The 57,671-nt window shown below is 40.7% G+C and carries 48 protein-coding genes (2 of these 48 running past the window's edge); 26 read left to right on the top strand and 22 right to left on the bottom strand.

Going from position 1 to position 57,671, the window contains the following annotated elements:
• A protein-coding gene (locus tag B0O44_RS23985) for an SRPBCC family protein (RefSeq protein WP_110834637.1) crosses the window boundary here: on the top strand, nt 1-30 show its final stretch. It extends 369 nt beyond the left edge of the window; 30 of the gene's 399 nt are visible here — the last part of the coding sequence; its start codon lies off the left edge, out of view; the stop codon is at nt 28-30.
• 72 nt (nt 31-102) lie between these two features.
• Here the strand turns inward: B0O44_RS23985 and B0O44_RS23980 are convergent, their stop codons facing one another.
• A complete protein-coding gene (locus tag B0O44_RS23980; protein WP_110834636.1) occupies nt 103-1,317 on the bottom strand; it encodes an MFS transporter in 1,215 nt (404 codons plus the stop codon).
• A 388-nt stretch (nt 1,318-1,705) separates the two neighbouring features.
• On the opposite strand from B0O44_RS23980, the gene clpB reads away from it, so the two are divergent.
• Entirely contained in the window at nt 1,706-4,315 is a 2,610-nt protein-coding gene (clpB, locus tag B0O44_RS23975; RefSeq protein ID WP_110834635.1) for an ATP-dependent chaperone ClpB, read from the top strand.
• Nucleotides 4,316-4,362: 47 nt separating this feature from the next.
• Here the strand turns inward: clpB and B0O44_RS23970 are convergent, their stop codons facing one another.
• Nucleotides 4,363-5,571, bottom strand: a complete 1,209-nt coding sequence (locus tag B0O44_RS23970) for an MFS transporter (RefSeq protein ID WP_110834634.1) — start codon at nt 5,569-5,571, stop codon at nt 4,363-4,365.
• Between the two features lie 274 nt (nt 5,572-5,845).
• Here B0O44_RS23970 and B0O44_RS23965 point away from each other — a divergent pair, with 274 nt between their 5' ends.
• Nucleotides 5,846-8,113 (top strand): glycosyltransferase family 4 protein, encoded by a 2,268-nt coding sequence (locus B0O44_RS23965; protein ID WP_110834633.1) that lies wholly within the window; start codon nt 5,846-5,848, stop codon nt 8,111-8,113.
• A gap of 11 nt (nt 8,114-8,124) precedes the next feature.
• The gene (locus B0O44_RS23960; RefSeq protein WP_110834632.1) at nt 8,125-9,132 is read left to right on the top strand and encodes a glycosyltransferase family 4 protein; all 1,008 of its coding nucleotides are present in this window, start codon (nt 8,125-8,127) and stop codon (nt 9,130-9,132) included.
• Here the strand turns inward: B0O44_RS23960 and B0O44_RS23955 are convergent.
• The gene (locus B0O44_RS23955; RefSeq protein WP_110834631.1) at nt 9,129-10,607 is read right to left on the bottom strand and encodes a glycoside hydrolase family 130 protein; all 1,479 of its coding nucleotides are present in this window, start codon (nt 10,605-10,607) and stop codon (nt 9,129-9,131) included. The genes B0O44_RS23960 and B0O44_RS23955 overlap by 4 nt on opposite strands.
• Nucleotides 10,608-11,006: 399 nt before the next feature.
• Between B0O44_RS23955 and B0O44_RS23950 the strand changes: the two genes are divergently transcribed.
• On the top strand, nt 11,007-11,609 hold the full coding sequence (locus tag B0O44_RS23950; protein WP_110834630.1) for an outer membrane beta-barrel protein: 603 nt from the start codon (nt 11,007-11,009) through the stop codon (nt 11,607-11,609).
• A 70-nt stretch (nt 11,610-11,679) separates the two neighbouring features.
• Here B0O44_RS23950 and B0O44_RS23945 read toward each other — a convergent pair whose 3' ends face one another.
• A complete protein-coding gene (locus B0O44_RS23945) occupies nt 11,680-14,196 on the bottom strand; it encodes a S9 family peptidase (protein WP_110834629.1) in 2,517 nt (838 codons plus the stop codon).
• A gap of 107 nt (nt 14,197-14,303) precedes the next feature.
• Between B0O44_RS23945 and B0O44_RS23940 the strand changes: the two genes are divergently transcribed.
• Nucleotides 14,304-15,188: a polysaccharide deacetylase family protein gene (locus tag B0O44_RS23940; protein ID WP_110834628.1), complete on the top strand. Its 885-nt coding sequence runs from the start codon at nt 14,304-14,306 to the stop codon at nt 15,186-15,188.
• Nucleotides 15,189-15,234: 46 nt separating this feature from the next.
• On the opposite strand, the gene B0O44_RS23935 is transcribed toward B0O44_RS23940, so the two are convergent.
• Genes B0O44_RS23935 through B0O44_RS23925 form a run of 3 tightly spaced genes read right to left on the bottom strand, consistent with a single transcriptional unit; the run spans nt 15,235 to nt 16,885 of the window.
• Nucleotides 15,235-15,687 (bottom strand): 3-oxoacyl-ACP synthase, encoded by a 453-nt coding sequence (locus B0O44_RS23935; protein WP_110834627.1) that lies wholly within the window; start codon nt 15,685-15,687, stop codon nt 15,235-15,237.
• Between the two features lie 3 nt (nt 15,688-15,690).
• On the bottom strand, nt 15,691-16,269 hold the full coding sequence (locus B0O44_RS23930; RefSeq protein ID WP_110834626.1) for a nitroreductase family protein: 579 nt from the start codon (nt 16,267-16,269) through the stop codon (nt 15,691-15,693).
• A 46-nt stretch (nt 16,270-16,315) separates the two neighbouring features.
• Nucleotides 16,316-16,885 (bottom strand): hypothetical protein, encoded by a 570-nt coding sequence (locus B0O44_RS23925; protein ID WP_110834625.1) that lies wholly within the window; start codon nt 16,883-16,885, stop codon nt 16,316-16,318.
• A gap of 83 nt (nt 16,886-16,968) precedes the next feature.
• Here B0O44_RS23925 and B0O44_RS23920 point away from each other — a divergent pair, with 83 nt between their 5' ends.
• Nucleotides 16,969-18,591, top strand: a complete 1,623-nt coding sequence (locus B0O44_RS23920; RefSeq protein WP_110834624.1) for an ABC-F family ATP-binding cassette domain-containing protein — start codon at nt 16,969-16,971, stop codon at nt 18,589-18,591.
• A 113-nt stretch (nt 18,592-18,704) separates the two neighbouring features.
• Here the strand turns inward: B0O44_RS23920 and B0O44_RS23915 are convergent, their stop codons facing one another.
• Nucleotides 18,705-19,913: a GTP-binding protein gene (locus tag B0O44_RS23915; protein WP_110834623.1), complete on the bottom strand. Its 1,209-nt coding sequence runs from the start codon at nt 19,911-19,913 to the stop codon at nt 18,705-18,707.
• A gap of 72 nt (nt 19,914-19,985) precedes the next feature.
• Between B0O44_RS23915 and B0O44_RS23910 the strand changes: the two genes are divergently transcribed.
• The 5 genes from B0O44_RS23910 (at nt 19,986) to B0O44_RS23890 (ending at nt 23,213) form a co-directional block, all read left to right on the top strand.
• Entirely contained in the window at nt 19,986-20,369 is a 384-nt protein-coding gene (locus tag B0O44_RS23910; RefSeq protein WP_110834622.1) for a MerC domain-containing protein, read from the top strand.
• Nucleotides 20,370-20,469: 100 nt separating this feature from the next.
• Complete coding sequence (locus B0O44_RS23905) at nt 20,470-21,099, top strand: ABC transporter ATP-binding protein (protein ID WP_110834621.1); 630 nt, start codon at nt 20,470-20,472, stop codon at nt 21,097-21,099.
• Nucleotides 21,096-22,310: an ABC transporter permease gene (locus B0O44_RS23900; RefSeq protein ID WP_110834620.1), complete on the top strand. Its 1,215-nt coding sequence runs from the start codon at nt 21,096-21,098 to the stop codon at nt 22,308-22,310. The genes B0O44_RS23905 and B0O44_RS23900 overlap by 4 nt, the downstream gene beginning before the upstream one ends.
• 25 nt (nt 22,311-22,335) lie before the next feature.
• Nucleotides 22,336-22,773, top strand: coding sequence for a hypothetical protein (locus B0O44_RS23895; protein WP_110834619.1), 438 nt, complete (start codon nt 22,336-22,338; stop codon nt 22,771-22,773).
• An 8-nt stretch (nt 22,774-22,781) separates the two neighbouring features.
• Nucleotides 22,782-23,213, top strand: coding sequence for a Fur family transcriptional regulator (locus B0O44_RS23890; RefSeq protein WP_110834618.1), 432 nt, complete (start codon nt 22,782-22,784; stop codon nt 23,211-23,213).
• Nucleotides 23,214-23,290: 77 nt separating this feature from the next.
• Here B0O44_RS23890 and B0O44_RS23885 read toward each other — a convergent pair whose 3' ends face one another.
• The gene (locus tag B0O44_RS23885; RefSeq protein WP_110834617.1) at nt 23,291-23,791 is read right to left on the bottom strand and encodes an FKBP-type peptidyl-prolyl cis-trans isomerase; all 501 of its coding nucleotides are present in this window, start codon (nt 23,789-23,791) and stop codon (nt 23,291-23,293) included.
• Nucleotides 23,792-23,802: 11 nt separating this feature from the next.
• Nucleotides 23,803-25,815, bottom strand: a complete 2,013-nt coding sequence (locus B0O44_RS23880; protein WP_110834616.1) for a thioredoxin domain-containing protein — start codon at nt 25,813-25,815, stop codon at nt 23,803-23,805.
• Between the two features lie 77 nt (nt 25,816-25,892).
• Between B0O44_RS23880 and B0O44_RS23875 the strand changes: the two genes are divergently transcribed.
• Together B0O44_RS23875 and B0O44_RS23870 are read left to right on the top strand one after the other, a co-directional pair.
• A complete protein-coding gene (locus B0O44_RS23875) occupies nt 25,893-26,783 on the top strand; it encodes a glycoside hydrolase family 25 protein (RefSeq protein ID WP_110834615.1) in 891 nt (296 codons plus the stop codon).
• A 17-nt stretch (nt 26,784-26,800) separates the two neighbouring features.
• Complete coding sequence (locus B0O44_RS23870) at nt 26,801-27,505, top strand: SIR2 family NAD-dependent protein deacylase (RefSeq protein WP_110834614.1); 705 nt, start codon at nt 26,801-26,803, stop codon at nt 27,503-27,505.
• Here the strand turns inward: B0O44_RS23870 and B0O44_RS23865 are convergent.
• Nucleotides 27,495-28,598: a mandelate racemase/muconate lactonizing enzyme family protein gene (locus B0O44_RS23865; RefSeq protein ID WP_110834673.1), complete on the bottom strand. Its 1,104-nt coding sequence runs from the start codon at nt 28,596-28,598 to the stop codon at nt 27,495-27,497. The two genes, B0O44_RS23870 and B0O44_RS23865, sit on opposite strands and share 11 nt — an antisense overlap.
• 105 nt (nt 28,599-28,703) lie before the next feature.
• Nucleotides 28,704-30,074, bottom strand: a complete 1,371-nt coding sequence (locus B0O44_RS23860) for a dipeptidase (RefSeq protein ID WP_110834613.1) — start codon at nt 30,072-30,074, stop codon at nt 28,704-28,706.
• Nucleotides 30,075-30,393: 319 nt separating this feature from the next.
• Between B0O44_RS23860 and B0O44_RS23855 the strand changes: the two genes are divergently transcribed.
• The 3 genes from B0O44_RS23855 to murA all read left to right on the top strand — a co-directional run bounded on the left by B0O44_RS23855 (nt 30,394) and on the right by murA (nt 34,827).
• Nucleotides 30,394-32,700: an ATP-dependent helicase gene (locus tag B0O44_RS23855; RefSeq protein ID WP_110834612.1), complete on the top strand. Its 2,307-nt coding sequence runs from the start codon at nt 30,394-30,396 to the stop codon at nt 32,698-32,700.
• Between the two features lie 109 nt (nt 32,701-32,809).
• Complete coding sequence (locus B0O44_RS23850; RefSeq protein WP_110834611.1) at nt 32,810-33,475, top strand: DUF4290 domain-containing protein; 666 nt, start codon at nt 32,810-32,812, stop codon at nt 33,473-33,475.
• Nucleotides 33,476-33,501: 26 nt separating this feature from the next.
• Nucleotides 33,502-34,827 carry a UDP-N-acetylglucosamine 1-carboxyvinyltransferase gene (murA, locus tag B0O44_RS23845; RefSeq protein ID WP_110834610.1) on the top strand — a complete coding sequence of 442 codons (1,326 nt, stop codon included), beginning with the start codon at nt 33,502-33,504 and terminating at the stop codon, nt 34,825-34,827.
• Between the two features lie 53 nt (nt 34,828-34,880).
• Here murA and B0O44_RS23840 read toward each other — a convergent pair whose 3' ends face one another.
• From B0O44_RS23840 to B0O44_RS23825, 4 genes are all read right to left on the bottom strand, one after another.
• A complete protein-coding gene (locus B0O44_RS23840; RefSeq protein ID WP_110834609.1) occupies nt 34,881-36,242 on the bottom strand; it encodes a pyridoxal-phosphate dependent enzyme in 1,362 nt (453 codons plus the stop codon).
• Between the two features lie 151 nt (nt 36,243-36,393).
• Nucleotides 36,394-37,497, bottom strand: coding sequence for a DNA-processing protein DprA (dprA, locus tag B0O44_RS23835; RefSeq protein WP_110834608.1), 1,104 nt, complete (start codon nt 37,495-37,497; stop codon nt 36,394-36,396).
• Nucleotides 37,498-37,720: 223 nt separating this feature from the next.
• Nucleotides 37,721-38,353 carry a 16S rRNA (guanine(527)-N(7))-methyltransferase RsmG gene (gene rsmG / locus B0O44_RS23830; protein ID WP_110834607.1) on the bottom strand — a complete coding sequence of 211 codons (633 nt, stop codon included), beginning with the start codon at nt 38,351-38,353 and terminating at the stop codon, nt 37,721-37,723.
• Nucleotides 38,344-39,465, bottom strand: a complete 1,122-nt coding sequence (locus B0O44_RS23825; protein WP_245943788.1) for a glycosyltransferase — start codon at nt 39,463-39,465, stop codon at nt 38,344-38,346. The genes rsmG and B0O44_RS23825 overlap by 10 nt, the downstream gene beginning before the upstream one ends.
• A 131-nt stretch (nt 39,466-39,596) precedes the next feature.
• On the opposite strand from B0O44_RS23825, the gene tgt reads away from it, so the two are divergent.
• The 5 genes from tgt to B0O44_RS23800 all read left to right on the top strand — a co-directional run bounded on the left by tgt (nt 39,597) and on the right by B0O44_RS23800 (nt 46,969).
• Entirely contained in the window at nt 39,597-40,727 is a 1,131-nt protein-coding gene (tgt, locus tag B0O44_RS23820; protein ID WP_110834605.1) for a tRNA guanosine(34) transglycosylase Tgt, read from the top strand.
• Nucleotides 40,728-41,831 carry an LptF/LptG family permease gene (locus tag B0O44_RS23815; RefSeq protein WP_110834604.1) on the top strand — a complete coding sequence of 368 codons (1,104 nt, stop codon included), beginning with the start codon at nt 40,728-40,730 and terminating at the stop codon, nt 41,829-41,831.
• Nucleotide 41,832: 1 nt separating this feature from the next.
• A complete protein-coding gene (locus B0O44_RS23810) occupies nt 41,833-42,717 on the top strand; it encodes a DMT family transporter (protein WP_110834603.1) in 885 nt (294 codons plus the stop codon).
• Nucleotides 42,718-44,071: 1,354 nt separating this feature from the next.
• Nucleotides 44,072-46,687, top strand: a complete 2,616-nt coding sequence (locus B0O44_RS23805) for a TolB family protein (protein ID WP_245943787.1) — start codon at nt 44,072-44,074, stop codon at nt 46,685-46,687.
• A 60-nt stretch (nt 46,688-46,747) separates the two neighbouring features.
• Nucleotides 46,748-46,969: a LapA family protein gene (locus B0O44_RS23800; protein WP_245943786.1), complete on the top strand. Its 222-nt coding sequence runs from the start codon at nt 46,748-46,750 to the stop codon at nt 46,967-46,969.
• Here B0O44_RS23800 and B0O44_RS23795 read toward each other — a convergent pair.
• Genes B0O44_RS23795 through ispE form a run of 3 tightly spaced genes read right to left on the bottom strand, consistent with a single transcriptional unit; the run spans nt 46,962 to nt 49,362 of the window.
• Nucleotides 46,962-48,128 carry a trans-sulfuration enzyme family protein gene (locus B0O44_RS23795; protein ID WP_110834600.1) on the bottom strand — a complete coding sequence of 389 codons (1,167 nt, stop codon included), beginning with the start codon at nt 48,126-48,128 and terminating at the stop codon, nt 46,962-46,964. The genes B0O44_RS23800 and B0O44_RS23795 overlap by 8 nt on opposite strands.
• A 4-nt stretch (nt 48,129-48,132) precedes the next feature.
• Nucleotides 48,133-48,549, bottom strand: a complete 417-nt coding sequence (locus tag B0O44_RS23790; RefSeq protein WP_110834599.1) for an OsmC family protein — start codon at nt 48,547-48,549, stop codon at nt 48,133-48,135.
• Nucleotides 48,550-48,558: 9 nt separating this feature from the next.
• Nucleotides 48,559-49,362, bottom strand: coding sequence for a 4-(cytidine 5'-diphospho)-2-C-methyl-D-erythritol kinase (gene ispE / locus B0O44_RS23785; RefSeq protein WP_110834598.1), 804 nt, complete (start codon nt 49,360-49,362; stop codon nt 48,559-48,561).
• A 177-nt stretch (nt 49,363-49,539) separates the two neighbouring features.
• On the opposite strand from ispE, the gene B0O44_RS23780 reads away from it, so the two are divergent.
• From B0O44_RS23780 to B0O44_RS23765, 4 genes are all read left to right on the top strand, one after another.
• A complete protein-coding gene (locus tag B0O44_RS23780; protein ID WP_110834597.1) occupies nt 49,540-50,334 on the top strand; it encodes a thymidylate synthase in 795 nt (264 codons plus the stop codon).
• Nucleotides 50,331-50,816, top strand: coding sequence for a dihydrofolate reductase (locus B0O44_RS23775; protein WP_146229896.1), 486 nt, complete (start codon nt 50,331-50,333; stop codon nt 50,814-50,816). Before B0O44_RS23780 ends, B0O44_RS23775 begins: the two co-directional genes overlap by 4 nt.
• A gap of 111 nt (nt 50,817-50,927) precedes the next feature.
• Nucleotides 50,928-53,867 carry a protein translocase subunit SecDF gene (secDF, locus tag B0O44_RS23770; RefSeq protein WP_110834596.1) on the top strand — a complete coding sequence of 980 codons (2,940 nt, stop codon included), beginning with the start codon at nt 50,928-50,930 and terminating at the stop codon, nt 53,865-53,867.
• 89 nt (nt 53,868-53,956) lie between these two features.
• Nucleotides 53,957-54,814: a hydroxymethylglutaryl-CoA lyase gene (locus B0O44_RS23765; RefSeq protein WP_110834595.1), complete on the top strand. Its 858-nt coding sequence runs from the start codon at nt 53,957-53,959 to the stop codon at nt 54,812-54,814.
• 19 nt (nt 54,815-54,833) lie between these two features.
• On the opposite strand, the gene B0O44_RS23760 is transcribed toward B0O44_RS23765, so the two are convergent.
• From B0O44_RS23760 to B0O44_RS23750, 3 genes are all read right to left on the bottom strand, one after another.
• On the bottom strand, nt 54,834-55,259 hold the full coding sequence (locus B0O44_RS23760) for a GNAT family N-acetyltransferase (RefSeq protein ID WP_110834594.1): 426 nt from the start codon (nt 55,257-55,259) through the stop codon (nt 54,834-54,836).
• A gap of 77 nt (nt 55,260-55,336) precedes the next feature.
• Nucleotides 55,337-57,655 (bottom strand): hypothetical protein, encoded by a 2,319-nt coding sequence (locus B0O44_RS23755; protein WP_110834593.1) that lies wholly within the window; start codon nt 57,653-57,655, stop codon nt 55,337-55,339.
• A protein-coding gene (locus B0O44_RS23750; RefSeq protein ID WP_245943785.1) for a hypothetical protein crosses the window boundary here: on the bottom strand, nt 57,585-57,671 show its 3' end. It continues 957 nt past the right edge of the window; the window shows 87 of its 1,044 coding nt (coding positions 958-1,044); its start codon lies beyond the right edge, outside the window — the gene reads right to left on this strand; it ends in the stop codon at nt 57,585-57,587. Before B0O44_RS23750 ends, B0O44_RS23755 begins: the two co-directional genes overlap by 71 nt.

Below are 57,671 nucleotides of genomic sequence, written 5' to 3'. Positions count from 1 at the left end.
GCCTCAAAGTTAAAAGAGATTTTAGGATAATATTCTATACACAAAAAAGCCCTGAAATAAATTCAGGGCTTTTTTGTGTGCATAACAATTTAAGAAATCGGGTCAACTGTTTAACCCCATTTTTCTCATCACCTGCCAAAAACCAAGAGCCGTTAAAATCAATAAAACCCCGGTTCCCCACCATAAGGTTTCGAAGCCAAAAGCAGCGGCCACCCTGGTGCCTACAAATGGTGAAAATACATGTGCAGCTGATACGGATAGTGCGTTTAACCCCATATAAGCGCCTCTTGTTTGGGCAGAAGATCTTTTTAAAGTAACCGTTGCCATAAACGGCATGGCCAGAATTTCGGCAAGGCAAAGAAGAAACATAGAAAAATAAAGGATAAAAACCCCATGGGCCAGGTTGAGGCTCAAAAAAGCCAAACTGCAAAGTATCGTGCCCAATGCAATTGCAGCACCCGAGGACATCCTTTTTTCGGCAATGTGCACGATGAGCATTTCCAGCGCAAAAACCACTACACCACTAAAAGCTAAAATTAAACCGATATCTGCTTCATTCATTTTATAGGCTGACCGGTAGTATAAAGGCAGCGTACTTAATATCTGGAAGAAACAAATGGTAAAAATACAGCAGAGTATACTGAAAGCCATAAACAAAACATCCCTATAAGGGGAACGGCCAGCTTCTTCTTTATTTTCATCCATCGCATGACTCTCCTTTTTTTCATAACCTTTAAGCTTACGGAAATAGATAAAAAATAATATCGCAGACAAAAAAGCAGTCACTGCATTTCCATAAAACAAAAAGGTATAGGAAATAGCAGCCAGAAAACCGCCCAGGGCCGGGCCAATAGAGAAACCAAGGTTCATGGCCATGCGGTTCAGGGAAAAAGAGCGGATAATATTGTCTGGTTTTGAATAATAAGCAATCGACACAGAGTTTGCCGGCCGGAAGGTTTCCGAAATAAGGCTCAGCATAAAAACACCCACAGCCAGTTTTACAACTGTATTTAATTCCGGAAGCAGGAAAAACATAGGTACAGTGAGGATCAGGCTACAGACCTGTACTTTAAAATGGCCCACCTGATCGGTAAGCCAGCCACCCAGAAAAGATCCGGCAACAGCCCCAATACCAAAACAACTCAAAACAGTTCCGGTATTTTCCAGGGAAAACTGAAGATGATTGGTCATGTAAACGCCTAAAAACGGGATCACCATTGCCCCGCTCCTGTTGATTAACATCACCAGGGCCAGCATCCAGGCCGGAGTAGACAATCCTTTGTAGGCATCCAAATATAAACGTATAAATTCTCTCATGATCTGTGCTTCATTGCATATAGAAAATATGCCTTACAATTGCTAAATTACAAGTTTTATCCGGCCCATGGAAAGCAGGCCATAAGTTGGGGCGTAAAAATTAAGTCATAGTCCTGAGCTTCTGCTCACATAGCGCACACATTAGTCACACCTTGTTCACAAAAAGGTACCTTTTTGTGAACAAGGTGTGACCGAGCTGTGAACCAGGTGTGAAGCAAGGCTCAATTTGTGAAGAATTGATCATCAGGCAAAATACTACAGATCAGACATTTTTTCATGCAAAACACTAAAAATCAGTAATTTAGTCACAACAAAAGAAAACAAGCAGACAAAATTTCCGATCTGAAGCCAGACAACAATATGGCATTTACTTTGTTTATCAGATACTATGAACTTCAACAACTTTACAATAAAAGCCCAGGAAGCAATTCAACAGGCTTCCGAAATAGCCCAGGGCAATCAGCAACAGGCTATTGAAACAGCTCACCTGCTAAAAGGTCTGCTGAATGTTGATGAAAATGTCGTTTCTTATGTCTTAAAAAAACTAAATGTAAATATCAACCTACTCAATCAGCAACTTGATGCACAGATTGCAAAATTCCCTAAGGTAAGTGGAAGTAATGTTTATCTGTCTTCGGGTTCCAATAGTGCGCTTCAGAAAGCCCAATCTTATCTAAAAGAGTTTAAAGATGAGTTTGTATCAGTGGAACATGTATTGCTGGGCATACTGGCCGTCAACGATGACACCTCTAAATTATTAAAGGACCAGGGAGTTAATGAAAAGGATCTTAAAAAGGCTGTTGTTGCCCTTCGCGGAGACAACCGGGTTACCGATCAAAATGCCGAGGCCACTTATAATGCCTTAAATAAATATGCAAGGAATTTAAATGAATATGCAGAGTCCGGAAAACTAGACCCTGTTATTGGCAGGGACGAGGAAATCAGAAGGGTCATCCAGATCCTGTCGCGCAGAACCAAAAACAATCCTATTTTAATTGGGGAACCCGGAGTAGGTAAAACAGCTATTGCCGAGGGAATTGCTTTCAGGATCATTAAAGGCGATGTACCGGAGAATCTTAAAAGTAAAACTGTTTATTCCCTGGACATGGGTGCCCTTATTGCAGGTGCGAAATACAAAGGTGAATTTGAGGAAAGATTAAAAGCCGTCGTTAAAGAAGTCAGCCAAAGCGACGGAGATATTATTTTGTTTATTGATGAGATCCATACCCTTGTTGGTGCTGGTGGCGGTGAAGGTGCCATGGATGCCGCAAATATTTTAAAACCTGCACTGGCCAGAGGAGAACTGAGGGCCATTGGGGCGACAACACTGGATGAATATCAGAAGTATCTTGAAAAAGATAAAGCCCTGGAGCGTCGTTTTCAAAAAGTTATGGTGGATGAACCAGATACCCAGGATGCCATTTCTATCTTAAGGGGATTAAAAGAACGTTATGAAACTCATCACAAAGTAAGGATCAAAGATGAGGCGATTATTGCAGCCGTAGAATTGTCACAACGTTACATTTCTGACCGTTTTTTACCGGATAAAGCCATAGATTTAATGGATGAGGCCGCCTCCAAGTTAAGACTTGAAATGGATAGCGTGCCTGAAAACGTAGACGAACTTTCCCGCCGCATTATGCAGCTGGAAATAGAGCGGGAAGCCATTAAACGTGAAAATGACGACAAAAAGGTGAAGGCCTTAGGGGAGGAAATTGCCAATCTGGCGGCAGAAAGAGATGAGCTGAAAGCCAAATGGCAAAGTGAAAAAGATGTTGTCGATGGCATCAATACCCAAATCGAACAGATTGAAAGTTATAAACTGGAAGCCGAGCAGGCTGAAAGGGCCGGTGATTATGGTAAAGTAGCCGAGATCCGTTACGGAAAAATCAAAGAGGCCCAGGATAAAGTCGAAAAGCTTAAGGCAGAACTCGAAAGTCAGCAGAATGAAGGCCGCATGCTAAAAGAAGAGGTTACAGCAGATGACATTGCCGGAGTGGTTGCCCGCTGGACAGGTATTCCGGTAACCAAGCTGGTTTCCAGTGAAAGGGAAAAATTACTACATCTTGAAGATGAACTGCACAAACGTGTGGCCGGACAGGATGAGGCGATAGAAGCCATTTCAGATTCCATCAGACGTTCCCGTGCCGGGCTTCAGGATAAGCGTAAACCGATTGGTTCATTTATTTTTCTGGGTACCACGGGCGTTGGTAAAACGGAACTTGCAAAAGCATTGGCGGAATTCCTGTTCAACGATGAAAATGCCTTGACCCGTATTGACATGAGTGAATATCAGGAACGTCATGCCGTATCGAGATTAATTGGTGCGCCTCCGGGATATGTTGGTTACGATGAAGGTGGTCAGCTGACTGAGGCTGTAAGAAGAAAACCTTATTCCGTTGTGCTGCTCGATGAGATAGAAAAAGCGCATCCGGACGTATTTAATATCCTTTTACAAGTGCTCGATGATGGCCGGCTTACAGATAACAAAGGAAGGGTGGTGAATTTTAAAAACACCATTATCATTATGACCTCCAACATAGGTTCTCATCTGATCCAGGAAAATTTCAAAAACCTGGACGATCAAAACCGTGATGAGGTAATTGCGAAAACCAAAAATGAATTGTTTGAATTGTTAAAACAAACCATAAGACCTGAGTTCTTAAACCGTATAGATGAACTGATTATGTTTACGCCTTTAGACCGTAAAGAAATCAGAAATATCGTAGAACTCCAGTTCAAACATGTACAACAAACCCTGGCAGAAATGGGTGTTGAAATTGAAGCTTCCACAGAAGCCCTGGACTGGCTCGCTGAATTGGGTTATGATCCTCAATTTGGAGCAAGACCTCTAAAAAGAGTGATTCAGAAGCGTATTCTAAATGAATTGTCCAAAGAAATTCTGGCCGGTAAAATAGATAAGGACAGCAAAATTAAGCTGGACATGTTTGACAATAAATTTGTTTTCTTAAATGCTTCAGATAAAACAACAGCATAAATGCCAAAAAAGCATAAAAAAAGTCCGGTTTTAAAACCGGACTTTTTTTATGCTTTTTTTCTGCTCCCCTCTATATTAGGAAGAAATCCTGTCAACAAGCCTATTAAAGGCAAAAATGAACAAACATAAAAAACGTATTCTATACTTGTACCATCAGCCAGTTTCCCAAGCAGGGCCGATCCTATTCCACCCATACCAAAGGCAAAACCAAAAAACAAGCCGGCAACAAGACCTACTTTTCCTGGAATAAGCTCCTGGGCATAGACCAATATGGCTGAAAATGCAGAAGACAAGATCACGCCTATGGGAACAATCAGCACAGAGGTCCAGAACAGATTGGCATGAGGAAGCAATAAGGCAAATGGTGCAGTCCCCAATATGGAGAACCAGATGACATATTTTCTTCCAAAACGATCTCCTACCGGTCCACCGATTAATGTTCCCGCAGCTACTGAAAATAGAAAAACAAACAGGTAAATCTGTGAACTCTGAACAGAAACATGGAATTTATCGATCAGATAAAAAGTAAAATAACTGGTCAGACTGGCCATGTAAAAATATTTTGAAAAGATCAAAACCAGCAAAATGGCAACAGAAAAGACGACTCTTCCCTTTGAAAAGGTATGTACAACACTTGTTTTTTGCTGCTTCTTTTTCAGCTGCCCTACAATTCCTTTATACCAGCTTCCAACCCAGCTTAAAATACAAATGGCCAGTAAGGCAATCAAAGAAAACCAGATGACACTAAATTGTCCATAAGGTACAATAATCCAGGCGGCAAGCAAAGGACCAAGAGAGCTTCCGGCATTACCACCCAATTGGAAAATGGATTGGGCCAATCCTCTTTTACCACCCGATGCTGCATGTGCCATACGGGAGGCTTCCGGATGAAAAATGGAGGAACCTAAACCAACCAGGGCGACTGCGGCAAGCATCATGTAAAATCCATTGGATACAGAAAGGATCACCAGGCCGATAAGGGTAAAACCCATACCCATAGCCAGTGAATAAGGTTGTGGTTTTTTATCTGTATACAAGCCCACAAAGGGTTGTAATAAAGAGGCCGACAACTGAAAAACCAGGGTGATGAGCCCTATCTGAGAAAAAGTAAGCTTATAGCTCTCTTTGACCACCGGATATATGGCGGGGATCAGAGATTGAATGGTGTCATTTAATAAATGAGAGAAACTGATTGCAAATAAGATCGGAAATATCGTTTTTTCTATGATATCCTGATTTTTAGAGGTCGTATCCATTGAATATTATTGAAAATCTTCTGCTAAGGTAAAAATTTATCCCATAATCAATTTTAAGACTTCGATGTTTTAAACGATAGTTAAACATTTTATTGTAAAAATTTTATTTTGTTTAACAAATTTCTCAAAACGCCCCTATTTACCGAAAAAACCACACTATTCCAGTTCAAAACACGCTTAAACAGCAAATTTAAAAGACTTGTTCTTATTAATTTTCGAAAAACGAACATTTCAGGATATTAATTGTTCTTTATACAATCAACTAGAATGATCCATGAAACTCGCTTATATATCTTCCTACCCACCCCGTGAATGCGGTATTGCCACTTTTAACAACAACTTACTCAATGCCATTGGCCATGATAAAAAAACAATCTCAAGTGACAGTTTTGTTGTGGCCATGAATGACTCGGAAAATTTAAATGAGTATGAATATCCCAAAGAGGTCAAATACATCATCCGCCAGGAAAATCAGAAGGACTATATAAGAGGTGCCGATTACATCAACACCAGTTTATCTGACGCCTGTATTCTTGAACATGAATTTGGTATATATGGCGGCGAAAACGGAGTGTACATTTTGCCCTTAATTGCCCGTCTGCAAAAACCGTTGATTACCATTCTTCATACCGTTTTAAAGGACCCTAATTTTATGCAACTGACCATTATCAGGGAAATTGCAAAATATTCTTCCAAAATTATAGTGATGAGCAACAGGGCGGTTGGTTTTCTAACCAGTGTTTATGAGATTCCACTGGAAAAAATTCAACTGATTGAACATGGTGTTCCAGACCTGGAAGCCAAAGTAAACAACCCGGTAAAATCCTCCCTTGCTTTCAAAAACAAAAAGGTCCTTTTTACATTTGGCCTGATCAGCAGGAACAAAGGACTGGAAACCGTAATTGAAGCCTTGCCCAAAATTGTAGAAAAACATCCGGATGTGATGTATGTCATTTTAGGAACAACACACCCGGGTGTCATCCGAAATTCCGGTGAAGAATACCGGGACAGTTTGAAAAAACTGGCACGGAAACTAAATGTAGAGAACAACATTACCTTCATTAATAAATTCGTTTCCGAAGAAGAATTATTTGATTTTCTGACGGCCTCGGATATGTATATTACACCTTACCTGAACGAGGCTCAAATTGTCAGCGGAACTTTATCCTATGCGGTCGGCTCCGGGGCAGCAGTGATTTCCACCCCTTACTGGCATGCTCAGGAACTCCTTGCTGACAACCGCGGAAAACTTTTTGATTTCAGGGATTATGAAAGTCTGGCCAATATCGTCAATGAACTCTTTGATGACCCTAAAAGTCTCCTTAAATTAAAAAGGAACGCTTATGAATATGGCCTGCATTTACGATGGCCCAGCACGGGCAAGGTTTTTATTGAAACCTTAAAGGACGCCATCAGCAAGTCAGAGCTTGCCGCCGAAGAGAACAGGCCCATTATTGACCCGGATATGATGCCCGCATTTAGTTTTGCACACATCCAGAGACTTACAGATGATACCGGCATTGTGCAGCATGCGAAATATGGTATCCCGAACCTGAAAGAAGGTTATTGTCTGGATGATAATTCCAGAGCCTTGATTGCCTCTATACTTGCCTACCAGCAAAACAAAAGTAAAATTGCCTTGCAATTGTTACCCGTATACCTGAGCTATATCCAGTACATGCAATGTGAGGATGGCAATTTTCGCAATTTTTTGAGTTTTAGAAGGGAATATCTCGATGAGGTCGGTTCCGAGGATTCCTTTGGGAGAACCATTTGGGCGTTGGGTTATCTGATCAACAATGCGCCAAACAATTCTTACAGGGAGTTTGCCCGGGAATTATTTTTGAAATCGATCCCCCATTTTAAACGCCTGGAGCACCTCAGGGGCATTGCCAATACAATGATTGGCATCAGCAGTTTTCTAAAATCACACCCGGCAGATGAAGGGATGGTCGAAGAAATGAACCAGCTGGCTGCCCCGTTAAAAACAGCGTATAAAAATCAGAGGGGGGATAAATGGCATTGGTTTGAAGAACAAATGACCTATGATAATGCCATTTTGCCTCTGGCCTTGCTTTGCCATTATGAGACAACCCGGGACCCGGAATCTTTACATATTGCCATGGAAAGTTTAAACTACCTGACCAAACGCACCCTGGACAAAGGGTATTTAAATCCGGTAGGTAATGATGGCTGGTTGTACCGCGATAAAAAAATGGCTCATTATGACCAGCAGGCCATAGAAACGATGGCCATGGTACTGATGTACTTTAAGGCTTATGAAATCAGTCATGAACTCAAGTACATTAAGCAAATGTATCTGAGCTATCAGTGGTTTCTTGGGGAAAACAGCCTCCGGCTTCCGCTTTACGACCACGAAACAAAAGGTTGCGGTGATGGCTTACAAGCTCATGGGGTAAACAGAAACCAGGGTGCAGAAAGTACGCTGGCTTATTGGATCTCTCATCTGGTTGTACTTAAAGCCCTTGAATTTGAATATGAATTCAGGGATACCGAAATCTTTGACACTCAAAAGGTTTAACTCTGCCCGATATGAAAGTAGCTGTACTTGCCCCGGTTGCCTGGCGGACACCACCCCGCCATTATGGACCCTGGGAACAAATGGCCTCTAATCTGACGGAGGGATTACACGACCAGGGCATAGAGGCAACCCTTTTTGCAACCGCAGATTCCCTCACGGCCGCCAAACTCGATTCTGTAGTATCCGCAGGTTATGAAGAGGACCGCAATCAGGATGCAAAAGTTTTGGAGTGTTTGCACATTAGCCATTTAATGGAACAGGCTTCTTCTTTTGACCTGATCCACAATCATTTTGATTTTCTGCCCCTTAGCTATTCCAAACTCATCAAACCGCCCATTGTAACTACTATACATGGCTTTTCTTCTGAGAAAATTGTACCCGTTTATCAAAAATACAATACACATTGTCATTATGTATCCATCAGCGACGCCAACCGGCATCCCCTGCTAAATTATGCAGGGACGGTCTACAATGGTCTGGATCCCGCAGCATTCACTTTTAAACCGGCCACGGAAGATTATTTACTCTTTTTTGGACGAATCCATCGGGATAAAGGTACGGCAGAGGCCATACAAATTGCCTTAAAAAGCAACAGAAAGCTCATCATTGCGGGCATTATACAAGATGAACACTACTTTAAAAATGAAGTAGAGCCTCATTTAAACGAAAATATTGTTTTTCTGGGGGCAGCAGGGCCTGAAAAAAGAGATGAATTACTGGGCTCTGCATATGCATTACTTCATCCCATTGGCTTCGATGAGCCTTTTGGTTTAAGTGTTGTGGAATCTATGCTCTGCGGCACCCCGGTTATTGCTTACCATAGGGGCGCGATGCCGGAACTGATCCGACATGGAGAAACAGGTTTTCTGGTCAATACTATAGAGCAGGCCGTAGAAGCAGTTAAAAACATCTCCTTTATAGACAGAAGCCTATGCCGAAAAGAGGCAGCGAGCAGGTTTTCTATGGATAAGATGGTAGAGGATTACCTTAAAATATATCGTCAGATATTGAAGACTTAAACTTTGACTTTGCTTTCAGAGTTTTTTAGCCTTTCGAGTAACAAATCAAGCTTTACAGAAGCAAACGAAGAACAATAATCAGACAACCCATAAGGGATAATCAATTCCCCATTATGGACAATAGAACCGCAGGAATAGAGCACATTTGGGACATAACCCTCTCTTTCATCATTATTTGGTATAACGAGCGGCTCATGTAAACGGCCAATTTCAATAGAGGGATCTTCTAAATCCAGCAGACTCGCGCCCAGACAATATCTTCTCATGGGGCCTACTCCATGGGTGATAATCAGCCAGCCGTCCGGAGTTTCAATAGGAGAACCACAATTCCCAATTTGTATGTATTCCCAGGGAAATTCAGGTTGTTGCAGCTTAACAGGGTGATCCCAGACGGTAATTCTGTCTGAATACATCAGGTAGTTGTTCCAGCCATCAATACGGGACATCATGGCGTATTTTCCATTGATTTTCCGTGGAAACAAAGCCAGGTTCTTATTTTGGGCACCCAATCCATGAAGCGGACTGACTTTAAAATCATAGAAATCTGTTGTTTGCAAAAGCTTTGGCATAATCATCGCCCCGTCAAAGGCAGTATAAGTCGCATAATAAATGATGCTTCCATCCTCTTTTACAAAACGCACAAAGCGCGCGTCTTCTATTCCTTTCCGCTCAAATTCGGAAATTGGAAATATGACCCGGTCTGAAATATCCGTATCCCTGGAAAAACTCATTTCATGATAGGTATCAGAAAGCCATAAAATCTTATCGTATTCCAATTTTTTAAGGTCATCTTCCTGCAAATTTCTGGAATCAATAATAATTCTTCTGAGCAGGGCATAATCAAACCGGTCTTCAAGCTTAGCGTCAACCTCATTCAAAATCTCTTCATCAATTTTTGAATCTATAGCCTTTTTAAGAAATAGCTTTTTGTTGTACACCGCATTTTTAATAACCTCGGCCTCATCTATATAATTCCCCGAGGGAATAACCGTAATGTTATTGTCCTGGTCCAGTAAGGCCCGCCGGAAAACAACGGAAGAAATATGCCCCTCTCCGACAGCCCTGAAACTGATGATGACCCTTTTCTCCCCTTCAACCAGATCCGACTGATCGGGATCTTCCACAATGGAAGGATTAAAAAAAGCAGCGGACTCTATGGAATATTCATGCGTAAAATAAGAGCCCAGTAAAAGTTTCTGATATTTATCCAGGGCATCATAATCCACACCTACTTCTTCAATACAGCTCTTTATCTTTTTACAATGACGCGCCAGAATTTTAGTGATGTTACGGTGCCTTTTGGAATATTCCTGCAGTAAAGGGGAGATAATTCCAAAAACCTCCTCAGACGAAAGCTTTAAAACAAGTTTAATGACTTCCTTTGCCCTGTCATTTCCGTTAAAGAAAAACCTTGCGATAACGCGTTTGGGATCAGGGTATACTTTTACAGGTTTGCGGTCTATAGACAATCTCATAAGTCAATAACGTTTATAGGGGGTATAAAGGTTTTATTAAAGTGTATTTTTTTTCCAAAAAGGCCAAGACCGGCCTGCAGTATTAACGGTTTCCGGATTTTCCGTCAGAAAATCTGCCAATTTGTACACTAAAAAAACTGACAGGCTAACAAATAAAGTCAAATTGACTTATTTTTCTTTTGTTAATTTCATATTAAAAAAACATTAATTGTCATCGCAAAATAATAAAGGCCAAATCCATTTTTTTTATCAACCTATAAATTAACACTTTACAAAAAACAGCCAATACAGCTTCCAGTGTAAATATTTCTTTGGCACAGGCATTGACTATATGACAACAATGGTCAAAATATATTAAAATAAAAAAATTGGCCTTAGTACAAATTAAATCATAAAAAAATGAAAAAATTACTATTATCAATCGTTGCAGTTGCTGCTTTAGCTTTCAGTACTCAAGCTCAAACTGAAAAAGGAAAAATTATGCTGGGTGGTAACGTAGGTTTTAACTCTACAAAAGTGAGTGGCGCTGCAAAATCTGATGTTAGTTTCAGCGTTGTACCTAGCATTGGCTATTTTGTAAGCAATAACTTTGCAATCGGTACTGGTGTTGGTTATACTTATGACAAAGCAGTTAGTGACAAAAAATTAACTCAGGCTTTCCAGGTTGCTCCTTTTGGACGTTACTATGTTGCTTTATCTGAGCAATTCAAATTCTTCGGACAACTTGCTGTTCCTATGGAATTTGGTACTGCTAAATTAGTTGATGCTAATGGCAACACTGGTGCTAAATTAGGTACTACAACTAACATTGGTGTAACTGTTGCTCCAGGTTTTGCTTTCTACCCTACTAAACACATCGGTATCGAAGTTTCAGTTAATGGTTTAGAATATGCTCACAACCAATTCAAAGCTGAAGGAACTGGCGCTAAAGCGACTTCAAACTCTTTCGGTTTAGATGCAAATACTTTTGCTCCTAAATTAGGTGTAATGTTCCACTTCTAGGAACTTCTACTTAATCGCATAAAAAAGCCCTGTCATTTTAAATGACAGGGCTTTTTTATGTCTGGACCAATTAGCCCCCACTCTTTCCGTTGCGTTCCTGCTCCCGGTCAATCTCTAAAATATCCACCTGATCGGGCTGTGTAAAATCACCAATCAGGTATTTGTTAAAATGATCTGCAAGCTTCCAGAAAGCATATTCAGTTAAATCGCCAAAACCGTGTCTTTGTCCTGGCAAGATGACAAATTCAAATCTTTTACCTGCTTTCATTAAAGCATTGGCCAGTCTGATGGTATTGGCAGGATGAACATTGTTGTCAATATCTCCGGTCATAATCATTAAGTGGCCTTTCAGGTTTTTTGCGATCTCCGGGTTTTTATCAATGTTGTATTTAAAGGTTGTGTCACCTTTTGCCGAAACAATTTCTTTTACCCCGTGATGTTTTTCACTCCACCAACGGTTATAAATGCTATTGTCATGGTTTCCTGCTTTTGATACCGCCACTTTAAAGAAATCAGGATATACCAGCATTGCAGCAGTTGACATAAAACCACCTCCGGAGTGTCCTGTAATACCTACTCTTGAAATATCAATGAAGCTGTATTTATCTGCAAGTTGTTCTATAGCAACCTTTTTATCTGCCAGGCCATAATCTCTTAGGTTACCATAACCAAAAGTATGATACCATTTGGAGCGCGCCGGGTTCCCCCCTCGGTTACCAATGGAAATAACAATGTAACCAAGCTGTGCCAAACGGTCCGTATTGTCCATGCTCTTTGTAAATGATTTATTTACCGCTTCGGTTTGAGGTCCGGGATAAACATATTCTATAATAGGATACTTTTTAGCCGGGTCGAAATCAAAAGGTTTATACATCACGCCATACAAATCTGTGATCCCATCATCTGCTTTAACTTTAAAGGGCTCCGGAAATTTATAACCCGCAGCCATCAAAAGGGATAAATCAGCTGTTTCCAGATCCATTACCTTGTTTCCGTTACCGTCCATCAATTGTGATTTAGGCACCGAGTTCACCCTGGAAAAATTATTCACAAAATACTTTGCTTCATCATTCATATTTATGGCATGGTCAAAATCACCCGGGTTCAGTAATTTCATTCCCGATCCATCAAAATTAATCCGGTACAAATGCAGGTAATACGGATCTTCTTTGGCTTCTCTACCATTTGCCGTAAAATACAATACCCTGTTTTTCTGATCTATGTTTACAATATTTTCACAATGGAAAGCGCCTTTTGTAATCTGGTTTTTTAATTTTCCATTTGCATCAAAAAGATAAAAATGTGCCCAACCGTCTCTTTCCGACCAATGAATAATTTCTTTACCGTCATTGACAAGGCCGGGTCTGTTGATTTCTACATAAGTATTAAAACGCTCATCAATTAAAGGGCTTACCTTTTCTGTATTGATGTCTACCATACAGACATCGATTCGCTTCAAATCCCTGCTCGTTCTTGAAAAATAGATTTTACTGTCATTACCCAACCAAACCGAGGGCCTGAATTCGTTGTCCCTGTCTTTGTTTAAAGATGGGGCTCCCCACAAAGAAACAGATTGGTCCTTAAAAGCCGAAATGTTTAGTTTTTTATAAGTCTTTGCTTGAAAATTAAACAGCAGGATCTCATCTATAGGCGCCTCTTTTTCACCTGGCATTTGATATTTATATGTTTCCAGCGTAGGCCTGCCCGCAGCAGTATTGTTGATTACCCAAAGGTCTTTCACTTTGCGGGAGTCTTCCCGGTTTAAAACGAAATATTTAGAATTTGGAGACCACAAAACATAAGCCCTTCTTCTTTTCTTATTGTTTTTTTCATTCTCCTCATTGTTTTCTCCATCACCATCGCTGCCATAAGCATAAAATTTAACCCCATCTTTGGTCAGTTGGTGCTCTACAATAGTACTGTCTTCTTCATTTTTAACTGCTTTTATATAATTGGCTTTATCCATCCAGTATAGATTATAATTTCTGGAAAAAATAATTGCAGAAGAATCCGGAGCAACCGAACCCCATGATGGCTTAGCTTTGGGTTTGGTATAGTTAGGAACCTCAGTCAGCTTGGCAGAAGCGATGTCATAATTAAAAAAGAAAACTTTCTTTTGCATGGAGTCCGCCGCCTTTTTGTCCTTTCTGTCTTTTTTAAGTTCTTCAATGGTACTTTTCAGTTCAAAAGTAATGCTCTTCTCATCTTTTGAAAACTTAAGTTCTTCAATAGGAAGATGTTGGGCATCAAAGGGGTCACGAACAATTGTGGTAATTTCTGCAGCCAGATTGGCAAGGTTAAATATTGCCTTTTTGCTTTTCGCAGCCGGATCGACCATATACCATTGTTTCCCTGCCGGTGTTTCATAGACGTACCAGAACCGGTTACTGAGTTTTAGCCAGTGCGGGTCCACTGAAGTGGAATAAACAATTTTTTTTAGTTTAGCCGGAGAAAATCTGGAGGCCAACTGATAATTCGCCTTGGGGCTTTCGGAAATTTTTTCCGTTAAGGTGAATGTTTTTGTCTGCGCATGGACAGAAAATCCGGAGACCGCAGCAAAAAAGAACATAAAGTAAAGTGGTTTCATTGATAAGGGTTTATAATTGGGCTAAATTATCGAAATATTAGGCTGTCAAAGACGGCACCATTGTAATAAATAAGATATCTTTATAGTTTTGCACCAAATCTATACACATGAAGAAATATTTCCTGTCCATTACAGCCGCAGCCCTGATTCTAACAGCCGGATGCCAGTCTAAATCTCAAACCAGTGCCAAAGACACAGAAAACAGTAAAGATACCACTGTACAAAGTGAAAAAGCTGCAGATCAGACCAGGCCGGTTGATGTTTCAAAAATAAAACCAGCTGATGCAAAAACCATCCTTTCCCGTAAACAGGTACCAGTTTTATGTTACCACCAGATCCGGAATTGGAAACCCACTGATGGAAAAGTTGGAAAAGACTATATTGTAGAAATACAAAACTTCAAAGACCAGATTAAATTATTGGCAGATAGCGGTTACCATTCCATTTTACCTGATCAGCTGTATGCTTATCTGAATACGGGTGCCCCACTGCCAAGCAAACCCATCATGTTCACTTTTGACGATACAGATATGGACCAGTTTACCATAGCTGCCCCAACTTTAAAAAAATATGGCTTTAAAGCAGTTTATTTTATTATGACCGTTTCCATAGGAAGAAAAGGGAAATTCGTTGATTACATGACTAAAGAACAGATTAAACAACTATCTGACGCAGGTAATGTGATTGGAAGCCATACCTATGACCACAAAAATTTCAAAAAATACCAGGGAAAAGACTGGGAAGAACAATTGGATAAACCCACAAAAAAGCTGGAAGAAATAACAGGCAAAAAAATGACCGAATTTGCTTATCCATTTGGTTTGTGGAACGCACAGGGTTTTCCTGAACTTAAAAAACGTGGTTTCAGAATGGCTTTTTCCCTGGCTGATAAGCGGGACCAAAACGATCCGCTGTTTACCATCAGAAGGATCATTGCCAGTGGATACTGGAGTCCTAAAACACTGCACAACAGCATCAAAAACAGTTTTTAACAAAAAGCCCTCTTAAAAGTTAAGAGGGCTTTTTTCATGCCTACTGCTAGAAAATTTTTTCTATACGATATGCTTTTTGATTGAAACTAAACTGATCTCCGGTCTTTTTTCCAATCATGAGCTGTCCTACCGGTGATGCTGCCGAAATGGCAAAATAGATATTCCCGTTCAGGTTCAGTTGTCCGGCACTGATGCCCAGGTAAAACACACCTTGAGTTGTAAAAACAACATTTCCGTTTTTGATGGTTTCACTTACAGCAACATCTTTAACGGACTGCAGCAGCTGTAAATTTTGCTGCGCATCCTGCAATAAACTTTTATTCCGGCTGATGTCCTGCTGCATCATTTCTCTTGTGGTTTCAAACTTATCGCCCGCACTGCTTTTGGTATCATCATTACTCGCCTCCTGCGCCTGCATCAATGCTGTTTCCGCTGTGCTGATTCTTTGTTTGATAAAATCAAGGCAGTAATCATAAAGTTCTGTTTTCAGATCAGCCATATATTAATCTTCTATCCACCTTACTTTATCTTCTATCGGGCCCCTATTTGCCTCTCTTGGTTCTTCTTCATGATAGCCCATATAAAACAGGCCAAAGCATTTTTCATTTTCCTCCAGTTCCAGAAAACCGGTCAGACCGGAAATCAGGTCCGGTGAGCTCCAATAAGCCCCAACATTTAGGGACTCTGCCGTTAAGGCCATATTTTGCACCGCGCAACCCAAAGCTGCAATTTCTTCCCATTCAGGAAGTTTATCGGGGTGCAATTGGGCATTAATTACAATGACACAACTCGACTGCGCTGCCTTCTGGGCAATACTGTCGTATTTCTTTTGCAAAAAAGAAGCTTCCGGGGTCCTTTCTTTATAAATGCGTCCTAATTCCTCTCCCAGCCTTTTTTTTCCTTCATGCCTGAAAACTACAAAACGCCAGGGCTCAGTCAGTTTATGGGTGGGCGCATAATTGGCGCTTTCCAGAATTTCGTGTATCACTTCGGCCGGAATTTCTTTACCGGTATAACTGACCGGAAAGATGCTGCGCCTTCTTCTAATAATTTCGGTTATGGGATTGATGTGCTCTGTCATATACTTAGATAAAAACCAAAGTTAATCTTTATTCATCAGACCCTGCCTATTTAGCATGCCGGGTTTTATTTAAGTCCTTTTCTATTTGTTTTGTCCTGGCAAAAAAGGCATAACTTTCTGTTTCTTTTAAGTGTTTTACTGTTTCCAGTAACTCTTCTTTAATCCAGTCGTACCTTACCGTCAGATTGGCCAGGGCCTGCATACAATGAACTTTCACTGCTACGGGAACCCGTTCATCAATCAACCAGCTAAACAAGGTTTCAACCAAAGGTTCTAAATCTATCGCAGCGAGGCTTTCTTTTGTTTTCATCTTCGCTTTAGGCGAAGTGGCCAGGGCTATGATTTTTGCAAAATGACGCATCACCGATGGATTCTTCTGCCCTGGAAAACGTTCAATAAAATATGCAAAATGAGGGTTCAATTTTTCAGGCTCTTCTACAAAGATATGCTCTAAGATCCAGGCGAGTCGAAAAGCAACTTCTTTTTTTTCTTCAAACGCCAGGTTTATGAGTTCATTGAGTGGAAAATTAACACGGTTGGCCAGAGCTGATAAAACCACCACCTTTTCCTTTGTCATTCCCGACTTTATGGTATATAACAATTCCTCTTTTGTCATATTATTTTTTTGAAAACCAAAACTACTGAATCGGAGCCATTTTATAAATTTATAACTACCTTTGCGGCTTATTTTTCATTATTATGATTTCAGTTTCTAATTTATCACTGCGTTACGGAAAACGTACCTTATTTGAAGATGTTAACCTTAAGTTTACCCAGGGCAATTGCTATGGTGTAATCGGTGCTAACGGAGCGGGTAAATCGACTTTTTTAAAAATCCTCTCAGGTGAAGTGAGTCAAACCACCGGAAGTGTAGCCTTTACACCCGGAGAAAGAATGGCTGTTTTAAAACAGAACCACTATGAGTTTGATGAATTCAGCGTTATTGAGACGGTAATGATGGGTCATAAAGAACTCTATGACATCATGAAAGAAAAAGATGCCATCTATTTAAAGGAAGATTTTACAGATAAAGATGGTGAAAGGGCTGGTGAGCTGGAAAACCGCTTTGCAGAAATGGATGGATGGAATATGGAAAGCAATGCAGCAACCATGCTGAGCAATCTGGGTATTAAAGAAGAATTACACTACAAACAGTTAAAGGAAATAGACGGTAATCAAAAAGTACGTGTATTACTTGCACAGGCTTTGTTTGGTAACCCGGATATTTTGCTGCTCGATGAGCCGACCAACGACCTTGACATCGACACGATTGCCTGGTTAGAGAATTTCCTGGCAGATTATCAAAACATTGTACTGGTTGTATCTCACGACAGGCACTTTTTAGATGCGGTCTGTACACATATTGTAGATATAGATTTCAGTAAAATGAGCATCTATTCCGGTAACTATACATTCTGGTATGAATCCAGTCAGCTGGCTTTAAAACAAAGAAGTGATCAGAATAAAAAACTGGAAGAAAAAGTTAAAGAATTACAGGAGTTTATACAGCGTTTTAGTGCAAATGCTTCCAAGTCCAAACAGGCAACCTCCCGTAAAAAGGCCCTTGATAAAATTGACATCTCTGAAATTAAAGCATCCAGCAGGAAATACCCTGCCATTCTTTTCAACAATCTGGGAAGAGAAGCCGGAGACCAGATTTTACAGGTAGAAAACCTATCGCATAGTGCTGGTGGAGAGGTGATGTTCAAAAACATCAATTTCATGGTCAATAAAGGGGATAAAATTGCAATCCTTTCGCAAAACAGTCTGGCTACAACAGCATTCTATAATGTATTGACTGGCCGTGAAAAAAATTATACTGGTGAGTTTAAATTTGGTGTAACGATTAATGTTGCAGACATTCCAAATGACAATACACCTTATTTTGAGGGTAAAGATGAAAATCTGGTGGATTGGTTGCGCGAGTATTCAGGAACAGATCAGGATGAGCAGTTTGTAAGAAGCTTCCTGGGTAGAATGCTGTTTTCCGGAGAAGAGGTCCTTAAAAATGTGAAAGTTCTGTCCGGGGGAGAGAAAATGCGTTGTATGTTCTCACAGATGATGCTCAGACATGCGAATCTGTTGCTTTTTGATGAACCCACCAATCACCTTGACCTGGAATCCATTACAGCACTAAATAATGGAATGAAAGATTTTAAAGGGACAGCGCTGTTTACTTCCCGTGACCACGCTTTGACCGAATCGGTTGCAACCCGTATTATAGAAATTACACCTAAAGGTACTATTGATAAGATGATGACTTACGATGAGTACATCAGCAGCGAAGAGATTGCTGCTTTACGTACCGAAATGTATAAATAAAAAAGAAAGCAAATGTAAAAGGCTGATGAGTCCCCTTACAAATGCTTTCCACTTAACTAAATAATGAAGATCAAATATAAAGTATTACATTATCAATTGCAACAATATTGCATTTAATAATGTAATACTTTTTCGAAAGGATTTTCAAACCTCAATCCTTTTTCATAATTCAGGATTTCTGTATCCATCAGTAAACACGCATTTAATTCCTCCTGTAGGCGGTTTTTATTTAAGTCCTGACCAATAAATACCAACTCATTTAACCGGTCACCAAAGCGCTTGTCCCATCTGGCTTCAATACTTTGACGGTTCTGTTGATAATCTGCATATTGCAATCTTTCGGAAAGTTGCATGGCACTCCACCAGTTCCCGGCATTCTCTATCCTTAAAGAACCACCCGCCTGCGAGAAATTCAATGCCTGATCTGGCATTGCAGCAAGCCAAAACAAACCTTTTGTACGGATAATATTGGATGGAAACTCTGCATTCAGATAGTTCCACAATCTTTCCGGATGAAAAGGTTTAGGGGATCTGAAAACGGTGCTGCTGATTCCATACTCTTCTGTTTCCGGTTGATGAACTGTATTCAGCTCCCTGATCCATCCTGCCCCCTGCGAGGCTTCCTCAAAGTTAAACAGCCCTGTATTCAAAACTTCTTTAAGATCTATTTTACTAAAAACCGCTTCAATCTGCTTTGCAGAGGGGTTTAGTTTAGCAATAACCGCTTTAATCAGCTTCAGGTCTGCCTCTTTTACCAGATCTGTTTTATTTAAAATGATTACATTGGCAAATTCAATCTGATCTGTAAGCAGGTTTACAATGGTCCGCTGGTCTGCCTGATCGCTCGTCCAGTTTCTGTCTTTTAGCAATTCACTTGTCCCGAAGTCCCTTTTAAAGTTAAAACAATCTACTACCGTAACCATGGTGTCCAGTCGGCTGAACTTTCCAAGATCAATGCCCAGTTGCTCATCTGTATAATTAAAGGTCTGGGCTACTGGAACAGGCTCGGAAATACCCGTACTTTCAATAATTAAATAATCAAACCTGTTCTCTTTAGCCAGCTTTTCAACTTCAGCCACCAGGTCTTCTCTAAGGGTACAGCATATACAGCCATTACTCATTTCCACAAGCTTCTCTTCGGTCCTGGAAAGTGTATTCCCGTTCAGAACCAGTCGTGCATCAATATTGATCTCTCCCATATCATTGACAATTAATGCAACTTTTAAATTTTCCTTGTTGTGGAGAATATGGTTTAACAAGGTGGTTTTACCGCTCCCCAGAAATCCACTGAGTACGGTAACTGGTAAAATCTTCTTATCCATAAATGCAATTTAGTTGCAAATATATTGCAATTCATTTACATAATGCAACTAAATTGCATTTATATTTGCCTTATGAAATTTTTAAACAAAACACACAGACTTGATCAATTTGGCATAACCGCTTCCATTGCCTGCGCTGTACATTGCGCTGCACTTCCACTGGTGATTACTTTTCTGCCCCTGCTGGGCCTGGAATTTCTTGCAAACATCTGGGTAGAGATCACCATGATCTGCTTATCTCTGCTCATTGGAACCTATTCTCTTGGCAGTTCTTATCCAAAGCACAAAAGATCCTTACCCATACTTATTCTGGTAACCGGCTTCCTATCAATTGCTATGGGCCATTTTGTTTTTAAAGATTTTGAAGCCATACTCATTCCCGCAGGAGGATTTATCATTGCAGCAGCCCATCTGATGAACTGGAAATACAGCAGGTCCTGTAAACACGGCCATTAAAATAAATGATCCCTGTAGCATTTACTTTACATTAAATTTGATGCCATAAAATTGCATTTACTAAGTTTGTACTGATATTCACCGTAAACAAAAATCACTTATGGTTACCTTAAAAACAGTAGCCCACCGTTACAACAATCTTTCTGAAATCATTTTTGAGAACTGGCAGGTCGACAAAACCCAGCAATGGCTTCTGCTTGGTGAGTCAGGGAGCGGAAAAACAACATTACTTCATATTTTAACCGGGATTTTGAAACCAAGCCGTGGAGAGGTAATTATAAATGAGACTTCTATATATCAACTGGGTGCAAAAAAACTGGATCAGTTCAGGGGACAGCATATTGGCATTATTTTTCAGCGGCCACACCTGATCAAAAGCCTGACCATTACCGAGAACCTGCTGCTTGCCCAAAGTCTGGCCGGTTTACCTTTAAATAGGACCAGAATTCATGAAGTACTGGATTCACTGGATGTAGCCTCTAAAAAGAAAGCTTATCCCAGTGAGCTTAGCCAGGGACAATTACAACGGGTTTCTATTGCCCGCGCGGTCATCAACAAACCTTCTTTACTCATTGCGGATGAACCTACTTCCAGCCTGGATGATAAAAACACAAACGCCGTATTGAACCTTTTGCTGAAACAATCGGAATTAAATGGATCGACCCTTATTGTTGCCACCCATGATAAAAGAGTTAAAGATGCGTTCACCAATACTTACGAATTAAAATGAGTCCTTTAAAAATCAGCTGGAAAAGCATGCGGTCCAAGCCCCTGTCCTCTTTTCTGAATATCATGCTTGTCGCATTTGGTACGGGCATTTTAACCATACTTCTGCTCAGCTCCTCCCAGATCAGCGAAAAACTGAATAAAAATTCAAAAGATATTGATCTTGTTGTCGGTGCAAAAGGCAGTCCTTTGCAACTGATTTTGAGCAGCATTTATTATATTGATTTTCCCACCGGAAACATTCCTTTAAAAGATGCAAAAGAGCTGTCCGCTAACCCATGGGTAAAACGTGCGGTCCCACTGGCTTTGGGAGACAATTACAACGGCATCCGGATTGTGGGCACCGACAGCAACTTTGTCCGCCTTTACGATCTTCGTCTGCAATCCGGTAAATTTTGGGCGCAAGACTTTGAAACCACTATTGGTGCAACCGTAGCCGCTACCCAGCATCTTAAAATAGGAGATCGGTTTTATGGCGCCCATGGATTGACAGGAAGCTCTGATGTACACAAAACACATGCCTACAAGGTTAGCGGAATTCTACAAGCCCAGGGGAATGTGACGGACAATTTGATCCTGACAAACATTTCCAGTGTCTGGAAAATGCATGACCCTGCCGAAGAAAAAGAACATGAACATACAGATAAAAAAGAAGAACATCCGGAAATTCAGGACAAAGAGATCACTTCTTTACTGATCCAATACCGCTCTCCAATGTCGGTTGTAATGTTCCCCCGGATGGTCAATCAATCGACCAATATGCAGGCAGCCTCTCCGGCTATGGAAAGTACCCGGCTGTTTTCACTCATTGGCGTAGGCACAGAAACCTTACAATGGTTTGCTGTATTGATTATGCTGATTGCAGCCATCAGTGTTTTTGTTAACCTCTACAATTCCCTGAAAGAGAAAAAATATGATCTTGCCATTATGCGAACCCTAGGTGCTTCACGCTTCAAATTGTTTCTGATCGTTATTATTGAAGGTCTCTTACTCACATTAGTGGGAACTGTAATTGGTATTGCTTTTGGGCATGCCTGTCTTGGCCTGATTGGTCATTTTCAGGAAAGCAGTCAGGCACGATTGAGCGGGACTATTTTCCTGAAGGATGAAATATATCTATTGATTGCCGGCCTTGGGATTGGTATATTTGCAGCGGTTATCCCTGCTGTGCAGGCCTACAGATCTGACATTTCTAAAATTTTATCAAAAAACTAAAACCAATATTTAACCCTCAAAAAAGATGAAACAATTGATCTTAATGCTGTTTGTTCTTACCGGGTTTGCCGCAAAAGCACAGCATGACCCGAATGACCAGGTCGTTTCCGCAAACTGGGATGTTATTGGCGGTGTCAATTTCAAAATCATAAAAGACAAAGAAATGTATGCTGTCTTTAACCCTGAAATCAAAAAACACGCCAATAAACCATTTGAACTGGAGGGTTACATTGTCCCTATAAAAGATGGCATGAAGCAAACTAAGTTCATGCTTTCAACGTTACCTATAAACCAATGTTATTTTTGTGGTAAGAATGGAGTACCGATTATGGTCATGGTTGAACTGGCAGAGCCGGTTAAGTTTACCTACCAAACCATTACCATAAGGGGGACTTTAAAATTAAGTACGGCCAATGCAATGGACAATCCTCCAATTTCACTGGTTAATGGAAAATCAATATAGATCAGAAGATGAAGATAGACCCGGTAAATATTTTAAAAGACCATAGTCTCAAACACACCAGACAAAGGGTACGTGTGCTGGAAGAGATTGCTATGGATGCTGTTGCAATTTCACAACCTGAGCTCGAAAAAAAATTGGGTAAAGAAATTGACAGGGTGACTTTATACAGAATCCTCAACACTTATGAAGACAAGGGTATTCTCCACCGCGTGATGGACCTCAATGGAACGGCAAACTATGCCATTTGCTCTCCGGCCTGCTCCGAGCACCACCATCATGACGAACATGTACATTTTAATTGCACAAATTGTCAAAAGATTTATTGCCTGGATGTGTTGATACCTGCCATTAAAATGCCAAAGGGTTTTAAAGCCAGCGCCATCAATACAATGGCCTATGGCATCTGCGAAAAGTGCAGTGCAGGAATGAAAGCAGATTAACTATAAAAAAATACCCCTTTTTCCAGGATTAAAAAAATCAGCAGGGAAAAGGGGTATTTTGTATAAAAATTTAAGAACTAGTGACCCGAGTGGCCATCTGCTCCATGAGCGTGACCATGGCTTAATTCTTCTTCAGTAGCCTCACGAACAGAAAGTATTTTACCGGCAAAAATCAGGTTTTTACCTGCCATTGGGTGATTCAGGTCAACAGAAATCGTGTCTTCATGAACTCCTGTAACCCCAGCCCTAAAGTGGTTACCTTGATTGTCCTGCAATGGAATTACATCACCAACATTTGGAAGGTCGACATCTTTAAACATTTCTTTTGGAAGATCTGCATAAGCTCCCGGATCAATTTCACCGTAACCATCGGCTGCAGATAATTCAAAACCATACTCGTCACCAACATTCAGACCTACTAAATGTTCTTCAAACTTTGGCAACATCATACCTACGCCAAATAAAAAAACCAAAGCGTTTTGCTCATCAGCTTTTTCTACAAAAACTTGTTGTCCTTCTTCGTTAGTCGTATGCAATTCATACGTTAAGGAAACTACTGTATTAGGTTTAATACTCATTAGATTCTTTTTTAATTTATTAATTTTATTGCTTCCTCAACTGTAAGTACTGGCAGCTGACATGCTTTATTTCGGCAAATATAGATTTTTGTTTCAATGCTTTGCTTATCTTTTAACAAAGGAAGCTCAGAATTTGTTCCCGCAATTGTAATTTTATTGGGAATATAAAGACGGTTAAGTATCCTGAGCACATCCGAAAAGCCATTTCCAGTTACAGCAATTTCATGAATCCCGAATACTTCATTCAGCAATTGTAAGGCCCAGTTTGAATAAGCAGAACCATAGGTTTTGATCTGCGGGTAAACAGCGGCAAGCATTTCTGATGCTTTGGTCAAATAAGCCTCTTCGTCAAAAAGCAGCCCAAGTACCTGTAAATTCTGCGCCATAGTGGAATTCGATGCAGGTATTACATTATCCATAATTTCATGTTTTCTGGCAATTAAAGCCTCCCCTGTTACAGGTGTATAAAAAAACATCGGTCCCTGAAGATCTTCAAAATGAGTTAATACATAATCTGTTAAACGTTTTGCTTCATTCAGCCACTGCTCATTAAAATCATACTGGTAAAGGGTGGTTAATGCTTCAATAAAAAAGGCATAGTCATCCAAAAATCCGGGTATGGTCGCTTTCCCATTTTTAAAGTTTCGATACAAACCCCCATCAGCAAGCTTTAAGTTTTTCAGTATAAATTCCGCTGCATTTCTTGCCAGCGTATAATAATGTCCGTTTTCAAATACCTTTGCAGCTTCTGCAAGTCCTTTAATGGCCATGGCATTCCAGGCAGTTAGGCATTTGTCGTCCAAGCCTGGTCTTACTCTTTTACTCCTGGCTTCCAGCAGCTTAATTTTAGCCCTTCGGATGCTTTCCTGAAGATCCAGAACTGTAATTCCTTTTGCATCGGCATACTCTCGTTCATCAAATTTTCTCAGCAGAATATTAGTTTGTTCTTCTTCCCAGTTCCCCTGCAGGGTGATGTGGTAATAATCCCATAATAAAGCAGCATCATTTCCCAGCACCTGATCAAATTCTTTTTTATCCCAAACATAAAATTTACCTTCTATGCCTTCGCTGTCCGCGTCAAGGGCAGCATAAAATAAACCTTCCGGCGACCTCATTTCCCTTTCGAGCCAGGAAATGGTTTCCTGCACAACTTCTTTAAATAATGGAACCGGGGAGTATTGGTAAGCTTCAGCGTATAAACCAATTAACTGACCATTGTCATATAACATCTTTTCAAAATGAGGAACATGCCAGTGGTCGTCCACAGCATAGCGGGCAAATCCACCTCCAATAGGATCATAAATTCCGCCCCGTGCCATTTTTTCAAGGGTTAACAGTGCCGCCACATGCGTAGCATCATCTTTCATCAAATTGCTATACCGCAACATAAATTGCCAGTTATTGGGAAGTGGAAATTTTGGTGCACGGTTATACCCTCCTTCTGAAAGGTCCAGATACCGCTTCCAGGGCTCCATAATTTCAGTTAAATCTTTTGTTGAATACTCTTTTTTCTCCAAGTTCGGAAGAATTTTTTCTGCCTGGTGAATGCCATCGGTTAAGCGGTCGGCATATTGTCTGGCCTTTGCCGGTTCATTTAACCACAATCCGGCCACACTGTCCAGCACATTGATCCAATCTTGTTTTTTAAAATAAGTTCCACCATAAATTGGTCTTTGGTCAGGCAGACAAATACAGTTTAAAGGCCAGCCCCCACTTCCTGTCATCAACTGAACAGCAAGCATATAAATCTGATCTATATCCGGCCGTTCTTCACGGTCTACTTTAATACAAACAAAATGGCGGTTCATAACCTCTGCCACTTCATGATCCTCGAAACTTTCGCGTTCCATGACATGACACCAGTGACAAGCCGAATAACCAATGCTAACCAGGATCAGCTTGTTTTCGGTTTTCGCTCTGTTCAGGGCTTCCTCTCCCCACTCATACCAGTTCACCGGGTTATAGGCATGCTGTAATAAATAGGGCGATGAAGCTTTAATGAGATGATTAGGTTCTGAATTCATGGTATAAAGGTAAAAAGATAAGTGCTCTTTTTATCCTTTATTCCGCAAGTCCAGAATAGTTTGTTTATTTTTACAGCGTGCCGCCGATCCCTAAAAAAACAGTTATACCAAGAAAAAAAAGTGTCCCTGCAAAAAAAACGATTACCAGAAAATCTCCTGTAAAAAAGAAAAGCCCGGGGATAGCTTTACATTGGAAATTCAGTATTGCCCTAGTCCTGTTGATTTTACTTTCCCCTCTCTATTATGCTTATGTATTAAAGCTTTTTACCTCCAGCATTCGCTGGGTAAAAGATCTGGGACAGGACCCCAACTACAGAACCTATACCAGTTTTAACATCAAAATCCCCAAAAAGTACAGCATTCATGGCATCGACGTATCTTATTATCAGGGAAAAGTAGACTGGCAAAAGGTAAAAACAATGAAAGAAGATAGTGTCAGCATAAAATTTGCCATTATCAAAGCTACAGAAGGGATTTTAAGTGTAGATCCTTATTTTCAAAGAAACTGGAGGGAAGCCGCCAAAACCGGAATTACCTGCAGTGCCTATCACTTTTTCAGACCACAGAAATCGGGAGAATGGCAGGCCATGTTTTTTATGCAAACTGTTCAATTTGAAAAAGGAGATTTACCTCCTGTGGTAGATGTTGAACAACTGAATGGGGTTTCTCCGGAAAAAATGAGAAAAGAACTCAAAGCATTTATCAAATATGTAGAACACCGAACAAGGGTAAAACCCATTATCTATTCCGGTCTGACATTTTACCTGGACTATTTGAAAGGTTATTTTGACGATTATCCTTTATGGATTGCACATTACCATCAGCCAAAACTAAAAGTAAGTAACCAGACCAAATGGGTTTTCTGGCAGCATTCGGATAAAGCCAGAATTAATGGCATCAACCATGTAGTTGATTTCAATGCTTTCAATGGTGACAGCACTGCCTTTGAGGCCTTAAAGATTAAATAAATACGTATTTTGGTTCTATGAAGAAAAAGCTTGTTGTTTTAACCGGCGCAGGAATAAGTTCAGAAAGCGGATTAAAAACCTTCAGGGACAGCGATGGCCTTTGGGAGGGGTACAATGTTTATGACGTGGCCACACCTGAGGCCTGGCAAAAAGACCCTGTTCTGGTCCAGGGCTTTTACAATGAGCGCCGGAAACAGGTCCTGGAGGCTATACCCAACCGGGCACACCTGGCTTTGGCAGAACTCGAAAAGGATTATCAGGTGCAGATTATCACCCAAAATATAGATGACCTCCATGAAAGAGCTGGCTCAAGTACGGTTATCCATCTTCATGGCATTATCACCCGTTCTCAATCCAGTATTAACCCCCGTTTGACCTATCCGGTGGAAGGAACGGAAATCAAAATGGGCACTTTTTGTAAACTGGGTTCACAACTGCGCCCGCACGTAGTTTGGTTTGGAGAGCCCGTTCCTATGATTGAACAAGCTTCCCGCCTTTGTTCGCAGGCAGACCTGTTTCTTCTTGTGGGCACCTCGCTGGCTGTCTATCCCGCAGCAGGGCTCCTGGATTTTGTACCGGAAAAAGTTGTTAAATACATCGTGGACCCCAAAATTCCGGAAGTTAACAGGTATAAAAACATCGTAAAAATAGAAAGAACAGCTACTGCAGGTATGGATGAATTGCAGCAAATACTTTCTGCTGAGTCAAAAACTAATCTTTAACCAGCCATTTTTCACAGGTTTTTAAGAACTCAGGATCTGCATCTGCACCTATTCCCGCCAGCTCGGGAACATCCAGCAAATAACCGTCATAGCTCAAGCCATTGCTTACCGGATCGACCAAATGTCCCAACAAGCAGGTATCCAGATCAAAGAAAATAACGTTCGGACTGGCCAGGGCAAAATGCAGATTTGCGGTCAATGCGATACGGCTTTCCAGCATACTGCCAATCATACATTTCATGCCCGTCTGAAGGGCAAGTTCATGAATTTTCTGCGCTTCCAGTATGCCACCAGACTTGGAAAATTTAATATTCAGATAATCACAAGATTGGCTATTGATCAGCTTACGGGCATCGTGATGGTTGTAACAACTTTCATCAGCCATCAGTTTAACCGGAGAATTCAATTTTAATTCAGGCAAACGGTCATCGTACCAGGTCCGCATGGGTTGCTCGCAAAATTCAATATTGTATTTTTCGAGCGCCCCCAACGCCAGTAAAGCATCATCAAAACTCCAGCCCTGATTGGCGTCCAGTCTTAAAGTCAACTCCTCACCTACAGCCTTTCTGATCTGCGCAACCCGTTCTATATCTTCATGTACCTTTTTACCTAATTTGATCTTGAGGATATTACAACCTTGCTGCTGATATTTAAGGGCAGAAAGGGCCATATTTTCAGGGCTGTCAATTCCGATGGTCATGTCGGTTTCAATTCTTCTTTTTTGCCCTCCAAGAAACCGGTAAAGAGGTAAATTTGCTTTTTTGGCAGAAATATCAAAAAGTGCCATATCAAATGCACTCTTAATGGTGCTGTTGTGCGCAGCATATCCCAGCAGATCATTCATCCTTGCGGGTATATCCAGGGGATCTTTTCCAATCCAGATTTTTGCAAAATCCCTTGCCATCGACAGACAAGTCTCCTGGGTCTCTCCAACAATCATCGGAAATGCTGAACATTCCCCCACTCCATATATTCCCTGGTCGGTATAAATTTTTAAAAATACATTCTGCGCAAAATGCATGGTGCCGGTCGCAATAACAAAGGGCTCCATCGGAATGCTGAAACGATAAATCTCTATGTAAGTAATTTTCATCTGCTGGTTGATCATGAACTGAAGTAAAAATATGGGATTTTATGGGCAGAAAAAAACCCTGCATCTAAATATTCACAGATGCAGGGCCCTAAAAAATATAAAATACTACTTACTCAGCTCCGCAAAATACTTATGGAATAAAGGAAGGGTCTCTATACCTTTATAATAATTATAAATGTCATACTTTTCATTCGGCGAATGCAGGGCATCGCTGTCCAGGCCAAAGCCAAACAAAACAGATTTGATTCCCAGGACATTCTCAAACAGTGCCACAATCGGAATACTTCCCCCACCCCTTGTAGGAATAGGTTTTTTACCAAATGAATCTAAAATGGCCTGCTCCGCTGCACGATAAGCAATACTGTCTGTCGGTGTTACCACAGGCTCGCCACCATGATGCGCTGTTACTTTTACTTTCACATAATCAGGGGCAAGGCTTTCAAAGTGTTTCGCAAAGATTTCTGAAATTTCATCAGAGCTCTGATTTGGAACCAGACGCATAGAAATTTTAGCATTTGCTTTAGAAGGCAATACGGTTTTTGCGCCTTCACCTATATAACCGCTCCAGATGCCGTTCACCTCCAAAGTTGGTCTTGTACCTGTTCTTTCCAGCGTAGAATAACCCTTTTCTCCCCATTCAGCACCAATGTTCAGGTCCTTTTTATATTCATCAAGATCAAATGGTGCAGAATTCAATGCCTTTTTTTCTTCGTCGCTGAGTTCTACTACCTTATCATAAAAAGCAGGAATGGTAATGTGATTGTTTTCATCATGCAATGAAGCAATCAGTTTGCAGAGAATCGTTGCAGGATTGGCTACGGCCCCACCATAAACACCTGAATGCAGGTCTCTATTTGGACCCACCACTTCAACCTCCATATAAGCCAAACCACGTAAACCCGTTTCTATGGAAGGGTTTTCCATACTGATCATTGAAGTATCAGATATCAGTACAACATCCGCCTTTAAACGTTCTGCATTCGCTTTAACAAAGATCCCAAGATTTGCAGAACCAACTTCTTCCTCCCCCTCAATCATAAATTTAATATTGCAGCTCAGGGTTCCGGTTTTCATCATCAGTTCAAATGCTTTAACATGCATATAAAACTGTCCTTTATCATCACAGGCCCCTCTTGCATAAATTTTTCCGTCCCGCACTGTAGGTTCAAAAGGTGGAGTTTCCCATAATTCTATAGGATCAGCCGGCTGCACATCGTAATGACCATAGATTAAAACCGTAGGAAGTTTTTCATCAACAATCTTTTCACCATAGACAATCGGATAACCTGCAGTCTGACATATTTCTACCTGATCTGCACCAGCAGCCTTAAGTTTTTCGGCAACAAATTCAGCGGTTTTCAGGACATCCCCTTTATACTTCGGATCGGCACTAACCGATGGAAAACGCAATAATTCAAACAGTTCGTCCAAAAAACGTTGTTTGTTTTCTTCTACATATTTTTTGATCTCTTGCATAACAAATGATTTTGGGCAAATATATAGTTTTTGATTCTTTTCATATTAGCTCCTTATGTTGTATATTTGTATCCTAAGTAAAATTCATGGGATTTCTCGGCCCGATCCAGCCATTTTAAGGCAGCTGTCCGGAGCTATTCACAAGACAGTACAATAAAAGTAGTAAATTCTATGTTTTAACACCATAGATCGGAGACCTTCACCAGGTTCAGAAATTTAACTACAAGGGTCAAAAGAATGATCATTAGCCAATTTTTAAACAAAGAATAATTTATACCGCGTCATTTTATAACTTCGCAGGACAAAAACACTATCGATTTTGGATTATTTAGCAGGATTAAACCCACAGCAAAGAGCAGCAGTAGAAAATACAGAGGGACCAGCCATGATTGTAGCAGGGGCCGGTTCAGGAAAAACACGGGTGATCACCTACCGTGTAGCCCATCTCATTGAGAAAGGCGTTGATGCATTTAATATTCTTGTACTGACCTTTACCAACAAAGCTTCAAAAGATATGCGTGAGCGAATTATGAAGGTTGTCGGCGATGAAGCAAAAAACATCTGGATGGGTACTTTTCACTCTGTTTTTGCAAAAATATTAAGGGTTGAAGCTGAAAAAATTGGTTATCCGTCTAATTTCACCATATACGATACAGATGACAGTAAAAGCCTGATCAGGGCCATTTTGAGAGAAATGCAACTGGATGACAAATTATACAATGCAAATTTTGTTTACAACCGGATTTCCTCTGCAAAAAATAACCTGGTTTCTCATACAGAATACCTGGAAAACAAAGAAATTCAGGCAGAAGACAGCAGCAATAAACGCCCCTTACTTGGTGTGATCTACGAGACCTACGCCAAACGCTGTTTTAAAGCAGGTGCCATGGACTTTGATGACTTGTTGTTTAAAACCAATATTCTATTAAAAAATCATCCGGATGTTTTAAATAAATACCAGCAGAAATTCAGGTACCTGATGGTTGATGAGTACCAGGATACCAACTTTTCGCAATATACTATTGTGAAAAAACTGGCTGCCGCCTACCAGAACATCTGCGTGGTGGGTGACGATGCACAAAGTATCTATGCATTCAGGGGCGCAAACATCCAGAATATTTTAAATTTCGAACGTGATTACCCTGAGCTTCAGGTTTATAAACTAGAGCAAAACTACCGCTCTACACAGAATATCGTTGAAGTTGCAAACAGCATTATTGCAAACAACAAAAATCAGCTGGAAAAAAATGTATTTTCGGATAATGAATCCGGCTCCAGAATCCGGGTGCAGCGTGCCTTCACGGATAATGAGGAAGGAAAAATTGTTGCAGAGGCCATTGTTCAGGATAGGACTTCAAATGGTCTTCATTATAATGATTTTGCCATTTTGTACCGTACCAATGCCCAGTCCAGGGCTATGGAAGAGTCTTTAAGAAAATTAAATATCCCTTATAAGATTTATGGAGGGCTGTCCTTCTACCAGCGCAAAGAGATCAAAGACCTTATTGCCTATTTTCGCTTAACTTTTAACCCAAGTGATGAAGAAGCTATAAAAAGGGTCATCAATTATCCTAAAAGGGGTTTGGGTGATACGACTGTAGAGAAGATCATTGTTGCAGCAGACAAATACAACATCACCATGTGGGATGTGATTTGCAACCCTTCCCAATATATAGAGGGTCGTATTGCCGGACAGCTGAATGACTTTGCCTTGCTGATCCAGAGCTTTATGGCTGAAGCAAAAAAACTGGATGCTTATGAAACAGCATTATACATTGCCCAGCACTCCGGAATTTTAAAAGAACTCCATACAGACGACAGTATAGAGGGGCGCAGCAGGTATGAAAACATCCAGGAATTGCTAAACGGGATCAAAGAGTTTGCTGAACGTGAAGATATTGAAGACCGCAGCCTTGCTATTTTTATGCAGGACATTGCTTTGTTGACAAATGACGACAGGCAGGATGATAAAGATAAAGACACCGTTTCCCTGATGACCATACACTCCTCAAAAGGACTGGAATTCAAGAATGTATTTATAGTTGGACTGGAAGAGAATCTTTTTCCTTCCCAGATGTCGGTGAACTCCCGTTCAGATCTGGAAGAAGAAAGAAGACTGTTTTATGTTGCAGTAACCAGGGCAGAAAAAAAGCTTAGCCTTAGTTATGCAACTTCAAGGTATCGCTGGGGTACTTTAACCAATTGCGAGCCCAGTCGTTTCATCAGTGAGATTAATGCCAGATACCTTGAAATTGAGGTTGCAAAACCAACAAAAAGCCTCCTTTCCGAAGATGGTTTTAATGAAGAAAGGAGAACATGGACACAGCAGAGAGAATTTGCCGCTAAGCCCAAAATGTCATCCGGACCTGCTGCAGGCAGCCCGGCGGCACCCAGACCAAAAACAACAACGATGCTTCCAAAAGCGCATGTGCCAAGCCCAGGTTTTGCACCTGATCCGGCAAACGCTTTTCAAACAGGCATGGATGTGGAACATGAAAAATTTGGTTTTGGAAAAATTGTGAACCTGGAAGGTAGTTTGCCGGATGTGAAAGCAACCGTTTTCTTTCAGGGGCTGGGTAATAAGCAGTTATTGCTAAAATTTGCTAAATTGCGAATTGTTAAATAAGTATTAAATTACAGGCTTTGTCTATATTTGCACAGCTTAATTTCATATATTAAACACATACACTGGCCCGATCTTTCTTTATCGATAGCGCCAATAGAAAAATAAGAAAATGAATTTCGATTATAATACCACCCGAAACGAATTGATTCTGGCCGAATATGGTCGTAATGTACAAAACATGGTAAAGTACATCTGCGAACTGGAAGACCGGGAAGAACGCAATAAATATGCCCAGGCTGTTATTGACCTCATGGGCTTTTTGAATCCTCATCTGCGGGATGTGGCCGATTTCAAACATAAATTATGGGACCATCTTCATATTATTTCAGGATATAAAATTGATGTTGACAGCCCTTACCCTAAGCCTACTCCTGAGGCTGCCCTGGTTAAGCCTAAACATATAGGTTACCCGCAACAAAAAATCAGGTATAAACACTATGGAAAAACCGTTGAAGTTCTGATAGAAAGAGCAAAATCTATTGAAGAACCGGAGCGCAAAGCTTCTATGGTCCAAGGCATTGCCAACTTTATGAAGATGGCTTATGTGACCTGGAACAAAGATAATGTTGCAGATGAAACCATTTTAAAAAATTTGACTGAGCTTTCAGGTGGCCAACTCCAACTGGAAGAAAATGTAAATTTAAATAAAGTAGAGTTTAAACCTGTGATCAACAGACCTGCCAACAACAGAGGCAGAAACAACAACAATGGAAAAGGCAGGCAAAACAACAATAACCGCCAGCAACGCAATAACAACCCGAAACAAAGACATTAATACCACATTAGACAGAAACAGAGTATATGAACGCATTTGAAATTATAGGTGGTAAGAAACTTAAAGGCGAAATTCAGCCTCAAGGTGCTAAAAACGAAGCTTTACAAATTTTATCCGCTGTTTTATTAACAGAAAAAAAGGTCACCATCAGTAACATTCCGGACATTAAAGACGTGAATAAACTGATAGAATTGTTAGGTGACCTGGGGGTCATTGTAGAACGTCTCTCTAAAGACACCTACACCTTTGAGGCTAAAAACATTAATCTGGATTATTTTCAATCGGATGTTTTCAAGGCCAAAGGTGGCGGCCTAAGGGGCTCCATTATGATTGTAGGACCTCTTCTTGCCCGATTTGGCAAAGCAGCTATACCAAAACCAGGGGGTGATAAAATCGGCCGCCGGAGATTGGATACTCATTTTCTGGGTTTTGAAAAACTAGGGGCCAAATTTATTTACGATCCAAAAAAAGAGTTTTTTAATGTTGATGCGACCGATTTAAAAGGAGCCTACATTTTACTTGATGAAGCTTCGGTAACCGGAACAGCAAATATTGTGATGACCGCTGTATTGGCCAAGGGAACAACGACCATTTATAATGCAGCCTGCGAACCGTATTTACAGCAATTGTGTAAAATGCTGAACCGGATGGGCGCTAAAATATCGGGTATAGGCTCTAATTTACTGACCATAGAGGGGGTAAGCAAACTGGAAGGAACCGAGCACAGAATGCTCCCGGATATGATTGAAATAGGTTCTTTCATTGGTCTGGCGGCAATGACTGAATCGGAGATTACCATCAAAAATGTTTGTTACAACGAATTGGGGATTATTCCGGAGGTTTTCAGGAAACTGGGAATCAAGTTCGAATTAAAGGGAGATGATATTTACATCCCTTCACAAAAGCATTACGTAATTGAGTCATTTATAGACGGTTCTATGCTGACCATTGCAGATTCCCCTTGGCCAGGATTTACACCTGACCTGTTGAGTATTGTATTGGTGGTGGCAACACAGGCCAGAGGTTCCATTCTGGTGCATCAGAAAATGTTTGAAAGCAGGCTGTTTTTTGTGGATAAACTGATTGACATGGGTGCCCAGATTATTCTTTGTGATCCGCACCGTGCCACAGTTAATGGCATCGACAAGAAATATAAATTAAGGGGAATCAGCATGACTTCTCCGGATATTCGTGCGGGTGTGTCCTTGTTAATTGCAGCCCTCTCTGCCGAAGGAACCTCCACCATTTATAATATTGAACAAATAGAACGTGGTTATCAGGACATTGATGTTCGCTTAAGAGCCTTAGGCGCACAAATTAAAAGGGTCGAAGGTAATGGCCCAAGTCACTAAATAAAAAAAAGCCCTTTTTAAGGGCTTTTTTTTATTTCTAAAACATCAGCAGGCTAACCTGAAATCGCATTAATAATGTCATATTGAGTGATGATCTCAATTTTTCCCTGCTCATCTTCCACCAATACAGCACTATTTTCTTTGTTTATCAGGGCAGAAATCCGGTCAATCGAAGTATTCATATCGACAAAAGGAAAAGTAGCACTCATAATTTCACTTACTGGGGCCGATTTCAGAGAAGGATTTTCCAATAAAGCTTTTAAAATATCTCCCTCCGCTAATTTACCAACCACCATTCCCTTCTGTGTAACAGGAATCTGAGAAATATTTAAAGTATTCATGTTGTTAATCGCTTCCAGAATTGTCTTTTCGCAATCAATTGTTACAATATCTGTTTGCTCTTTTTTAGCCAGAATGGCACGCGCGGTTAACTTCTCATCCTGCAAAAATCCGCGTTCCCGCAACCAGTCTTCATTATACATTTTCCCCATATAACGGCTTCCATGGTCATGAAAAATTACAACAACCACATCCTCCGGTTTCAGCCAGTCTTTAAGCTGTAACAGTCCGGCGATTGCCGAACCGGCAGAGTTTCCAACAAAAATCCCTTCTTTTCTGGCAATATCCCTGGTCATTAATGCGGCATCTTTATCTGTTACCTTTTCAAAAAGGTCAATAACATCAAAATCAACATTCTTCGGTAAAAAATCTTCACCTATACCTTCAGTGATATAAGGATAAATCTCATTTTTGTCAAGGATACCTGTTTCTTTATATTTTTTAAATACAGAACCATAAGTATCAATACCCCAAACCTTTATATTAGGATTTTTTTCTTTCAGGTATTTACCAGTACCTGAAATTGTACCCCCTGTACCTACTCCCACAACAAGGTGGGTAATTTTTCCCTCCGTTTGTTCCCAGATTTCAGGGCCGGTTTGCTCGTAATGCGCCAATGAATTGGCCAGGTTATCATATTGATTGGGTTTCCAGGAATTGGGCACCTCTTTTTCCAAACGGGAAGAAACTGAATAATAGGATCTGGGATCCTCAGGCTCTACATTGGTCGGGCAAACAATTACTTCCGCCCCAAATGCACGCAGGGCATCGACTTTTTCTTTCGACTGTTTATCTGTTGTTGTAAATATGCACTTATATCCTTTGATAATCGCAGCCATTGCCAATCCCATACCAGTATTCCCTGATGTCCCTTCAATAATGGTTCCGCCTGGTTTGAGTTTACCACTTTTTTCCGCTTCTTCGATCATTTTGATCGCCATACGGTCCTTTATCGAATTTCCCGGATTGGTCGACTCTACTTTAGCCAGCACAGTTGCTTCAATTTCTTTGGTAATGTTATTGAGCTTAACCAGCGGCGTATTGCCAATTGTTTCTAAAATATTGTTGTACCACATGATACAAAAGTACAAATTGACTATTAGAATTCTATTTATAAATAAAAATTTGAAATTTTATTTTTATAATTTTAAAAAAATCAAATATAATTTTATACTACTACACCAATAGACTTACAGACATTTATTTTTATAGGTGAACCCAAATATCCTACGTTTTGAGTAACTTATAAATCTTACCAGGCAAGGACATTAAGAATCCCTTCATTTCCAGATTTAACAAAACAATAGCGAGTTGACTTTGAACAATACCTGATTTGAAGGCAATTTCATCCACTCCCATACTCATATCCTCCAATAGATGGACAACCTTCAATTCCTCTGCGCATAATTGTGCTGTCTTAAACAGACCGGCAGAAGAATTCTCCTCTTTTACCTTTGCCCTCTCCCAGCCCAAATGGTCAATCAAATCTATAGGGTCACTAATTAATGCAGCTTTATTGGCCTTAATCAGGTAATTGCAACCTTGTGAAAATTCATCTGTAGACCGGCCAGGAAAAGCAAAAACATCTTTAAAATAAGAACCCGCCAGGTCCGCAGTAATCAGGGCCCCACCTTTCAAAGCAGCCTCCACAACAATAGTTGCATCAGAAATACCAGCAATAATCCTGTTCCTTTTTGGAAAATTTGACTGATCAAGTACCGAATTGACAGGAAACTCTGTAAGTAAGCCTCCACAAGATATCATCTCCAAAGCAGTTGTTTTATGAACAGGAGGATACAACCTGTCAAAACCATGTCCCAATACACCTATAGTTGGGATGTGGTGATTCAAGCTTTCTTTATGTGCAGTAATGTCAATTCCATAAGCCAGGCCACTGACAATAACTACATCATAAGGCTCCAGATGTTCTGCCAATTGCCTGCACAGCATCCTGCCGTAGGGCGTCGCTTTACGGGTTCCAACGATACTGATGATCCGTTTATGATTCAGGTTTGCATTGCCCTTATAATACAGAACTACAGGAGCGTCCGAGCACTCTCTTAACCGTTTAGGGTAATTTTCATCAGAAAAAAAGAGCAGCCTGGTATCCGATCCTTTTAAAAGTTCCAATTGTTTTTCGGCCTCTTGCAATGCAGCCGCAAAATGGACAGCAATTGCTCCGGGAAGCCTCAGGCCCGGCAACTGGCGCAAAGATCCACCCTCCGCAGCAAATATAGCTTCCGCAGATCCATAATGATCTAAAAGTTGTCTGGCTGTAACCGGTCCCACCCCCTTAATAAAAGTAAGGGCAATCTGATGTAATAAACTCATAGACCAACTTCGTTCAATCTATAACAAAAATTGTAACTTTATTTCAAACCAACTGACTATCAATCGCTTTAAATAAAACACAACTAAAGTTTAAGCAAATAACCACATCTGACAAACGATGACCGGGCTGAAAAAGTAAAAAATACAAGGCGTTTTATTGACTCTGAGGTCGATTCAAAAATTTGATTTTAAAAAAAACACTTAAAACCAGTCAAGGTTCATTTTACTGGGGGATATAAACGACATATTTCGTTTCAAAAAAATCTTCCTCAAAATATTCAGAAAGCGGATACAATTCTGCTTTTAATTTGGATTCCGCTATTTCTTCTTTTAAATCTCCGCCTTTTAAATAAAGGATACCATTAGGAAGAGCGTTTTTAGATTCTTTATTGAACTTTCCTTTTACCCAGGGATAAAAATCAATCAGCCTGGTTACAGCCCTGGAAACTACAAAATCGTACTTACCATCTGCCTGTTCTGCCCGCAAATGGCTCGCCTTAACATTTTTAAGCTCTAAAGCAGCCGCAACTTCACTCACTACTTTTATTTTTTTTCCAATAGAATCGACCAGGTGAAACTGGGTTTCCGGAAACATAATTGCTAAGGGAATTCCTGGAAAACCACCTCCCGTTCCTACGTCCAAAACCCGCTCAGCAGGCTTAAACGCACAAAATTTGGCAATGCCGAGAGAATGCAGGATGTGCCTTTCATACAATTCATCAATATCTTTTCTGGAAATCACATTAATTTGCGCATTCCAAAAACTATACAGATTGTATAACTGATCAAACTGGGCAATCTGTACCGGAGTCAGATTTTTAAAATATTTTTGAATTAATGTTGATTTTATTTCCACTGGACTTTTTTAACAAATATAGACAGAATGCCATTAAAGACTAGAAAAATGAACAATAGAATGTCCAAAAACGGAAAAAACCAAACCAGCCCCGGATAGCTTAGCCGTCTGAGTAATTTAGGATAAACAAAACAACGGATGAGAATGCTCAGTACAAATAAACCCACTGCAGGGTAAAGCAATGTTTTCGAAAAACAGGCTGAAATTAATGCCATATAGAACAGAAACTGGATAATAATCTGGAAAGAGAGGACAAACTTATGTTTTCCTTTGTACAACTTTCCAGCTCCAAAATGTCTCTTTTTTTGTCTCAAATAAGCCCCCCAGCTTAGTTTCGGGCTGGTCCAGACATGGGTATCGGGATGGATCCGGATGGCCGTATTTCTTCGGTTCGCGTGCGCATTTACAAATAAATCATCGTCTCCCGAGGGAATATGCATATGTGCCGCAAAGCCTTTATTTCTAAAAAAAAGAGATTTTTTATAAGCCATATTTCTGCCAACTCCCATGTAAGGCATTCCTTTGAGCGCAAAGGACAGGTAGTTTACAGCCGTAAAAAAAGTTTCAAACCGAATTAATGCATTTAATAAACCGCCTCTTTTTAAATAAGGTGAATAACCCAAAATGATCTCTTTATGATCTTCAGGGGGCTGTTGCATCCCCAATAACCAATTGGAAGAGTTGGGGTAGCAATCTGCATCTGTAAAAACCAACCAGTCGTGGGCCGCTGCTTTAATGCCCATGGTTACGGCAAATTTTTTCCCTGCAATAAACTTAGTCCCTTCGGTTACCGTAACAACTTTAAGTTTTTTACATTGACCAGCATATTCCTCTAAAAATTCATGAGTACCATCCCAGGACCTGTCATTTACAACAACCACTTCAAAATCAGGGTAATTCTGAGCTAAAACAACCGGTAAATATTGCTTTAGGTTTTCTATTTCATTTCTTGCACAGATGATCACACTCAGGGGCCTGGCACCGGCCGGGACAATTTCTTCTATAGGGGTACGGGCCAGTCTAAGGTGCACAAACAAGGTAAAATAAAGCTGCGCCAAAAAACAAAAAAACAACAGGCCACTCAGGCAAATCTCTAAAAACGTTAATTCCACAATGTATTTCTAAATTGCCAAATTTCTGATTTTTAATCTGTAATGCACGGTTATGTTGATAAAAAATTTAGCCGATTAATAGCGCGTTTTTTCCTATTTTTGCCAAGATTTTTTGAGGAGCATCCAGATATATGAAATTTACCCTAGAAGCCAAAGATACACAGTCTAAAGCGAGAGCCGGAACGGTTACCACTGCACACGGAGAGATACAAACCCCTATTTTCATGCCCGTGGGCACAGCAGGAACTGTAAAAGCAGTACACCAGCGTGAATTAAAAAATGACATTGATGCCAAAATCATCTTAGGAAATACTTATCATTTATACCTGCGTCCAGGATTGGACACCTTAGAACGGGCAGGTGGTCTGCACCAATTTATTGGATGGGACCGTCCAATTTTAACAGATAGTGGAGGCTATCAGGTCTATTCTTTAAGTAAAGTTCGTAAAATTAAAGAAGAAGGGGTGACCTTCCGGTCCCACATAGACGGCTCCAAACACTTGTTTACACCCGAATATGCTATGGATATCCAACGTACCATTGGAGCGGATATTATTATGGCTTTTGACGAGTGTACCCCTTACCCTTGTGACTATAAGTATGCGGCGGCCTCCATTAACATGACCCATCGCTGGTTGAAACGCTGTTGTACACGTTTCGACACCACCGAACCTAAATATGGCTTTGACCAAACCCTGTTTCCCATTGTCCAAGGTTCTGTTTACAAAGATCTCAGGATCAAGTCTGCCGAATTTATTGCCTCGATGGAAAGAGAAGGCAATGCCATCGGTGGGTTATCGGTAGGTGAACCTGCAGAAGAAATGTATGCAATGACCGAAGTGGTATGTGATATCCTGCCTTCAGACAAACCTCGTTATCTGATGGGCGTTGGAACACCAGTTAATATCCTGGAAAACATCGCTTTAGGCGTAGACATGTTCGATTGTGTGATGCCGACCAGAAATGCGAGAAATGGAATGCTCTTTACAAAAAACGGTATTATTAATATAGGAAATAAAAAATGGGCAAATGATTTTTCCCCAATTGAAGCCGATAGTGATCTTTTTGCGGACAAAGTTTACACCAAAGCCTATTTAAGACACCTAATGCACTCCAAAGAGATTCTTGGCGCTCAGATTGCAACCCTGCACAACCTCCATTTCTATTTATGGCTGGTTAAACAAGCAAGGGAAAAAATCGTAAGCGGAGAATTTACAGCCTGGAAAAACAAAATGGTGACTATCTTAGGGAATAAGTTGTAAATGAAATTTCTCAGAAGCAGGTTCAAAATAATTGACTGGTATATCATCAGTAAATACCTGGGTACCTTTATTTATACCCTAACGGTATTTATAGTGATCATCATTATCTTCGATTTATCGGAGAAACTCGATGATTTCCTTGGAAATCACCTCAGTCTGGTGCAAATTTTCACCTTGTACTACGCGGGCTCCATACCTTTCTATGTTAACATGCTCTCTCCGCTGATTAATTTTATCGCGGTTATATTTTTCACGGCAAAAATGGCTGACCAAACTGAAATTGTACCAGTTTTAAGTGGAGGGGTAAGCTTTAACCGCTTTCTACGTCCTTATTTCATGTCTGCCTTTATTATTTTTTCGGCCAATCTGTTGTCTAACTTGTTCATTCTTCCATATACAAATCAGATCAAAAACAATTTTGAGAATGTTTATATGAAGAAGAATGACCCTTCCAGCAAACAAAATATACATATGAAGCTGGATGACAATACTTATATCTATATAGAATCCTTTGACAACAAGACCAAATCGGGCCTTCGTTTTATGCTTGATAACTTTAAAGGCGATGTGCTCAATAAAAAACTAATGGCTGATGAAATCAAGTGGGATTCCGTAAAACGATCCTGGAAATTAACCAATTACACCGTAAGGAATATCCAGGGGCTTAAAGAAAACTTTATCAGCGGAGCAGGAAAAACAAAGGATACTATATTGGACATGAGACCTGATGATTTCTCCGTATACGACAACATATTTGAAAACCTCAGCAACAAGGACCTTTCTGATAAGATCAGGAAAGAGAAAACAAGAGGCTCTGGAATCATGAATGATTTGCTTTTTGAACAATATAAGCGTTATTTGCAGCCTCTTTCTGCTTTTGTCCTTACTTTAATAGGTGTTGCACTTTCCTCCCGAAAAGTACGGGGAGGAGTCGGATTATCACTTGGAATTGGCATTTTCCTTAGTTTCTCTTATATCGTTGTAGACAGGTTTGCAAAAATGTTTTCCCTTAAAGGAGGCATCCCTCCTCTTTTAGCGGTACTTATGCCCACCATATTTTTTGGGATATTAGGCCTGTACCTGTTAAGAAAAGCACCAAAATAACATGACCGGAAGCACCGACACGAAAAACCTGGCTATTCTTCATTTCACTGTATTCATATGGGGTTTTACAGGCATTTTGGGTGCCTTAATTTCTATTAATGCAGTAGAAATGGTCTGGTACCGTGTCCTGATTGCCTCTGTCACCTTGTTTATTTATTTTCGAATAACCGGCACAAGCCTGAAAGTAAGCAAAAAGCAATTTTTACAATTCTTTTTTACCGGCAGCATTGTGGCCCTTCACTGGATCCTTTTTTTTCATGCCATTAAAGTATCCACAGTTTCTGTAACACTGGTATGCCTCTCCTCTTTTACACTTTTTACAGCCGTCCTGGAGCCGCTAATCAAGAGGCAAGCCATACAAAAGGGTGATGTTTTTATCGGTTTAGTGATTATTCTTGGCATTTACCTCATTTTTAAATTTGAAACAAAGTACACTTTAGGAATCATTTTAGGCCTTTCGGCAGCAATAGCATCCAGCATTTTCAGCATCATCAATTCCACATTAGTTCAAAAAACCGAAGCAAAAATCATTGGTTTTTACGAAATCGGAGGTGCTTTTTTTTGGATAACCATCTATCGTTTACTCGATAAAAGCCTGCTTACCGAGCGTCTTAACCTTCCTTTTAGTGACTGGATTTACCTATTCATACTCGGTACGATTTGTACGGCTTTAGCCTATGTTGCAGGTGTCTCTGTCATGAGATCTTTATCTGCATTCCGGGTTGCCCTGATTACCAATCTTGAGCCCGTATATGGCATAATTCTGGCCTTTATTTTCTTTGGTAATAAGGAGACCATGACACCCGGATTTTACATTGGTGCCTGCTTGATCCTGGCTGCAGTATTCCTGTATCCCATCTATAAAAAGAGAAAAAACCAGTTCTAAAAACACCTCTTCCAGTACCCCGCCCCAGCCAGCTTTCCACTGCTGACCCTGGAGTTCAAGGCCGCTGTTCAACCCCTTTTTCCTTTTAAAAAACAGTTCCTAAAAAGTAACGGAAGCGCTTCTAAAACACAAAAAAATAGTCTTAATTCTGAGTTCAAAAGAGGCTAAAATCTGGCCCGGACCGATACCCAAATCCAGACAAAAAGACGTTATACACCACTCTTATCACCACCTTCAAAAAAGCCATTTCAGCACTTTTAAAACACCAAACAGCAGCTCTAATTCCAAGCTCAAAAGGAGCTAAAATCTAGCCCGGACCGATACCCAAATCCAGGTAAAAAGACCTTATACACGACCATCATTTTCACCCTCAGAAAAGCAATTTCAGCACTTCTAAAACACCCCCAAAAACAGTTCTATCCCTAAAAAAAAGACTTAAAAATACGCTCCGAATGAATGTCTAAACTCCAACAAAACAACCATACACGCCCCTCTTATCTGCTTCAAAAAAACTAAAAACAGCGCCCAAATTCAAGCAAAAAAAAGGGTTCAAAGCGGCCCTTATTCTTTGCGTTTTCGTTGAAATCAGCTCTTAAAACAGGCCAAAAAACACCAGAATCACAGACCTAAAACCCATAGAAAAAGACCATACAACTTCTAATTTGAACCCTAAAAACCCACAATAACCTGCGTTTAAAACAAGCAAAAACTCCATTATTTTCAGCAAAAAAACCTCAAAAATCAGCGTAAAAAACTCCATAAAAAAACAGAAAAATCGACATAAATACCATGATATTCTTTATGATTTTTTGCAAAAAAACACCTAAAAAATTCCAATTTACGGCAACCAAAAGGGGTAGGGGACAGGATATTTTCGCATACAAAACTCCCGGACGTCGCCTAAATTTTGTTTTATTTTACAACATAAATAGTGTACCTTAAACGCCGAAAACAATGGAGATAAAGCATTGCTGTAAAAAAGGCCCCAACCAGGCCTTTTTAAGAGATAAAAAACAAACAAACAGCATAAAAACTCAAATAAAATAAATATCATAAAAAATTAAAAAACAATAATTTACATCAATTAAATAAATTTTAAATACAGATAAAATTAAGCTTAAAAATCAAAAAATACTAAAAATAATAGCAAACAGAGATTATGCCGAAACTAATAGACAATAAATACATAATAATCAAATATTTAACAACTCTGTTATTAACTATTATTTCACCTATCTGTTTTGGACAGATTTTCAGCTCCGACCAAAACCCTCTTAGTGTAAAATGGAGGCAAATAAACCATAGGGGTTTTAAAATCATCTATCCGGTCGAACTGGAAAAAGATGCACAGAGAATGGCCAACACCATTCCATTCATTTTTCCTTTTGATGGCGCAAGTCTGGGTGTCCACAAAACCAACCTCCCAATTGTCCTGCAAAACCAGGGCGTGATTGCAAATGGCTTTGTCCAGCTTGGACCAAAAAAATCTGAATTTTTCAGCACCCCTCCCCAGCTCTTTGACAGCCAGGACTGGCTGAACAATCTGGCCGTCCATGAACTCCGCCATGCCGCCCAGTATGACAAGCTAACCAATGGACAGGCAAAGCCCTTTCCGGAACTGGTCTATTTTGCATGGATGGGCGCAAGCATCCCGACCTGGTTTTTTGAAGGAGACGCAGTGAGCACGGAGACTTCGCTTACTCATGCCGGTCGCGGCCGGCAACCCTCCTGGATCATGCCCTACCGGACCCAGGTTCTGGAAGGAAAAAACATCTCTTACAGCAAGGCTTATTTTGGCTCCGATAAAGATGTCACCCCAGGGTATTATCAACTCGGATACCTGATGGTTTCCAACATCAGAAAACAGCACGGAAAAAATATTTTCGACAGCTTGCTGACCGACATCCGCAAACGCCCTATTCGTCCCTACCCTTTTGCCGGGAGCCTCAAAAAACTAACAGGAAAAACGGGCAGGGCCTGGTTCGATTTTACCGCAACAGAAATTCAAAAGCAATGGTCTCTGCAAGATAAAAAAAACCATAGTCAGGCCTACCTTCCCCTGAACAAAAAAGCAATTTATGCTACCGACTATTTTCTACCGGTCAGGCTACCCAGCGGAGACATCCTCGCCCTTAAACAGAGCAAGGCAGAAACTTCTTTTTTTGTTCAGGTGGACAGCAGCAAAAAAGAGAAACGGCTTTTTGGTATCGGCTACCAGGAACAACCATGGTACAGCTATGCCATGGGGAAAATTGTGTGGGACGAAATCCGTTATGATCCCAGGTTCCGTCAGCGCAGCTACAGCGTGCTGAACATTTACGACATGGACACCAAGAAAATAAAAAAGCTGCAAGCCCGAACACGCTGGTTCTCCCCTTCCCTTTCGGCCGATGCAAAAAAAATAGTTGCGGTCCAGATTGACCTGAGTAACCAGGCGAACCTGGTTGAAATTGACGCAACCACTGGAAAGGTCATCTGCAGTTATCCGAACCCGGAAGGCCTCATCCTCCAAAGTCCTTCCTTTGATGCCTCAGGAACACGCATTGCCTACATCACGGTCAGTGAAAAAGGAAAGGCACTGTGGATACAGGATCACCAGGGCAAAAAGACCAAAATACTTAAGGAAACTTCACAGCAACTCAACAGACCAGTATTCATTTCCTCAGGAATCGCATTTAACGCTCATTACAGCGGAATAAACAATATTTACCACATAGATACTGCCTCAAAAAAAATAAGCGCTCTGAGCGAAGCTAAATACGGCGCCTTTAACCCAAGTCTTTCTACAGATAAAACCGAAATTCTTTTCAGCAATTATGGCCTCAGGGGATTTGACATTGCTGCGTTAAAATTCAGACCCTCGGAAGTTCCCGAAAATGGCTTTGTTTATTTTGGATCCGCAGCGGAGCAACAGGAAAACACCGGCAATGTTTTCGAGAAAGTTCCCGACAGCACTTTCGAATCAAAACCTTATGGCAAACTGGGGAATCTGATCAACCTGCACAGCATTATACCTACCATTGAAAACGAATATGTGGCCGGTCTGCAGCTCCGTTCCAACAATTTACTGAACACTTTTGATTTTTATACCGGAGCCAGTTACCACAGGGACCTTGGACGTTTCTCCTATAACGCCAATATCAACATTAAAAGTTTTTACCCGGTTTTCAGCCTAAATTACGAAAACCGGCCGGTAAGAACTTTTTACAACAGCGGAAACCGGATCAAACAAGGAGACTGGAGGGAAAATTACATTAAAGTCAATGCCCTGATTCCTGTTAACCTGAATGCCAGAGACGAATACTATAACCTCTCCATGAACATTGGGACCAGCCTGACAAAAAGATACATGACAGAAAACCTACCGGCTAATTTTATCACTTCTCTGAATTTCCCGATGGAATATCATTTTACCTTTTCCCATGGTAAAACCCAGGCAGCCCGGGATATAGCACCCAGGTGGGCACAAATCATCCGGTTCAATTACCTGAACCAACCCTTTGACAACAACCTCCCGGGTGAACTCTTCTCTTTTGAAAGTTTCCTTTACACCCCGGGGCTGTTGAAGAACCATTCCTTTCTGCTTAGTTTCAATTATCAGGACGCAACCGGGGTGAGAATATACAACAATGAAATCAGCACCGTTTATGGCTACAACAATATCCAGGCAAGGAGCAGGCTAAAGAACACCTTACTGCTCAACTATAGATTTCCATTTCTGTTTCCTGATGCAGAAATCGGGCCACTGGCCTATGTGCGCAATTTAAGAGGGGGCTTATTCTGTGGTTATGAGAATATTGGTTCTGAAACCAATCTTTCGCAGCCCAAAACTTTTGGCTTTGAACTGCGCAGCAGCATGAACCTGCTCCGCTACCAGCCTGTTGTCGATTTAGGAGCAAGAGTGGTTTTTGTCAATAAAATTTATAATCAAAACCCTATCTTAGAACTTATTTTCAATTATAGCTTCTAACCTATGAAGACAAAAACCATTTTCATTATCATTTTTACAGCACTTTTTACCATTTTTTTAATGAGTAACAGAGATTCTGTAGAATTCAGTTTTATTTTCTTTAAACAAGATATTTCCAAGCTTCTGGTGGTCGGGATTTTCACCTTTATTGGTTTTATACTCGGATATTGGGCCGGAAGGCCAAGAACGGTAATCAGTACTTACGACAACAAATTTGATGATGCCGTAAGTACTGACCGGAAAAATACTTTAAGTGACGAAGACAAAGACTACATCAGCTAAGCGCCTGCTCAATATCTTTCAGAATATCGTTGATATGCTCCAAACCTATTGACAAACGGATTGTCCCCTGCTCAATACCTACCTGCAGACGCTCTGCTTCGGTCAGTTTGGAATGGGTACTGGTTGCAGGATGTGTTGCAATAGAACGGGTATCCCCAAGATTTGCCGAGATCGAAAACATTTTCAGCTTATCCATAAAACGCCCCGCAGCCTCTACCCCGCCATCCACCACAAGGGTCACAATTCCACCACCCTGTTTCATCTGCTTCTTTGCAATTTCATACTGTGGGTGAGAAGGCAGAAAAGGATACATCACTTTTTTAATTTTCGGATGTGCTTCTAAAAATCCGGCAACTGTTAATGCATTTTCACAATGCCTGTCCATTCTCACAGCCAGGGTTTCAAGACTTTTTGACAACAACCAGGCATTAAAAGGAGACATTGCCGGTCCACTGTGTCTTGCAAAAGCTTCAATTTCCAGAATCAATTTCTGAGCACCCAGAATTACTCCACCCAGTGCACGACCTTGTCCGTCAATAAATTTCGTTGCCGAGTGAATAGACAAATCAGCACCCAGTCTGATGGGCTGCTGTAAATAAGGGGTCGCAAAACAGTTATCCACCACCAGCAAAAGATTATTTTTCTTGGCAAGTTGTGCCAGCCACTCCAGGTCTATAATGTCGATACCGGGATTTGAAGGCGTCTCGACAAAAATCATTTTTGTATTCGCCTGAATGCCATTGATCCACTGCTCCTGCTGGTCCAGATCGGCATAAGTATAACTGATGCCCCATTTAGGAAAAATATTATTCAGCAACTGATGGGTAGAACCAAATACGGAGCGGCTCGACAATACATGGTCGCCGCTTTTCAGAAAAGCAGCAAAAGTGGTAAAAATTGCTGCCATCCCTGTAGCGGTCACCCAGCCGGTTTCCGCACCCTCCAGTGCTGCCATTTTATCAATTAACTCGGTGGTATTCGGATTGGCATATCTGCTGTAAACGTTGCCTTCTTTTTCATTCGCAAAAAGGGCGCGCATCTCCTCTGCATCATCAAACTTATAGCTGGATGTCAAATAAAGGGGCACGGAATGTTCTTTATACTGGCTGCGCTCGGTTTGCAAACGGATGGCCATCGTCTCAAAATGATCTTCTTGCATGGTCTTAATTATGTATGGTATATGTAAATTTCAGGGTTGCAGAGCGCTCCAGAATATTGGAAACAGAACAATATTTTTCAAAGGTCAGCGCAATGGCACGTTGTACTTTTTGCTCAGCCAATTGTCCATAAAGATCAAAATGTATCGTAATGGTTTCAAATATAGGCGGCATCTCCTGGTTCCTTCTGCTCGCTTTGATGTTTATTCGGACATCTTTTAAAGGCTCTTTTTGTTTGGTCAGTACATTTACAATATCAATACCGCTGCAGCCACCTAGGCCAACCAGCAGCATCTCCATTGGTCTAAAACCTTTGCCTTCTCCTCCTATTTCAGGCTTGGCATCCAGTTCTACGGTTTGCCCGGCAGGATTGGAAGCCTCAAAATTAAATTTATCGTTCTTTCTTACTAAATTGATTTCCATAACAGGATTTTAAACATCATAAAACACTTTATTCTCTTTTTCCAGCAAGGCCAGCTTTAAAGGCTGGGTAAACAGGCCGTATACCGCAGAGCCGCTACCACTCATCAGCGCAAATAAAGCCCCCGAAGCATAAAGTGCTTCTTTTATCTTTTCTATTTCCGGGTGTGCACCAAATACCGAAGGTTCAAAATCATTCTTCAGTTCCTTTCTCCAGGCTGTTAAAGGCAAATGTATCAAATCTTTCAGTGAAGATGAAGAACGGGAAGGCTTTACCCCCGCATAAGCAGTCGAAGTAGCTACGTGCACAGGTGCTTTTACCAAAACCTTAAAATAAGATGACAAATCCAGGTCCAGATCTTCGAACTCATTTCCGATTCCGTAAGCCATAACCGGTTTGTTTTCGATAAAAAAAGCACAATCTGCACCCAATATCGAAGCGTACGACTGCATTTGAACAACAGAAAGCCCCAGCTTAAATTTATCGTTCAGCATCCGGATCACCAAAGCAGCATCAGAAGACCCTCCACCCAGCCCGGCCCCGACCGGAATATTCTTAAGTAGAACAATTTTCTGGGGTGGTAAATTAAAATCCATAGACAGTAAATCATAAGCTTTCAAACAGATGTTGTCCTGGTTTTGCCCCGGCACATCCAATCCTTTAACCATGCAGTGTGTATGACCGGCATCCAGGAGCTCCACCACATCATACAGCTTCAATGGATAAAAAGCAGTCTCCAGGTTGTGATAACCATCAGCCCGTTTATCTGTAATGTTTAGCCCGATATTTATTTTAGCATTCGCAAAGGCAAGCATAGGTTGTTCTTTTATCTTCGTTTTCCTGGCGCAAAAGTAAGAAAACTGAAACCAGCCCCGGTCGCTATATTTTTAAAAATTAATCAATTGTGCAAAAAAGAAGGGCTTATTAACATTTTGACGGGAATAATATTTATATTTTTGTAAACGGAGCACATCCGAAAGAAAAATGAGCAGATGAAACAATACTTAGATTTAATGCAGCTCGTGCTGGACCAGGGAACACAAAAGCACGACAGGACGGGAACAGGCACCATCAGTATTTTTGGCCATCAGATGAGGTTCAACCTCCAGGAAGGCTTTCCCCTGGTCACCACCAAAAAACTTCATTTAAAATCCATTATTCACGAACTGATCTGGTTTTTAAGTGGGGACACCAATATTGGCTACCTGAAAGCAAACAATGTAAAGATCTGGGATGAGTGGGCTGATGAAAACGGTAACCTGGGCCCTGTTTATGGCTCACAATGGCGTTCATGGCCAAAACCAGATGGCGGGCACATTGACCAGATTACACAAATTATACAAACTATAAAAAGCAATCCCGATTCCAGAAGAATTATTGTGTCTGCCTGGAATGTGGCAGAGATAGAACATATGGCGCTTCCACCCTGCCATGCCTTTTTCCAGTTTTATGTAGCTGAGGGAAAACTCAGCTGTCAGCTTTATCAGCGAAGTGCAGATATTTTTCTGGGGGTACCTTTTAACATTGCCTCCTATGCCTTACTGACTATGATGGTTGCACAGGTCTGCGGACTGGAGCCGGGAGATTTTATCCACACCCTTGGCGACGCCCACCTTTATAATAACCATATTGAACAGGCCAGGTTACAATTAAGCAGAACCAGCAGGCCTTTGCCCCTGATGAAACTTAATCCTGAGGTTAAAGATCTTTTTGATTTCAAGTTTGAAGATTTCACCCTTGAAAACTATGATCCGCACCCTCATATTAAAGGAGCTGTAGCTGTATGATCGTATCCGCAGTAGTAGCTATTGCAGAAAACAATGCGATAGGAAAAGACAACCAGCTTTTATGGCATATCCCTGCAGATTTGAAGCATTTTAAGAAAATCACCAATGGAGGCACAGTGATCATGGGCAGAAAGACCTATGAATCTATCGGGAGGGCCCTGCCCAACCGCCGTAATATTGTCATCAGCAGGAATCCTTCTTTTCAGGCCGAAAATATAGAACCGGTATGCGGCATTCAGGAAGCACTGGCACTGGCCGCATCTGAAGAAGAGGTCTTTATCATTGGTGGTGCTCAAATTTATAAGGATTCGCTAAAATTTACCGACAGGATTTACCTCACCCGAGTCCATCAGGCTTATCCGGCCGATAGCTTTTTTCCTGAAATTGATCCGGACCTATGGCTCGAATCGGCTGTTGAAGAACATTCCTCTGATGAAAAAAACCCCGTAGGATATACTTTTTCGACACTTACACGCCGATAGTGTATCATCTGTAATAAAAAAGCAATAAGACAGGCTATTAATTAAAAAATTAATTAGATTTGCCGACTTGTTAAAAAAATATATAGCATATAGACAAATAAATACAAACAAATGCAAGGTAAAGGTTTTATAAAATTTATGGCAATACTATTAGGTATTGTCTGTGTGTATTCTCTCTCGTTTAACCTGGTCACATCGAACGTAGAAAAAAATGCCAAAGCATATGCCAAAGGAGATCCTTTAAAAGAAAAGGCTTATTTGGATTCGATGGCAACTGTTCCGGTATATCCACTCTTTGGCTTTAACTATCAGTTTTGCAAATCAAAAGAGATCAACCTTGGTTTAGACCTTAAAGGCGGTATGAACGTCACCATGGAAATTTCCCTGGGTGAACTGGTAAAGTCCCTGGCGAACAATCCAACTGATGCTAATTTTAACAAAGCGCTCACTGTTGCTCAAACACAATTAAATGCGGGTGGTAAAGATTTCATCGGCTTATTTGTAAGTGAATTTGAAAAATTAAGCCCGAATGGCAAACTTGCTGATTTCTTTTCTAATCAGGACAACGCAAAGGACCTTAAAGCCAATGCCAGCAATTCAGAGGTAAAAAGTTATTTATCAAAAGAGGCTACTAGCGCCATCGACCGTTCTTTCATCATCATCAGAAGCCGTATCGACGGATTTGGTGTGGTGAGTCCGAACATGCAGAAACAGGAAGGCACCAACCGCATCCTGATTGAGATGCCAGGTGTTCAGGATAAAGAAAGGATCCATAAACTTTTACAAGGTTCCGCAGAACTTCAGTTCTGGCAGGTTTATCAGAATGAAGAAGTTTATTCTGTGATGGAAAACATCAACAAAACCCTTGCCTCGACGCTGAAAGACACTACTGCTGCAACCACAGTTAAAGATACCACTGCCAAAACAGAAAGTAAACTTGCGGGACTGGCAAAAAAACCAGTAGGTAAAGATTCTTCCGATGTAAAAAAACTGGAAGCTTCTAAAAACAATCCACTGTTCTCTGTTTTAAGTATTCCAACTTATCAGGCAGAAAACGGACAACCTGCTTTACGTCCGGGTCCTATTGTAGGATGGGTCGCTCAAAAAGATACCGCTAAAGTAAACGCTTATTTCAAAAGACCTGAAATTGCCTCCATTATCCCTCCTACTTTTAAATTCATGTGGAGTGTAAAACCAATGGAAGGTTCTAAAGTTTTTGAACTTTATGCCATCAAAGTAACCTCTGCAGATGGTAAACCTGATTTAGGTGGTGAGGCCATCAGCGATGCGCGTCATGACTTTGATCAAAAGGGCAAACCGGAAGTGACTATGTATATGACTGGTGAAGGTGCAGCCAAATGGAAAAAAATTACTGCTGAAGCATCCGCTGATGCAAACAATAAAAAAGCAATCGCCATTGTATTAGACAATACGGTTTATTCTGCTCCAACTGTTCAGAATGAAATTCCAAATGGTATTTCCTCGATTACAGGAAGCTTTACCGTGAACGATACCCAGGATTTAGCCAATATCTTAAAAGCTGGTAAATTACCTGCGCCAGCGAAAATTGTTGGTGAATATGTTGTTGGGCCATCTCTTGGTCAGACCGCCATCAATAATGGTTTACTGTCCTTTGTCCTTGCATTTATTGTAATTCTGATCTTTATGGCTTTGTATTACAACAAAGCCGGCTGGGTAGCTAATTTTGCCCTGGTGATCAACTTGTTCTTTATCATGGGTACCCTGGTATCCCTTGGAGCAGTATTAACCCTGCCAGGTATTGCTGGTATCATTTTGGTTATTGGTTTATCGGTGGATGCAAACATCCTTATTTTTGAAAGGGTCCGTGAAGAATTGCTGCACGGCAAAAGTACAGCCCTTGCCATCAAAGAAGGTTTCAAACATGCGATGCCATCCATCATTGACTCTAACGTAACCGTTCTGATCCTGGGTGTGATCCTTTACATCTTTGGAAACGGGCCGGTACAAGGTTTTGCGACCACTTTATGTATTGGTATCTTGTCTTCACTGTTCTGCGCGGTATTGATTTCCCGTCTGGTATTTGAATCCCTGCTGAACAAACATTCGAACATCACTTTTGGAAACAGTGTTACCCTGCATGCTTTCAAAAACATTGCTTTTGATTTCGTTGGACGTAGAAAAATCTATTATGCAATTTCTTCGGTCATCATTGTTTTAGGTTTCATTTTCTATTTCAAAAATGGCGGTCTTAAGTTGGGAATTGACTTTAAAGGAGGAAGAACCTATATCGTTCATTTTGATAAATCAATTGAAACTGAAGATGTAAAATCAAAACTGACCCCTCTGTTTGAAAATGAGGCTCCTGAAGTAAAAACAGCAGGTAATGATAATGAACTGAAAATCACCACGACTTTCCATATTGCAGATCAGGATACCCATGCCGACAAATTGGTAGAGGATGCACTGAAAGCAGGACTGGCTAAGACCGGTGCTAAATACACCATTGAAAGTAATCAAAAAGTAGGTCCTATCATTGCAAGTGACCTGGTTTACAGTGCATACGGTGCCGTTTTATTCTCCTGTTTGCTGATGTTCTTCTACATCATCATCAGGTTTAAAAAACTAAACTATGGTTTAGGTGCGGTAATTGCCTTATTCCATGACGTACTGCTGGTCTTGTCTTTTTATACTATTCTGGACGGTGTACTTCCATTCTCTTTGGAAATCGGACAAGATTTTATCGCAGCAATTTTAACGGTAATGTCCTATACCATGACAGAAACTGTTGTTGTATTTGACCGGATCCGTGAGAAGCTGGCAGAGCATGGTAAAGATGATCTTCATGGTGAGGAGCGCAATAAATTAATCAATTTCGCTTTAAACAGTACCTTAAGCCGTACTATCCTGACCTCTTTAACTGTATTCTTTGTATTGCTGGTGATCTTCATTTTTGGAGGTGACAGCATCAGAGGCTTCATATTTGCCTTGTTAATTGGCCGTGTAATCGGTACTTATTCTTCACTATGTATCTCTACACCAATTGTAGTAGATCTTGGAAAGAGCAAATAAGAGGAAATAAAATTCACATAAAAAGGCATCCACTATTGGATGCCTTTTTTGTTGTATCTATCTTTACTAAATACCCCCCAACAAGAGCTATGAAAAAAGCCATTAAACTTATAGAATGCCCGAGAGATGCCATGCAGGGTATCCACCATTTCATCGATACAGACCTTAAAGCAGCCTATATCAATTTGCTTTTACAGGTGGGCTTTGATACGCTCGATTTTGGAAGTTTTGTTTCTCCCAAGGCCATTCCGCAACTCAGGGATACCAGAGAAGTATTGTCTAAACTTGAACTTGGCTCCAGTGCAAGCAAACTCCTGGCCATTATAGCCAATGTAAGGGGTGCAGAAGAGGCCATCCTTCATCCGGAGATCTCTTACCTGGGTTTTCCTTTTTCTATCTCTGAGACCTTCCAAAAACGCAATACCAATTCCAGCATTACCGAATCTTTCGATACGGTTAAACAAATACTTGAGCTCTGCGACAAAAATCAGAAAACGGCTGTAGTCTATCTTTCTATGGGCTTCGGCAATCCGTATGGAGATGAATGGAATATTGAAATCGTCGAAAAATGGGCCCAGGAATTGGTTGATCAGGGCGTGAAAATCCTTTCCCTCTCAGATACCACGGGGGTATCCACACCGGAAAAAATAAAAACCATAGTCCCTCCCCTGATCAAACGGTTTAAAAATACTGAAATCGGGGTGCACCTGCACAGTACGCCCGAAACCCGTCTGGAAAAAATTCAGGCCGCCTTTGAAAGTGGTTGTACCCGCTTTGACAGTGCTTTAAAAGGTTTTGGAGGCTGCCCTATGGCAGCTGATGACCTGACGGGCAATCTTGCCACAGAAGACCTGATCGGTTTTATAGAACACCAGGGTATACAGTTGAACCTCAATATGGAAAAATGGGCAGAGGCCCAGCAATTTTCCGGAAGGATTTTTTTATAAACAAAATGGTAAAGAAGAACTAAACCCTCTTTACCATTTTAAAATGCTGGATTCCTGCTTCTTCAAATTGAGGCCCTTCTGTTTCAAAACCAAATTTACTGTATAAAGACATGGCGTCCAGCTGCGCATTCAAATAAATATAAGATGCATCACCTGGCAAGTCATCCAGCACGGCCGCGACCAGGGCCTGACCAATCCGCTTGCCCCTGTATGCTTTCAATACAGCAAAACGTTCCAGTTTATAGCCCATCTGTGTTTTTCTCCAGCGGCATGCGCCACAAGGCAAACCATCCATCAGGGCCAGGAAATGTGTAGACTCCTCTTCGTTGGCCCATTCCAGTTCAGGTGGGCAATGCTGTTCTTCCACAAAAACAACTTTTCTGATGGAAAATGCGCTTTCCAATTCTTCCTGTGTACTGATTTTATTGACCTGAAGTATTTCCATAATTTACCCTTTGTTTAAAATTTCGCTACAAATGCGGCTTAAAATAAACAAGAAATGATCTTCCTTGTTTTGTATTGTTATTTACCAGCATATTTCCTGAAGTAACCACATTCGTTTAATACTTCTTTATAGTATTGTGTCTGGCTGTAATCCCTTTTCAACTCTGCAAAATACTTTCCAGAGGGAATCATACTAAATTCTTCCCAGTAATATTTCTTTTCATTCGCTTTACTGAAATAAATACTATTGTATATTTCATTTCGTTCACATTTGCTGGCCATATAGGTGCAACGTGCCTTCTGGTCTTTCGTACTGGCATTGGCACGGGCCAGCAGGTAGTACTTTTCGGCCAGCTTTCCGGAAGTAAATGTCAGTCTGAACTCTTTTGGAATATCGGTTGGCTGCGTTGCATCGGTACCGGTAATCTCATTCTGATAAAACAAACGGGCATTTCCGTAGTGGGTGATGTTGTAATAAGCATTGGCCAGCAAATAAGCATTGTTAAATACATTTTTGCCCGCTGCAATTTCTGCTTTAATGCTTTGCATTGTTTTTAAAAATGTCAAAGGCGTATATTTCTTTTTCTGTGGTGCTGCAAAATCACAATCATGACAATCGTAAATATGTATGGTAAAAGGATTACCCAGCAAATTAAATGTCGCCTTTTGACCTGCCTTTTCCATTAACGGCACCGCTTCATCTATTTTCTCTTTATAAACCAACATTAAAGCCTGGTGGTAATACAAATCTTCCATTTTCAAGGGATAATACCTTAACATGGCCAGCTCAAAAGCGGTCTTACCTGGTTTAGAAAGCAATGCTTTTAAAGCTTCAACATTCTGATTGGTTGTATAAAATGCGGTATTGGATGAAAAACAGTTTGATTTTAGCAAATTTCCTTGTTTTTTATACAAAGCAGAAAGGGTTTCTACACTTTTAGCCACTGCCCGGTTAAACCTCAGATTAGAAATGGTATCCTTTCCATCCCTCAAGTCTGCCAGCCAGTTAATGGGGCCTACCATCTCCTTTTCAGTCTGGGCATCAATCTTTTTCAGTTGCGAAAGAAATAAGGTCCAGTCCAGTATTTTATATTGTGCACTCAGCAGTTTATCATTTTTAGGCAATTGTGTTTTCGCCTTGTTGTAAAATGTTCTGGCCAGGGCATAATGACCACTCAGCGTATTCAGGTATCCGGCACCCAAATTCCAGAAATAGGGCTTTGCTGTATTGTTGTTCCTGGCGATACGGCCAACAAGCTCTGCGTTATGATCCATACGTTTTCTTTCTGTGGCGGCAAATGAAGAAGTATCTGTAAAATACCGGTCCCCGGGATCCTCCGAACCATTGATTAAACGGCTCAGTAACAGGTCCAGTTTCTCTGACTTTGGATTCAGGGCATAAATTTTATCTATTGCCCGCTCCGGGTCGTTGCTAATGCCCAGCATGTGCCATAGCGTTATTTTCTCCTCGTTGTTTTTGGCCAGCTTCAGGCTCTTCTCCCAGTCTGACTCATTCTGGGGATGAAAGCTCCATTTGCTTGGAATTTTCATGTCAGCAGAAAAATCATAGCTCAGACTATAAAGATAATTGGCCGTTGCATAGTCTTTTTGCTGATAATAATGTCCAGCAAGATAACTTAAGGCCCTGTAATACATCAGATTTTTTGGAAATAAGTTTCTGGATTGCTCAAAGAAAGAAACCAGACGGCCATTTCCTTGTTGCTCGGGGCCTGCAGCAGCCAGTTCCTGAAAATAGTAGTAACGGACCAACTGAAACCAAAAACGCTGTTTCATAAAAATATCCTTTGTACTTTGATATTCCTGAAGTAACCTTTCCCCCAATTCAGTGGGAACCCCTGTTGGGGCAGGCTTTTTCTCATCCCAGTAATAGGTCCGTTTCTGTACCGCAAAACTTTCACAGGATTTTGCCAAAAGAAGGTAAGACAGAAATGTATCGAGTTCTTTACTGCTCAACTGGAACGATTTCACATCCGGAAGACCTGCAGGTCTGACCGCTAACTTGCCTTTTGAATATTTATAAACCGAATCCAATCCTTTATCACTGGCTTTGAACAACAAAACTTCCAGGTCTTTTGAACTTACTTTTCCTTTTAAATGTGTTTCCCATTCTTTAACCACCAGTTCATTGTATCTGGTGTTGCTGTCGTCATTTACATTTCCATAATAACTTACAGAACTGGCATAAAAAAAAGGAGAATACTGCGGGTCAACAAAAGCTTCCGGACTAAAATTCGAGTATTGGCTGTCATCATAATCACCATCTGCACAAGCCCAGACCAAACCACCGGTAAGGGCTGTGGTCAAACTAAAAGTGAGCAGAAACTTCCTGGAAATCTTTTTCCTGGAATTCTGGGAGATGAATGGTAGATAATTCATAGTAAATGATGTTTCG

It is taken from the genome of Pedobacter nutrimenti, from assembly GCF_003208655.1.
Taxonomy (GTDB): Bacteria; Bacteroidota; Bacteroidia; order Sphingobacteriales; family Sphingobacteriaceae; genus Pedobacter; species Pedobacter nutrimenti.
This window is presented reverse-complemented; position numbering and strand designations above follow the sequence as displayed.

Excerpts from the sequence above, each read along its gene's own strand:
- B0O44_RS23895 (WP_110834619.1), top strand. The coding sequence starts at position 22,336 with ATGAAACAATTGATCTTAATGCTGTTTGTTCTTACCGGGTTTGCCGCA.
- B0O44_RS23885 (WP_110834617.1), bottom strand. The coding sequence starts at position 23,791 with ATGAGTATTAAACCTAATACAGTAGTTTCCTTAACGTATGAATTGCAT.
- B0O44_RS23800 (WP_245943786.1), top strand. The coding sequence starts at position 46,748 with ATGAGTAACAGAGATTCTGTAGAATTCAGTTTTATTTTCTTTAAACAA.
- B0O44_RS23970 (WP_110834634.1), bottom strand. The coding sequence starts at position 5,571 with ATGGATACGACCTCTAAAAATCAGGATATCATAGAAAAAACGATATTT.
- B0O44_RS23880 (WP_110834616.1), bottom strand. The coding sequence starts at position 25,815 with ATGAATTCAGAACCTAATCATCTCATTAAAGCTTCATCGCCCTATTTA.
- secDF (WP_110834596.1), top strand. The coding sequence starts at position 50,928 with ATGCAAGGTAAAGGTTTTATAAAATTTATGGCAATACTATTAGGTATT.
- B0O44_RS23775 (WP_146229896.1), top strand. The coding sequence starts at position 50,331 with ATGATCGTATCCGCAGTAGTAGCTATTGCAGAAAACAATGCGATAGGA.
- B0O44_RS23925 (WP_110834625.1), bottom strand. The coding sequence starts at position 16,885 with ATGACAAAAGAGGAATTGTTATATACCATAAAGTCGGGAATGACAAAG.
- murA (WP_110834610.1), top strand. The coding sequence starts at position 33,502 with ATGAACGCATTTGAAATTATAGGTGGTAAGAAACTTAAAGGCGAAATT.
- B0O44_RS23960 (WP_110834632.1), top strand. The coding sequence starts at position 8,125 with ATGAAAGTAGCTGTACTTGCCCCGGTTGCCTGGCGGACACCACCCCGC.
- B0O44_RS23915 (WP_110834623.1), bottom strand. The coding sequence starts at position 19,913 with ATGGATAAGAAGATTTTACCAGTTACCGTACTCAGTGGATTTCTGGGG.
- B0O44_RS23945 (WP_110834629.1), bottom strand. The coding sequence starts at position 14,196 with ATGAAACCACTTTACTTTATGTTCTTTTTTGCTGCGGTCTCCGGATTT.
- B0O44_RS23940 (WP_110834628.1), top strand. The coding sequence starts at position 14,304 with ATGAAGAAATATTTCCTGTCCATTACAGCCGCAGCCCTGATTCTAACA.
- B0O44_RS23930 (WP_110834626.1), bottom strand. The coding sequence starts at position 16,269 with ATGACAGAGCACATCAATCCCATAACCGAAATTATTAGAAGAAGGCGC.
- B0O44_RS23815 (WP_110834604.1), top strand. The coding sequence starts at position 40,728 with ATGAAATTTCTCAGAAGCAGGTTCAAAATAATTGACTGGTATATCATC.
- B0O44_RS23900 (WP_110834620.1), top strand. The coding sequence starts at position 21,096 with ATGAGTCCTTTAAAAATCAGCTGGAAAAGCATGCGGTCCAAGCCCCTG.
- B0O44_RS23965 (WP_110834633.1), top strand. The coding sequence starts at position 5,846 with ATGAAACTCGCTTATATATCTTCCTACCCACCCCGTGAATGCGGTATT.
- B0O44_RS23755 (WP_110834593.1), bottom strand. The coding sequence starts at position 57,655 with ATGAATTATCTACCATTCATCTCCCAGAATTCCAGGAAAAAGATTTCC.
- dprA (WP_110834608.1), bottom strand. The coding sequence starts at position 37,497 with ATGAGTTTATTACATCAGATTGCCCTTACTTTTATTAAGGGGGTGGGA.
- B0O44_RS23980 (WP_110834636.1), bottom strand. The coding sequence starts at position 1,317 with ATGAGAGAATTTATACGTTTATATTTGGATGCCTACAAAGGATTGTCT.
- B0O44_RS23850 (WP_110834611.1), top strand. The coding sequence starts at position 32,810 with ATGAATTTCGATTATAATACCACCCGAAACGAATTGATTCTGGCCGAA.
- B0O44_RS23865 (WP_110834673.1), bottom strand. The coding sequence starts at position 28,598 with ATGAAAATTACTTACATAGAGATTTATCGTTTCAGCATTCCGATGGAG.
- B0O44_RS23905 (WP_110834621.1), top strand. The coding sequence starts at position 20,470 with ATGGTTACCTTAAAAACAGTAGCCCACCGTTACAACAATCTTTCTGAA.
- B0O44_RS23790 (WP_110834599.1), bottom strand. The coding sequence starts at position 48,549 with ATGGAAATCAATTTAGTAAGAAAGAACGATAAATTTAATTTTGAGGCT.
- B0O44_RS23765 (WP_110834595.1), top strand. The coding sequence starts at position 53,957 with ATGAAAAAAGCCATTAAACTTATAGAATGCCCGAGAGATGCCATGCAG.
- ispE (WP_110834598.1), bottom strand. The coding sequence starts at position 49,362 with ATGCTTGCCTTTGCGAATGCTAAAATAAATATCGGGCTAAACATTACA.
- tgt (WP_110834605.1), top strand. The coding sequence starts at position 39,597 with ATGAAATTTACCCTAGAAGCCAAAGATACACAGTCTAAAGCGAGAGCC.
- B0O44_RS23870 (WP_110834614.1), top strand. The coding sequence starts at position 26,801 with ATGAAGAAAAAGCTTGTTGTTTTAACCGGCGCAGGAATAAGTTCAGAA.
- B0O44_RS23935 (WP_110834627.1), bottom strand. The coding sequence starts at position 15,687 with ATGGCTGATCTGAAAACAGAACTTTATGATTACTGCCTTGATTTTATC.
- clpB (WP_110834635.1), top strand. The coding sequence starts at position 1,706 with ATGAACTTCAACAACTTTACAATAAAAGCCCAGGAAGCAATTCAACAG.
- B0O44_RS23840 (WP_110834609.1), bottom strand. The coding sequence starts at position 36,242 with ATGTGGTACAACAATATTTTAGAAACAATTGGCAATACGCCGCTGGTT.
- B0O44_RS23810 (WP_110834603.1), top strand. The coding sequence starts at position 41,833 with ATGACCGGAAGCACCGACACGAAAAACCTGGCTATTCTTCATTTCACT.
- B0O44_RS23780 (WP_110834597.1), top strand. The coding sequence starts at position 49,540 with ATGAAACAATACTTAGATTTAATGCAGCTCGTGCTGGACCAGGGAACA.
- B0O44_RS23890 (WP_110834618.1), top strand. The coding sequence starts at position 22,782 with ATGAAGATAGACCCGGTAAATATTTTAAAAGACCATAGTCTCAAACAC.
- B0O44_RS23795 (WP_110834600.1), bottom strand. The coding sequence starts at position 48,128 with ATGCAAGAAGATCATTTTGAGACGATGGCCATCCGTTTGCAAACCGAG.
- B0O44_RS23805 (WP_245943787.1), top strand. The coding sequence starts at position 44,072 with ATGGCCAACACCATTCCATTCATTTTTCCTTTTGATGGCGCAAGTCTG.
- B0O44_RS23920 (WP_110834624.1), top strand. The coding sequence starts at position 16,969 with ATGATTTCAGTTTCTAATTTATCACTGCGTTACGGAAAACGTACCTTA.
- B0O44_RS23910 (WP_110834622.1), top strand. The coding sequence starts at position 19,986 with ATGAAATTTTTAAACAAAACACACAGACTTGATCAATTTGGCATAACC.
- B0O44_RS23955 (WP_110834631.1), bottom strand. The coding sequence starts at position 10,607 with ATGAGATTGTCTATAGACCGCAAACCTGTAAAAGTATACCCTGATCCC.
- B0O44_RS23950 (WP_110834630.1), top strand. The coding sequence starts at position 11,007 with ATGAAAAAATTACTATTATCAATCGTTGCAGTTGCTGCTTTAGCTTTC.
- B0O44_RS23760 (WP_110834594.1), bottom strand. The coding sequence starts at position 55,259 with ATGGAAATACTTCAGGTCAATAAAATCAGTACACAGGAAGAATTGGAA.
- B0O44_RS23860 (WP_110834613.1), bottom strand. The coding sequence starts at position 30,074 with ATGCAAGAGATCAAAAAATATGTAGAAGAAAACAAACAACGTTTTTTG.